General features: G+C 46.1%; 69 protein-coding genes and 8 tRNA genes. 61 read left to right on the top strand and 16 right to left on the bottom strand.

What is annotated here, in order from left to right:
• Positions 1 to 7 precede the first annotated feature (7 nt).
• Positions 8 to 83: transfer RNA gene (locus H8710_RS12685), tRNA-Asn, on the top strand.
• Between the two features lie 598 nt (positions 84 to 681).
• Here the strand turns inward: H8710_RS12685 and H8710_RS12690 are convergent.
• Positions 682 to 1,437 carry a hypothetical protein gene (locus H8710_RS12690; protein WP_249296219.1) on the bottom strand — a complete coding sequence of 252 codons (756 nt, stop codon included), beginning with the start codon at positions 1,435 to 1,437 and terminating at the stop codon, positions 682 to 684.
• Between the two features lie 219 nt (positions 1,438 to 1,656).
• Here H8710_RS12690 and H8710_RS12695 point away from each other — a divergent pair, with 219 nt between their 5' ends.
• A complete protein-coding gene (locus tag H8710_RS12695; protein WP_249296220.1) occupies positions 1,657 to 2,382 on the top strand; it encodes a hypothetical protein in 726 nt (241 codons plus the stop codon).
• 110 nt (positions 2,383 to 2,492) lie between these two features.
• Here the strand turns inward: H8710_RS12695 and H8710_RS12700 are convergent.
• The 5 genes from H8710_RS12700 to H8710_RS12720 all read right to left on the bottom strand — a co-directional run bounded on the left by H8710_RS12700 (position 2,493) and on the right by H8710_RS12720 (position 2,958).
• Positions 2,493 to 2,566: transfer RNA gene (locus H8710_RS12700), tRNA-Cys, on the bottom strand.
• Positions 2,567 to 2,573: 7 nt separating this feature from the next.
• Positions 2,574 to 2,649, bottom strand: a tRNA-Gly gene (locus H8710_RS12705).
• A 5-nt stretch (positions 2,650 to 2,654) separates the two neighbouring features.
• Positions 2,655 to 2,730, bottom strand: a tRNA-Phe gene (locus tag H8710_RS12710).
• A 68-nt stretch (positions 2,731 to 2,798) separates the two neighbouring features.
• Positions 2,799 to 2,875, bottom strand: a tRNA-Asp gene (locus tag H8710_RS12715).
• A gap of 7 nt (positions 2,876 to 2,882) precedes the next feature.
• Positions 2,883 to 2,958: transfer RNA gene (locus H8710_RS12720), tRNA-Val, on the bottom strand.
• Between the two features lie 200 nt (positions 2,959 to 3,158).
• Here H8710_RS12720 and H8710_RS12725 point away from each other — a divergent pair.
• The 11 genes from H8710_RS12725 to H8710_RS12775 all read left to right on the top strand — a co-directional run bounded on the left by H8710_RS12725 (position 3,159) and on the right by H8710_RS12775 (position 13,144).
• Entirely contained in the window at positions 3,159 to 3,815 is a 657-nt protein-coding gene (locus tag H8710_RS12725; RefSeq protein ID WP_249296221.1) for a S24 family peptidase, read from the top strand.
• A gap of 61 nt (positions 3,816 to 3,876) precedes the next feature.
• On the top strand, positions 3,877 to 5,085 hold the full coding sequence (locus H8710_RS12730; RefSeq protein WP_249296222.1) for a 6-phosphofructokinase: 1,209 nt from the start codon (positions 3,877 to 3,879) through the stop codon (positions 5,083 to 5,085).
• Positions 5,086 to 5,490: 405 nt separating this feature from the next.
• Positions 5,491 to 6,723 (top strand): SpoIVB peptidase, encoded by a 1,233-nt coding sequence (gene spoIVB, locus H8710_RS12735; RefSeq protein ID WP_249296223.1) that lies wholly within the window; start codon positions 5,491 to 5,493, stop codon positions 6,721 to 6,723.
• 242 nt (positions 6,724 to 6,965) lie between these two features.
• A complete protein-coding gene (gene spo0A, locus H8710_RS12740) occupies positions 6,966 to 7,775 on the top strand; it encodes a sporulation transcription factor Spo0A (RefSeq protein ID WP_249296224.1) in 810 nt (269 codons plus the stop codon).
• A 206-nt stretch (positions 7,776 to 7,981) separates the two neighbouring features.
• Complete coding sequence (locus H8710_RS12745; protein WP_249296225.1) at positions 7,982 to 8,659, top strand: nucleotide-binding protein; 678 nt, start codon at positions 7,982 to 7,984, stop codon at positions 8,657 to 8,659.
• A 17-nt stretch (positions 8,660 to 8,676) separates the two neighbouring features.
• Complete coding sequence (locus tag H8710_RS12750) at positions 8,677 to 8,901, top strand: 4Fe-4S dicluster domain-containing protein (protein ID WP_249296226.1); 225 nt, start codon at positions 8,677 to 8,679, stop codon at positions 8,899 to 8,901.
• Positions 8,901 to 9,956 (top strand): 3-methyl-2-oxobutanoate dehydrogenase subunit VorB, encoded by a 1,056-nt coding sequence (locus H8710_RS12755; protein ID WP_249296286.1) that lies wholly within the window; start codon positions 8,901 to 8,903, stop codon positions 9,954 to 9,956. The genes H8710_RS12750 and H8710_RS12755 overlap by 1 nt, the downstream gene beginning before the upstream one ends.
• A 22-nt stretch (positions 9,957 to 9,978) precedes the next feature.
• The gene (locus H8710_RS12760; RefSeq protein WP_249296227.1) at positions 9,979 to 10,728 is read left to right on the top strand and encodes a thiamine pyrophosphate-dependent enzyme; all 750 of its coding nucleotides are present in this window, start codon (positions 9,979 to 9,981) and stop codon (positions 10,726 to 10,728) included.
• The gene (locus H8710_RS12765; protein WP_249296228.1) at positions 10,728 to 11,264 is read left to right on the top strand and encodes a 2-oxoacid:ferredoxin oxidoreductase subunit gamma family protein; all 537 of its coding nucleotides are present in this window, start codon (positions 10,728 to 10,730) and stop codon (positions 11,262 to 11,264) included. The genes H8710_RS12760 and H8710_RS12765 overlap by 1 nt, the downstream gene beginning before the upstream one ends.
• Before the next feature lie 216 nt (positions 11,265 to 11,480).
• Positions 11,481 to 12,590 carry an A/G-specific adenine glycosylase gene (gene mutY / locus H8710_RS12770; protein WP_249296229.1) on the top strand — a complete coding sequence of 370 codons (1,110 nt, stop codon included), beginning with the start codon at positions 11,481 to 11,483 and terminating at the stop codon, positions 12,588 to 12,590.
• Between the two features lie 2 nt (positions 12,591 to 12,592).
• Positions 12,593 to 13,144 carry a TIGR01440 family protein gene (locus H8710_RS12775; RefSeq protein ID WP_249296230.1) on the top strand — a complete coding sequence of 184 codons (552 nt, stop codon included), beginning with the start codon at positions 12,593 to 12,595 and terminating at the stop codon, positions 13,142 to 13,144.
• Positions 13,145 to 13,184: 40 nt separating this feature from the next.
• On the opposite strand, the gene H8710_RS13480 is transcribed toward H8710_RS12775, so the two are convergent.
• Positions 13,185 to 14,258, bottom strand: a complete 1,074-nt coding sequence (locus tag H8710_RS13480; RefSeq protein ID WP_249296231.1) for an ArsR family transcriptional regulator — start codon at positions 14,256 to 14,258, stop codon at positions 13,185 to 13,187.
• Between the two features lie 262 nt (positions 14,259 to 14,520).
• On the opposite strand from H8710_RS13480, the gene H8710_RS12785 reads away from it, so the two are divergent.
• The 37 genes from H8710_RS12785 to H8710_RS12965 all read left to right on the top strand — a co-directional run bounded on the left by H8710_RS12785 (position 14,521) and on the right by H8710_RS12965 (position 33,804).
• On the top strand, positions 14,521 to 14,889 hold the full coding sequence (locus H8710_RS12785; RefSeq protein ID WP_249296232.1) for a GntR family transcriptional regulator: 369 nt from the start codon (positions 14,521 to 14,523) through the stop codon (positions 14,887 to 14,889).
• Complete coding sequence (locus tag H8710_RS12790) at positions 14,890 to 15,588, top strand: ABC transporter ATP-binding protein (protein WP_249296233.1); 699 nt, start codon at positions 14,890 to 14,892, stop codon at positions 15,586 to 15,588. It abuts the gene before it with no gap.
• Positions 15,582 to 16,412 carry a hypothetical protein gene (locus H8710_RS12795; RefSeq protein ID WP_249296234.1) on the top strand — a complete coding sequence of 277 codons (831 nt, stop codon included), beginning with the start codon at positions 15,582 to 15,584 and terminating at the stop codon, positions 16,410 to 16,412. The genes H8710_RS12790 and H8710_RS12795 overlap by 7 nt, the downstream gene beginning before the upstream one ends.
• Before the next feature lie 479 nt (positions 16,413 to 16,891).
• Positions 16,892 to 17,203 carry a 30S ribosomal protein S10 gene (gene rpsJ / locus H8710_RS12800; RefSeq protein ID WP_249296235.1) on the top strand — a complete coding sequence of 104 codons (312 nt, stop codon included), beginning with the start codon at positions 16,892 to 16,894 and terminating at the stop codon, positions 17,201 to 17,203.
• Positions 17,204 to 17,324: 121 nt separating this feature from the next.
• Entirely contained in the window at positions 17,325 to 17,957 is a 633-nt protein-coding gene (rplC, locus tag H8710_RS12805; RefSeq protein WP_249296236.1) for a 50S ribosomal protein L3, read from the top strand.
• 17 nt (positions 17,958 to 17,974) lie between these two features.
• Positions 17,975 to 18,598: a 50S ribosomal protein L4 gene (gene rplD / locus H8710_RS12810; protein WP_249296237.1), complete on the top strand. Its 624-nt coding sequence runs from the start codon at positions 17,975 to 17,977 to the stop codon at positions 18,596 to 18,598.
• Positions 18,598 to 18,891: a 50S ribosomal protein L23 gene (gene rplW, locus H8710_RS12815; protein WP_249296238.1), complete on the top strand. Its 294-nt coding sequence runs from the start codon at positions 18,598 to 18,600 to the stop codon at positions 18,889 to 18,891. The genes rplD and rplW overlap by 1 nt, the downstream gene beginning before the upstream one ends.
• 94 nt (positions 18,892 to 18,985) lie before the next feature.
• Positions 18,986 to 19,819, top strand: a complete 834-nt coding sequence (rplB, locus tag H8710_RS12820; RefSeq protein ID WP_249296239.1) for a 50S ribosomal protein L2 — start codon at positions 18,986 to 18,988, stop codon at positions 19,817 to 19,819.
• Between the two features lie 19 nt (positions 19,820 to 19,838).
• Positions 19,839 to 20,120: a 30S ribosomal protein S19 gene (gene rpsS, locus H8710_RS12825; RefSeq protein ID WP_249296240.1), complete on the top strand. Its 282-nt coding sequence runs from the start codon at positions 19,839 to 19,841 to the stop codon at positions 20,118 to 20,120.
• Between the two features lie 20 nt (positions 20,121 to 20,140).
• A complete protein-coding gene (gene rplV, locus H8710_RS12830) occupies positions 20,141 to 20,476 on the top strand; it encodes a 50S ribosomal protein L22 (protein ID WP_249296241.1) in 336 nt (111 codons plus the stop codon).
• A 20-nt stretch (positions 20,477 to 20,496) separates the two neighbouring features.
• A complete protein-coding gene (gene rpsC, locus H8710_RS12835) occupies positions 20,497 to 21,222 on the top strand; it encodes a 30S ribosomal protein S3 (protein ID WP_249296242.1) in 726 nt (241 codons plus the stop codon).
• Positions 21,222 to 21,653, top strand: a complete 432-nt coding sequence (gene rplP / locus H8710_RS12840; protein ID WP_249296243.1) for a 50S ribosomal protein L16 — start codon at positions 21,222 to 21,224, stop codon at positions 21,651 to 21,653. Before rpsC ends, rplP begins: the two co-directional genes overlap by 1 nt.
• Positions 21,653 to 21,856, top strand: a complete 204-nt coding sequence (gene rpmC, locus H8710_RS12845) for a 50S ribosomal protein L29 (protein ID WP_249296244.1) — start codon at positions 21,653 to 21,655, stop codon at positions 21,854 to 21,856. Before rplP ends, rpmC begins: the two co-directional genes overlap by 1 nt.
• A 17-nt stretch (positions 21,857 to 21,873) precedes the next feature.
• Positions 21,874 to 22,131, top strand: a complete 258-nt coding sequence (gene rpsQ, locus H8710_RS12850; RefSeq protein ID WP_249296245.1) for a 30S ribosomal protein S17 — start codon at positions 21,874 to 21,876, stop codon at positions 22,129 to 22,131.
• A gap of 34 nt (positions 22,132 to 22,165) precedes the next feature.
• Positions 22,166 to 22,534 carry a 50S ribosomal protein L14 gene (gene rplN, locus H8710_RS12855; protein WP_249296246.1) on the top strand — a complete coding sequence of 123 codons (369 nt, stop codon included), beginning with the start codon at positions 22,166 to 22,168 and terminating at the stop codon, positions 22,532 to 22,534.
• Positions 22,535 to 22,550: 16 nt separating this feature from the next.
• The gene (gene rplX / locus H8710_RS12860; protein ID WP_249296247.1) at positions 22,551 to 22,877 is read left to right on the top strand and encodes a 50S ribosomal protein L24; all 327 of its coding nucleotides are present in this window, start codon (positions 22,551 to 22,553) and stop codon (positions 22,875 to 22,877) included.
• A gap of 15 nt (positions 22,878 to 22,892) precedes the next feature.
• Positions 22,893 to 23,432: a 50S ribosomal protein L5 gene (gene rplE / locus H8710_RS12865; protein WP_249296248.1), complete on the top strand. Its 540-nt coding sequence runs from the start codon at positions 22,893 to 22,895 to the stop codon at positions 23,430 to 23,432.
• Between the two features lie 16 nt (positions 23,433 to 23,448).
• Positions 23,449 to 23,634 carry a type Z 30S ribosomal protein S14 gene (locus H8710_RS12870; protein WP_249296249.1) on the top strand — a complete coding sequence of 62 codons (186 nt, stop codon included), beginning with the start codon at positions 23,449 to 23,451 and terminating at the stop codon, positions 23,632 to 23,634.
• Between the two features lie 26 nt (positions 23,635 to 23,660).
• On the top strand, positions 23,661 to 24,059 hold the full coding sequence (gene rpsH, locus H8710_RS12875) for a 30S ribosomal protein S8 (RefSeq protein WP_249296250.1): 399 nt from the start codon (positions 23,661 to 23,663) through the stop codon (positions 24,057 to 24,059).
• Between the two features lie 14 nt (positions 24,060 to 24,073).
• Entirely contained in the window at positions 24,074 to 24,613 is a 540-nt protein-coding gene (rplF, locus tag H8710_RS12880) for a 50S ribosomal protein L6 (RefSeq protein WP_249296251.1), read from the top strand.
• An 18-nt stretch (positions 24,614 to 24,631) separates the two neighbouring features.
• On the top strand, positions 24,632 to 24,991 hold the full coding sequence (rplR, locus tag H8710_RS12885; RefSeq protein WP_249296252.1) for a 50S ribosomal protein L18: 360 nt from the start codon (positions 24,632 to 24,634) through the stop codon (positions 24,989 to 24,991).
• Positions 24,992 to 25,006: 15 nt separating this feature from the next.
• Positions 25,007 to 25,507, top strand: coding sequence for a 30S ribosomal protein S5 (gene rpsE / locus H8710_RS12890; RefSeq protein ID WP_249296253.1), 501 nt, complete (start codon positions 25,007 to 25,009; stop codon positions 25,505 to 25,507).
• Positions 25,508 to 25,518: 11 nt separating this feature from the next.
• Positions 25,519 to 25,698 carry a 50S ribosomal protein L30 gene (gene rpmD, locus H8710_RS12895; protein ID WP_249296254.1) on the top strand — a complete coding sequence of 60 codons (180 nt, stop codon included), beginning with the start codon at positions 25,519 to 25,521 and terminating at the stop codon, positions 25,696 to 25,698.
• A gap of 15 nt (positions 25,699 to 25,713) precedes the next feature.
• Complete coding sequence (rplO, locus tag H8710_RS12900) at positions 25,714 to 26,160, top strand: 50S ribosomal protein L15 (RefSeq protein ID WP_249296255.1); 447 nt, start codon at positions 25,714 to 25,716, stop codon at positions 26,158 to 26,160.
• 1 nt (position 26,161) lies between these two features.
• Positions 26,162 to 27,475, top strand: a complete 1,314-nt coding sequence (gene secY, locus H8710_RS12905; RefSeq protein ID WP_249296256.1) for a preprotein translocase subunit SecY — start codon at positions 26,162 to 26,164, stop codon at positions 27,473 to 27,475.
• A gap of 15 nt (positions 27,476 to 27,490) precedes the next feature.
• Positions 27,491 to 28,123 (top strand): adenylate kinase, encoded by a 633-nt coding sequence (locus tag H8710_RS12910; protein WP_249296257.1) that lies wholly within the window; start codon positions 27,491 to 27,493, stop codon positions 28,121 to 28,123.
• Positions 28,124 to 28,128: 5 nt separating this feature from the next.
• Positions 28,129 to 28,875 carry a type I methionyl aminopeptidase gene (map, locus tag H8710_RS12915; RefSeq protein ID WP_249296258.1) on the top strand — a complete coding sequence of 249 codons (747 nt, stop codon included), beginning with the start codon at positions 28,129 to 28,131 and terminating at the stop codon, positions 28,873 to 28,875.
• Between the two features lie 27 nt (positions 28,876 to 28,902).
• A complete protein-coding gene (locus tag H8710_RS12920) occupies positions 28,903 to 29,166 on the top strand; it encodes a KOW domain-containing RNA-binding protein (RefSeq protein WP_249296259.1) in 264 nt (87 codons plus the stop codon).
• Between the two features lie 13 nt (positions 29,167 to 29,179).
• Positions 29,180 to 29,398, top strand: coding sequence for a translation initiation factor IF-1 (gene infA / locus H8710_RS12925; protein ID WP_249296260.1), 219 nt, complete (start codon positions 29,180 to 29,182; stop codon positions 29,396 to 29,398).
• A 31-nt stretch (positions 29,399 to 29,429) separates the two neighbouring features.
• Complete coding sequence (gene rpmJ / locus H8710_RS12930) at positions 29,430 to 29,543, top strand: 50S ribosomal protein L36 (protein WP_249296261.1); 114 nt, start codon at positions 29,430 to 29,432, stop codon at positions 29,541 to 29,543.
• Between the two features lie 94 nt (positions 29,544 to 29,637).
• Positions 29,638 to 30,006, top strand: a complete 369-nt coding sequence (rpsM, locus tag H8710_RS12935) for a 30S ribosomal protein S13 (protein ID WP_249296262.1) — start codon at positions 29,638 to 29,640, stop codon at positions 30,004 to 30,006.
• A 19-nt stretch (positions 30,007 to 30,025) separates the two neighbouring features.
• Positions 30,026 to 30,424, top strand: a complete 399-nt coding sequence (rpsK, locus tag H8710_RS12940; protein ID WP_249296263.1) for a 30S ribosomal protein S11 — start codon at positions 30,026 to 30,028, stop codon at positions 30,422 to 30,424.
• A gap of 19 nt (positions 30,425 to 30,443) precedes the next feature.
• A complete protein-coding gene (gene rpsD / locus H8710_RS12945; RefSeq protein ID WP_249296264.1) occupies positions 30,444 to 31,070 on the top strand; it encodes a 30S ribosomal protein S4 in 627 nt (208 codons plus the stop codon).
• Between the two features lie 80 nt (positions 31,071 to 31,150).
• The gene (locus H8710_RS12950) at positions 31,151 to 32,101 is read left to right on the top strand and encodes a DNA-directed RNA polymerase subunit alpha (RefSeq protein ID WP_249296265.1); all 951 of its coding nucleotides are present in this window, start codon (positions 31,151 to 31,153) and stop codon (positions 32,099 to 32,101) included.
• Between the two features lie 53 nt (positions 32,102 to 32,154).
• Positions 32,155 to 32,496, top strand: a complete 342-nt coding sequence (rplQ, locus tag H8710_RS12955; protein ID WP_249296266.1) for a 50S ribosomal protein L17 — start codon at positions 32,155 to 32,157, stop codon at positions 32,494 to 32,496.
• Between the two features lie 230 nt (positions 32,497 to 32,726).
• On the top strand, positions 32,727 to 33,113 hold the full coding sequence (locus H8710_RS12960) for a hypothetical protein (RefSeq protein WP_249296267.1): 387 nt from the start codon (positions 32,727 to 32,729) through the stop codon (positions 33,111 to 33,113).
• A complete protein-coding gene (locus H8710_RS12965) occupies positions 33,106 to 33,804 on the top strand; it encodes a YjjG family noncanonical pyrimidine nucleotidase (protein WP_249296268.1) in 699 nt (232 codons plus the stop codon). The genes H8710_RS12960 and H8710_RS12965 overlap by 8 nt, the downstream gene beginning before the upstream one ends.
• 50 nt (positions 33,805 to 33,854) lie before the next feature.
• Here H8710_RS12965 and H8710_RS12970 read toward each other — a convergent pair whose 3' ends face one another.
• Together H8710_RS12970 and H8710_RS12975 are read right to left on the bottom strand one after the other, a co-directional pair.
• On the bottom strand, positions 33,855 to 34,304 hold the full coding sequence (locus H8710_RS12970; protein ID WP_249296269.1) for a zinc ribbon domain-containing protein: 450 nt from the start codon (positions 34,302 to 34,304) through the stop codon (positions 33,855 to 33,857).
• Positions 34,305 to 34,419: 115 nt separating this feature from the next.
• Positions 34,420 to 34,494 (bottom strand) — tRNA-Arg (locus H8710_RS12975).
• Positions 34,495 to 34,685: 191 nt separating this feature from the next.
• On the opposite strand from H8710_RS12975, the gene H8710_RS12980 reads away from it, so the two are divergent.
• Together H8710_RS12980 and yfcE are read left to right on the top strand one after the other, a co-directional pair.
• Positions 34,686 to 36,059 carry a TrkH family potassium uptake protein gene (locus H8710_RS12980; protein ID WP_249296287.1) on the top strand — a complete coding sequence of 458 codons (1,374 nt, stop codon included), beginning with the start codon at positions 34,686 to 34,688 and terminating at the stop codon, positions 36,057 to 36,059.
• A gap of 25 nt (positions 36,060 to 36,084) precedes the next feature.
• Positions 36,085 to 36,621: a phosphodiesterase gene (gene yfcE, locus H8710_RS12985; RefSeq protein ID WP_346727120.1), complete on the top strand. Its 537-nt coding sequence runs from the start codon at positions 36,085 to 36,087 to the stop codon at positions 36,619 to 36,621.
• Between the two features lie 96 nt (positions 36,622 to 36,717).
• Here the strand turns inward: yfcE and H8710_RS12990 are convergent, their stop codons facing one another.
• From H8710_RS12990 to H8710_RS13000, 3 genes are all read right to left on the bottom strand, one after another.
• Complete coding sequence (locus H8710_RS12990; RefSeq protein WP_249296271.1) at positions 36,718 to 36,939, bottom strand: hypothetical protein; 222 nt, start codon at positions 36,937 to 36,939, stop codon at positions 36,718 to 36,720.
• Between the two features lie 145 nt (positions 36,940 to 37,084).
• Positions 37,085 to 37,408 (bottom strand): hypothetical protein, encoded by a 324-nt coding sequence (locus H8710_RS12995; protein WP_249296272.1) that lies wholly within the window; start codon positions 37,406 to 37,408, stop codon positions 37,085 to 37,087.
• A gap of 405 nt (positions 37,409 to 37,813) precedes the next feature.
• The gene (locus tag H8710_RS13000) at positions 37,814 to 39,094 is read right to left on the bottom strand and encodes a serpin family protein (RefSeq protein WP_249296273.1); all 1,281 of its coding nucleotides are present in this window, start codon (positions 39,092 to 39,094) and stop codon (positions 37,814 to 37,816) included.
• 278 nt (positions 39,095 to 39,372) lie between these two features.
• Between H8710_RS13000 and cysS the strand changes: the two genes are divergently transcribed.
• A complete protein-coding gene (cysS, locus tag H8710_RS13005; RefSeq protein ID WP_249296274.1) occupies positions 39,373 to 40,800 on the top strand; it encodes a cysteine--tRNA ligase in 1,428 nt (475 codons plus the stop codon).
• Positions 40,801 to 40,905: 105 nt separating this feature from the next.
• On the opposite strand, the gene H8710_RS13010 is transcribed toward cysS, so the two are convergent.
• Positions 40,906 to 41,763 carry a MurR/RpiR family transcriptional regulator gene (locus tag H8710_RS13010; protein WP_249296275.1) on the bottom strand — a complete coding sequence of 286 codons (858 nt, stop codon included), beginning with the start codon at positions 41,761 to 41,763 and terminating at the stop codon, positions 40,906 to 40,908.
• A gap of 267 nt (positions 41,764 to 42,030) precedes the next feature.
• Here H8710_RS13010 and H8710_RS13015 point away from each other — a divergent pair, with 267 nt between their 5' ends.
• From H8710_RS13015 to H8710_RS13050, 8 genes are all read left to right on the top strand, one after another.
• Positions 42,031 to 43,611 (top strand): ABC transporter substrate-binding protein, encoded by a 1,581-nt coding sequence (locus H8710_RS13015; RefSeq protein ID WP_249296276.1) that lies wholly within the window; start codon positions 42,031 to 42,033, stop codon positions 43,609 to 43,611.
• A gap of 101 nt (positions 43,612 to 43,712) precedes the next feature.
• Entirely contained in the window at positions 43,713 to 44,672 is a 960-nt protein-coding gene (locus H8710_RS13020) for an ABC transporter permease (protein WP_249296277.1), read from the top strand.
• A gap of 18 nt (positions 44,673 to 44,690) precedes the next feature.
• Positions 44,691 to 45,578 (top strand): ABC transporter permease, encoded by an 888-nt coding sequence (locus tag H8710_RS13025; RefSeq protein ID WP_249296278.1) that lies wholly within the window; start codon positions 44,691 to 44,693, stop codon positions 45,576 to 45,578.
• Between the two features lie 12 nt (positions 45,579 to 45,590).
• Positions 45,591 to 46,616 (top strand): ABC transporter ATP-binding protein, encoded by a 1,026-nt coding sequence (locus tag H8710_RS13030; protein ID WP_249296279.1) that lies wholly within the window; start codon positions 45,591 to 45,593, stop codon positions 46,614 to 46,616.
• A gap of 114 nt (positions 46,617 to 46,730) precedes the next feature.
• Complete coding sequence (locus H8710_RS13035; RefSeq protein WP_249296280.1) at positions 46,731 to 47,747, top strand: ABC transporter ATP-binding protein; 1,017 nt, start codon at positions 46,731 to 46,733, stop codon at positions 47,745 to 47,747.
• 1 nt (position 47,748) lies between these two features.
• Positions 47,749 to 49,374 carry an FAD-binding protein gene (locus tag H8710_RS13040; RefSeq protein ID WP_249296281.1) on the top strand — a complete coding sequence of 542 codons (1,626 nt, stop codon included), beginning with the start codon at positions 47,749 to 47,751 and terminating at the stop codon, positions 49,372 to 49,374.
• A complete protein-coding gene (locus tag H8710_RS13045; RefSeq protein ID WP_249296282.1) occupies positions 49,371 to 49,820 on the top strand; it encodes a NanQ anomerase/TabA/YiaL family protein in 450 nt (149 codons plus the stop codon). The genes H8710_RS13040 and H8710_RS13045 overlap by 4 nt, the downstream gene beginning before the upstream one ends.
• An 18-nt stretch (positions 49,821 to 49,838) precedes the next feature.
• Positions 49,839 to 50,756, top strand: coding sequence for a dihydrodipicolinate synthase family protein (locus tag H8710_RS13050; protein WP_249296283.1), 918 nt, complete (start codon positions 49,839 to 49,841; stop codon positions 50,754 to 50,756).
• A gap of 98 nt (positions 50,757 to 50,854) precedes the next feature.
• Here H8710_RS13050 and H8710_RS13055 read toward each other — a convergent pair.
• The 3 genes from H8710_RS13055 to H8710_RS13065 all read right to left on the bottom strand — a co-directional run bounded on the left by H8710_RS13055 (position 50,855) and on the right by H8710_RS13065 (position 52,091).
• Positions 50,855 to 50,930, bottom strand: a tRNA-Ala gene (locus H8710_RS13055).
• Between the two features lie 47 nt (positions 50,931 to 50,977).
• Complete coding sequence (locus H8710_RS13060; protein WP_249296284.1) at positions 50,978 to 51,496, bottom strand: spore maturation protein; 519 nt, start codon at positions 51,494 to 51,496, stop codon at positions 50,978 to 50,980.
• Position 51,497: 1 nt separating this feature from the next.
• Positions 51,498 to 52,091: a nucleoside recognition domain-containing protein gene (locus tag H8710_RS13065; RefSeq protein WP_249296285.1), complete on the bottom strand. Its 594-nt coding sequence runs from the start codon at positions 52,089 to 52,091 to the stop codon at positions 51,498 to 51,500.
• Positions 52,092 to 52,425: the final 334 nt, after the last annotated feature.

A 52,425-nucleotide genomic window follows, 5' to 3' on the forward strand; every position in this document is an offset into this window, starting at 1 on the left:
TGTATATTGCCTCTTAGCTCAGTTGGTAGAGCATGCGGCTGTTAACCGCAGGGTCGTCAGTTCGAGCCTGACAGAGGCAGCCAAAAAGGAAGAGCAGTGTGGACGCAGTCCATGCTGCTTTCTTCTTTTACTTCTTTTTCCGGCTTCAACTTACAGTACTGTGTTTCGGGAGATGCATGACGGTTGTCTGCACTAAGCTTGCCTGGTGTGCAGCTGAGTGTCGTCAGTTACTGGAGGAGCCAAAGAAGAAAGAACTCCATCAGAATGGAGTTCTTTCTTACTAGTAAGCTTAATTGTTTGGATTTTCTCGATTACGCTGACATATTACTTGAATTAGCGTAACTGTTTGGTACCCTAAAGAAACCAGTAGGCTCGTTGCAATGAGCCCATTGTAATGTTTTGAAAAGCTGATTAGATACACGATTAATAAAATAGCAATTCCTATTATTTTGGGCAGGATTAGGTCTTTTTTCAGCAACTTATCCATAAAAAGCGTATCAGCACCAATTAAAAGCCCATAAACGATAGGTAGTGCGACTGCCACAATTGTTGATACAGGAGTAAAAGTCTGGGCAGAATATGCTTTCGACCAATTTTCAAAGAGCCTGAGGATAATAAAGAGAATGGGCAGAATGATTAGATACGAATAATAGATTATTTTTACTCTTGTTTTCATGGGTTTCACCAAATATTATTTGTCAGTTCAATTTTCCAACTTTCTGAACCGCGCGTTAAAGTAATATAATAGTAACATCCTACAGCATTAGAGGATGAATTAGCCACGGGATAGTTTTTCCATGACGACGGCGCAGTAAATGTCCAAGATCTGGTTGAAACACTCGGTTCATATGGAGAAGAGTTAGAACGGTATCCAGAAGGAGTATATCCTTCTTGACCAATATGAGCGTAATTTTTTGTGATGTAGGTATTGGAGCCCAAATAACTTCCTGATTGGGCCCCGACAATTCTACCAGTAACTTTATTAATGCCATAGTATTCTTTGCCATCTGAATAAGTGTATTTCGTATAATAAACACGTGTTGTAATAGTGGCCATTGGAAGATTATCACTTTCTGAACGTTCAACACTACCATCATTTTCTTTAATAATAGAAGCATAGGATAACAGGTCGTCTACAGTTCCTTCCAGGGCAATTATTTTGACGTTAGTTTTGATTTCATTTTCGATAATACCCTTGCCACGAGTTTGTACCGTATTGATTGATTCTGTCATACTGAAATCCATTTCATTATCTGATATAGCAATAATTTTGCCATTTTTTATTACAGAATCTATCATATCATATGTAATAGAATCATTTTCTAGGGCAATAGGATTCTGTTCTGAGGAAGTCTGTATATCCATTGCAAATATAGGAAGGCTTCCTGCTATAATCATTGAGGACAATACCATTATACATGTTAAAAATTTTTTCATTTTATGGCCTCCTTTTAAATAATATCGCATCGATTTATACATAATATTTATACCATAATTTTCACCTGCCCTTCTACGTTTATTTTACAAAATTAAACTAATTGATTTTGTCGAATAAACGAACTAAAAGAAAAAATTTTGACAAATCCAATTTTTTCTTTTATAATAAATTATACTAGCTAAAAATAACTTGAATACAGAGTGAGGTATAAAATATATATGAAACGCATAGCAGCAATTTTAATGGCATTGATTACACTTGTCACCTTTTCCGCTTGTGGGGGAAGTGATCAAGATCGAGACTTATATCAATATGATACTTTTTTGAATGCAAAATGGGGAAGTGACCCTGACCAAGTTTTTGCGGATTTGGGACTTTCTAAAAAGCAGGTCGCACGTCAAGGAGAGGCGACTGATAAAGAGAAAGGATATCCAGATGGCACCTTTTCTTATAAGATTACTAAAAAATCCTCGATGTACGGACTGCCTGTTTCGGTAGAACTCTTATTTGCTGATCACCTTTTTGACCTTTCGCAGCATATTGGACTATATGCTGTAAAGGTGACTTTTCTAGAGGATTATCCATCCACATTTTCTGCCAACAGTGTCCAATGGGAACCAAGCGATTATAAACTGGATCCAGATCTGGCCATGGAAGAGATTAACAAGCGGATTCTTTACAATACTGAGCAGCAGATGGAGGAGAAGGGCCCCTGGAAGATACAGAGATGGGCCTCTAAGACTACGCCAAGCTCAGTGCCAGGAGAGCAAGGACAGAAGCTATGTGAAGCGCTCCAGTCGGTTACAGAGAATTTTGGGGTCATTGATGCGACTGTTTTAGATCAGCCGTTATCTGTGATGGAGCTGTATTACGATAATCCGGATGAATATTCTTTTATGATATTTAGTGGATTTTCCGCAGCTGTGCTCCGCAATATGAAATAAAAACAGGCCGATTCGTTTATTGCGAATCGGCCTGTTTTAAAATGCCAAATTAGTTAGTCTAATTTTGGAAAAATAAAGCTCTGAGAAGAATTCTCAGAGCTTTATTACGTTGGAGGCGTCACCCAGATTTGAACTGGGGGTGAAGGAGTTGCAGTCCTCTGCCTTACCACTTGGCTATGACGCCATAAAAATGGAGCGGATTACGAGGCTCGAACTCGCTACCTCCACCTTGGCAAGGTGGCGCTCTACCAGATGAGCTAAATCCGCATATATGGTGCCTCCGGTCGGAATCGAACCAACGACACGGGGATTTTCAGTCCCCTGCTCTACCGACTGAGCTACAGAGGCAGGAAGATAACATCATCAAAAATCCCGATGTTTCAATATATGCAAGCAATCGGGATTTGATGACAAAATGGCGACCCGCATGGGGCTCGAACCCACGACCTCTAGCGTGACAGGCTAGCGCTCTAACCAACTGAGCTAGCGGGCCAAAAAAATGGTGGGGACAACAGGGCTCGAACCTGTGACCCTCTGCTTGTAAGGCAGATGCTCTCCCAGCTGAGCTATACCCCCACAATTTCAGCATCACTGAACGCCTCCGTTCAGTGAACGAATATTATTATACACAACTCGTCGGGCTTTGTCAACACTTTTTTTAAAAAAATTCTGCTTCAATGGGTTGCAATCTTACCCTATTTGGGATATAATATCAACATAATGCAGTATTATGTCATTTTACGTCGCGAAGACCACCTTTAAAGGGGGAGAAATCATTGGACAAGCAAATGTCCCAGGGAACCAAAAATATTATTACTGTTGTCTGCAGTTTTATTATATTATGCAGTATTATTGGACTTATACTATTAGGAATCGGTGTTAAAAATGCTGACCGAACGGGGACATTTAACTTGTTTGGGAGAAGTTACCACTTGATGCAGTCGGGGGATATGGCGCCATCCATTAACAATAAGGATATGATTATCGTTAAACATGATCCGCCTACTTCGTTTGCTCAGGGGGATTTAGTTGCTTTTTATCAGGAGAAAGACGGCGTAGATCATCTGCTGGTGCGGCGTCTGCTGCAGGTAAACGGGGTGGAGTATGTTGTCGCCGATGAAGCGGGAACGCAGGTGATTCTGTCGGCAGAGGATACTCGTTTTCTGGGAACGGTGCAGTCGAAAAGTGCCGTTTTAGGAAAGGCGGTTCTTTTTCTGCAAAGCGAAGATGGAAAACCCATTTTTCTATGGTGGAGCTTCGGTATATTATTTTTTGTGGTGGGGTTGAGTATCCTCCTTCATGTGATATTAAAAAATCGCCGGCCACAGGAACCTCCGCACGAAGACGATGAGGTCGAGACACCGGCTTATGGGACGCTAACCAAAGACTTTGTCTTCGATGATATAGATTTTGATTACGATTCAGATCAATAAAAAGATTTAACCGCTCTGACTCTAACAGGAAAGAGCGGTCATTTATTGCTATGGAGGCTTTATGAAAAAAAATTTGATTGTTGGACAGTCTGGTGGGCCCAGCGTCGCTATCAACGCTACATTGGCAGGGGTCATTGCGGCAGCACAGCAAGAGGAGCGCATTGGCAGTATTTATGGAAGCCGGCATGGAATCGAAGGGGTCCTTTACGACAGGTTGATTGACTTGACGGATTTTCGAGACCTCGAGAAGCTGAAGGCAACTCCGGCAATGGCATTGGGCTCCTGCCGCTGTAAGCTTCCGGATGATTTGGAAGCTCCGATTTACCAAACTATTGACGCTGTTCTTAAACAGTACAATATCGGATATTTTTTGTATATCGGCGGCAACGACAGTATGGATACAGTGAGCAAGCTGAGCAGATTTTATCAGGGAAAAGCAGACGCTCCTATCATGATGGGATTGCCAAAGACCATCGACAACGATTTGGCTGGTACAGATCACACACCGGGGTACGGAAGTGCGGCGAAATATTTGGCGGTGACAATGAATGAGCTGATACGAGACACCGCTATTTACGCTGTCAAATCGGTGACAATCGTGGAAGTTATGGGGCGGCACGCAGGATGGCTTACGTTGGCAGCTGCACTGCCAAAATTACTGGGGGGACAGAAGCCCGATATCATCGCTATTCCCGAGGTGCCCTTCAGCGAGTCGGATTTTATCAATCAGGTTCGTGAGAAAATGAAAACCACTGATAATATTGTGATAGCTGTCAGCGAGGGGATCCGCAACGAAAAGGGAGAGTATGTAGGCAGTTCCGCCAAAAGCGGCGCGATTGATAATTTTGGGCATGCTTATTTGAGTGGAGTGGGGAAACATTTGGAACTTTTGGTCCGAAACGAAATTGGCTGTAAAGTACGCTCGATTGAACTCAACTTGATGCAGCGGTGTTCTTCCCATCTCGGTTCTCTTACCGATGTGGAAGAGAGCTTTTCCATTGGAAAATTTGGCGTAAGAGCCGCATTGGCTGGAGAGACAGGAAGAATGGTAGCCGTAAAAAGGGAGACAAATGAGCCTTACTCTGTCTCTATGCATACGGTGGAAATAGCAGATGTAGCTAATCTTGAGCAACTTGTTCCAAATAAGTGGTTTGATTTGGAAGACAAGGAAATTCAGCAGGAAATTTGTCGGTATATTCTGCCTTTGATTCAGGGGGATATTCCAAGATTTCAAAATGATTATGGATTAAACGAATACGTTATATTTTAGTTTAAAAAAAGAGCGATAAACCAATCAGGTTTATCGCTCTTTTTTTATATGTGCATAAATGAAATATATTTTATAAATAATACAATTCGTATAATAATTATAATCAATATGTTTGAAAATCTTCCCTTTCCTAACAAAAGTCGTCTATTGCAAGAAAAACAGGGAATACTTCTCTTTGAATTATCAACCTTTGCTGGCAATTTTCTATTGCGATTTTTAACAGGGGACAAAACCCAATGATATTTATTTCGATTTGTCAAAAGGTAATAACAGATTGCCGCCAAATAGGCAATAAAAATAAATAGATGGTCTTTCGTTTGAAATTTTTTCAAACAAAGGCACCGCTCTACTTAAAAATTTTGTTAGGCTAATATGAGCGGTTCCTTAGAAAGGAATGGGCATTATATGAGAAAAGTAATTCAAACGACAACGTTATTTGTCAGCATTTTTACAATTTTTATTATGAGTTTCGTTACTTATTTAAATCAGGATATACCCGACAGCTTTTATGTTTATGGAAATCAGCAATTTCGGATTTATCAGCATAGTCAGGTATCAGTAGAAGAAGCAGGAAATGAAAAAGAGGTCCGCGCTGAAGCAAATACATCAGCAACCAAAGCGGTAAATCTGAAACTTTTGGGGGTTATTCCGGTGAAAACCACCTATCTTCATCAGGCGGAAGAACGGTATGCCGTTCCGTGCGGAACCCCTTTTGGACTGAAAATGCTTACTGCTGGTGTGGTGGTAGTGGGCCTTACTCCCATCGATACCGAAACGGGCAGTGCCTATCCCGCTAAAAATGCCGGTGTGGAAAAAGGGGACATTATTTTATCTGTGAACGGACACGATGTGTCTTCATATACAGAACTTTCTCAGAGAATTAATGATACAAAAGGAGAACCGGCGACGATTCAGCTGATTCGAGACGGACAGCAAATGAAAGTGTCTATCCAGCCGGTAAAAAGTCTTACTGACGGGGCTTATAAATGCGGAATTTGGGTGCGTGACAGCTCAGCGGGAATCGGAACGGTTACTCTTTATGACCCTGTTTCAGGGGATTTTGGTGGCTTAGGGCATGCGGTATGTGATATTGATACTGGAGAGCCTCTCCCTCTTTCCAGTGGGGAGGTAGTCCCGGTTACGATTTTGGATGTGGTGAAAGGCACAGCGGGTACTCCAGGAGAACTGAGAGGAACATTTTTGTCCCACTCTGTAGTGGGAGAATTATATACCAATAACGAGACGGGAGTATATGGGCAATTAAAAAGCAAACCGGTGGAAAATGAACCTATACCCATTTGCCTCAAACAGGATGTTCAGACAGGAGCTGCACAGATATACACCACGATCTCTGGCACCAAGCCTCAAATTTATGACATTGAGATAGAAAAAGTCAATCTCAACGATCACTCTCCTACTAAAAATATGGTAGTAAAAATTACAGATTCGAAACTTTTAGAAGCCACTGGCGGTATTGTACAGGGTATGAGCGGAAGCCCAATTATTCAAAATGGTAAACTAGTCGGAGCGGTGACACACGTTTTTGTAAACGATCCTCAAAGGGGTTATGGAATCTTTGCAGAGAACATGATTGAAAATTTTTCCGACATCGCTTCAGAAGAGGCTGCAGGATTTTAACACTTTTTCGCGAAAACCTCCCTTTTTCCTACAGCAAACGGGATCTTGTTTTTTTGACTTATTTTTTAGGTTTAATAGAAATTAGACAAGAATCGACAATTTTCGCTTACAATATAAACAAGTCTGTAATTAATTATTTAACACAATAACCAAATATAAAAATCCTTAAGTTTTGCTATTGAAAATCCGGACGAAAGGTGCTAGAATAACTCGTGTGATAAAACTGTTAGGAGGTTTTTGTATTGGACAACAGGAAAAAAGTTCTGATTGGTGACGAATCATCTGATTTTGGTACCATATATCAGAACAAACTGAAAGAAAAGGGATACGATGTTATTCTGACGAAAAGAGATGGCGGTCAAATTCTCAATGTGATTGAACAGGAACATCCAGATCTAGTTGTTATGAGTACCTTGATGACCAGCATCGACGCGGTACATGTGTTGAGTGCACTGAAGGGCAACGACAACATCCCCATGTTTATCGTTACTTCGGCTTTTAACAATGGAATTGTCGAAAAGCAGATTATGGAGAATCCACACTGCTATTATATGCTGGAACCCTTTGAAATTTCGGTTTTGCTTGACCAGATTGATCTCATGTGCGGCGTTTCCAATGAGGAAGAAGTTACTTCTTCCAAACAGCATGGAGAGATTACGCTTCAGCAGCTTGAGGTCAATATCACAGGAATCATTCACCAGATTGGTGTGCCGGCACATATCAAGGGGTATCATTATCTGAGAGAGGCAATTTTACTGTCTGTTCAGGATACCGCGATGATGAATTCTGTGACCAAGCAACTTTACCCTCTTGTTGCCAAGAAGTTCGGGACTACCGCTTCCAGGGTGGAAAGAGCCATCCGCCATGCCATTGAAGTGGCTTGGGATCGCGGCGATGTGGATGTACTCAATTCCTATTTTGGATACACCATCCAGAATAGCAGAGGAAAACCCACGAATTCTGAGTTTATCGCGATGATCGCGGATAAAATCAGAATGCAGATCCGCTTGGCTCATGGTGATTCCGCCGATTTATTTCAGACCAGAAAGTAGATCCGAGGATGACTGGTATCCTCAGGTATGGAATAATACACAAAAAGCTGTGGACAGAATATTCTGTCCGCAGTTTTTTGTTTTCTATATTATGGTTTCGCGGCTATAAAATAGTCACAGAAGCTTTAGAAAATTTCCGACAGTTCAAAGCTGCCTGATGGTAAAATAGAAGGCGGCAATGGAATTAGTATATCATTGGAGGAAGCATGTTTTTTGTCGAAAAAAGGCTGAATATCATTACTGGCCATTACGGAAGCGGGAAAACCAATTTAGCAGTGAACATTGCGCTTGATCTATCTAAGAAAAGAAAAAAGGTAGCGATTATTGATCTGGATATTGTGAACCCCTATTTCCGAACAGCTGATTTTAAAGCGCTGTTTGCGCAAAATCAAATTTGTCTGGCCGCGCCTGTTTACGCAGGCAGCAATCTGGACATTCCGGCTTTGCCGCCGGAAATAGAAACTCTCCTTTCCGATGAGGAAATAACGGTGGTCGTAGATGTTGGCGGAGATGATGCTGGTGCAATTGCGCTGGGCAGGTACGCCGGACTGATTGAGAGTATGGATTTTGATATGTTTTATGTGGTCAACCGATATCGCTTAGGTACGTCTACGCCCAAAGATAGTGTCAATCTTATGAAAGAAATAGAGAAAGCTTCCCGTCTTCAGACGACTGCGATTATTAACAATTCAAACCTGGGGGAGGGGACAACTGGAAAGGATATTTTGGATTCCCTTCCCTATGCAAACGAAATTTGCCGAGAAACAGGATTGCCGCTGGCGGCGACTGCGGTTTTTTTGCAAAAAGCTTTGGAGGTCCAGCTGCCAATGGAATATCCGATCCGCATATTTGTTACGAAGCCTTGGGAACAAGGGCCTTTTTAATTCAGAAAGGAATAGCTATGCCAAAGGTCATCATTGATCCGGACCGGTGCAAAGGCTGCGGCCTCTGCGTCCATATGTGCCCCAAAAAGGTACTAGTGCTGGATAAAAAGAAGCTTAATAAAAAAGGATATACGCCATCTACTCCGGTTCATCCGGATAAATGCATCGGATGTGCCATTTGTGCTATGATGTGCCCCGACTGCGCCATAACTATTAAAAAGGAAAAAAAGGAGGGGAAATGATGGGGAAAAAGTTTTTGATGAAAGGAAACGAAGCTCTTGCGGAAGCAGCCATCCGAGCCGGCTGTCGGTATTTTTTTGGCTACCCCATCACTCCGCAGACTGAAGTGGCGGCATATATGGCCAAACGTATGCCGAAAATCGGCGGAACGTATTTGCAGGCGGAAAGTGAAGTTGCCGCCATTAACATGGTACTTGGTGCTGCAGCAGCGGGAGCGCGGACCATGACTTCGTCATCTTCTCCTGGAATCAGCCTGAAAACTGAGGGGATTTCTTACATTATCGGTTCAGATCTGCCCTGCGTCATTGTGAATGTGATGCGGGGAGGGCCTGGACTCGGCGGTATTCAGCCGTCTCAGTCCGATTATTGGCAAGCGACCCGGGCACTTGGCCACGGAGATGGGCACGCCTTGGTTTTTGCGCCGTCGTCCATTCAGGAAATTGTCGATCTCATGGGCAAGGCTTTTGATTTGGCAGAAGAATATAGGATGCCGTCGCTGATTTTGGCGGATGGGATGCTGGGACAGATGATGGAACCAGTGGAGTTCCCGGAAAGCAACTGTCATACAAAGGAAAAAACATGGGCTTTGACAGGCCATAAGAATAAAAGGCCTCCCAATATCGTCAATTCACTTTATCTCAATCCGTCGGAGTTGGAACAGACTATCCTCAATCGATTTGAACGATATCGCATCATAGAAGAGAGGGAAGCTGTAGCGGAAAGCTTATTCATGGAGGATGCCCAGTATGCTGTCACCGCTTACGGCATCGCAGCCCGGGTAGTTAAATCTGCTGTACAAGCAGCCCGTGAAGAGGGAATTAAAGTTGGGCTGATTCGTCCCATTACCGTTTGGCCCTTTCCCCAAAAGGAATTCGACGGCGCCGAAACTTTAGACGGTATCTTATGCGTGGAACTCAGTATGGGGCAAATGGTGGAAGATGTGCGTCTTGCGGTCAACGGTCGTTGTCCAGTGGAGTTTATTGGCCGGACAGGTGGCTTGGTGCCTACCCCAGATGAGGTACTGTATGCGATCCGCAAAATGGCCGGTCTTTCATGAGCGCGAGCGGAAAGGAACAAATATGTCTGTAGTGTTTGAGAAAACAAAGGGTCTAACTGAAAAGGCAACCCATTACTGTCCTGGATGCACACACGGTATTATTCACCGTTTGGTGGCAGAATCCCTGGAAGAACTTGGGATGCTTGGAGATGCTGTCGGCGTGGCGCCAGTGGGGTGTGCTGTAATGGCTTACGATTATTTTAACTGTGATATGGTGGAAGCGCCCCATGGCCGCGCACCGGCAGTGGCCACCGGAATCAAACGGGTTCACCCGGGCTGCATCGTCTTTACCTATCAAGGGGACGGTGATCTGGCGGCGATCGGTACGGCGGAAACCGTCCACGCAGCTACTCGGGGGGAAAATATAACGATTATTTTTGTAAACAACGCTATTTACGGTATGACCGGCGGTCAAATGGCTCCTACTACCTTGCCGGGACAGGTCACGCAGACGACGCCCTTTGGCCGGGATACCGCAGCAGCAGGATTTCCTATCCGGGTCTGTGAGATGCTCTCCACCCTGGATGGCGTAGCATTTGCAGAGAGGGTGGCGGTACACGATGTGCCCCACATAAAAAAGGCGAAATCGGCTATCAAAAAAGCCTTTGAGGTACAGAACAAACGAAAGGGCTTTTCTATTGTAGAGGTGCTGTCCACCTGCCCGACGAATTGGGGATTAACGCCGGTGGAAGCTCTTTCCTGGCTAAAGGACAATATGATTCCATATTATCCGCTGGGAAATTTTGCAGACCGGACAGGGGAGGATGCATAATGAGTTTGCAGATGCTATTGGCAGGTTTTGGCGGTCAGGGAATCCTCTTTATGGGGAAGGTGGCTGCGGCTACAGCGATGATTGACGGAAATTACGTCTCATGGCTTCCTTCCTATGGCCCTGAGATGCGGGGAGGAACAGCGAACTGTTCGGTTTGTATCGATGAGCGGGAAATCGGCTGCCCTATTGTGCTGTCACCGAATTTATTTGTGGCGTTTAACCGGCCTTCCTTTGAAAAATTCATTGGCGCAGTTCAAGCTGGAGGAATGGTTTTTTCTGATAGCTCACTAGTGGATTTGTCCTGTCCGCGGGAGGATGTGTGTTATTTTCCAATTCCCGCTACTGCTTTGGCGCAGGAAAACGGGCTGCATGGTTTGGCAAATATGATTATGCTGGGCTATCTCACGAGGGTAAGCTGTTTTACCTCACAGAAAACAGTGGAACAGGCGGTACGGGAAAGCGTCCCCTCCTCTAAGATACAATTGCTGGATAAAAATTTACAGGCCATTGCCCTAGGAGCTGAATTTGCGGGATAATGGAAGTTTTTTCGCATATAAAAACTCGGTAGTCAGATTTTTTTATAAATATGAGATAGTGATAAAACAGCTTAAGTCAAGGTTGTATGCTAATTTTTATATCCTATCATTTCCAAATTATTTATTGCAAGCTTCGAAAGTTCATACTTTCGAAGCTTGCAGCTTTGTGTCAGACGCATTATAATAGAAGAAAATGATTCTGAAAGGCGGCGTGTGATGGAAAAAGTTCAGTTGCAGTTACCAATGTCTCAAGAAGAGGCGGTGGGATTGCTGGCTAAAGTAAGTACGCCGCTGTTGGAATGGTATGATAAACACGCCCGAGTGCTTCCTTGGCGCAGCAATCCTGAGCCTTATTGGGTTTGGCTTTCGGAAATCATGCTTCAGCAGACCAGAGTGGAAGCGGTTTTGCCCTATTTTCAGCGTTTTGTAGAAGTGTTGCCGGATATTTCGTCCTTGGCTGATGCGTCGGAAGAACAGCTCCATAAGCTATGGGAGGGACTGGGGTATTATTCCCGGATCCGGAACCTTCATAAAGCCGCCAGACAGGTTGTGGAACGGTATGACGGCAAATTGCCCCCGTCCTACGAACTCCTTCTCGATCTATGCGGAATAGGAGAATATACGGCAGGGGCCATTGCTTCTATTGCGTTTGGGGAGCCGGTTCCAGCAGTAGATGGAAATGTGCTTCGAGTTTTTTCGAGAATTTTGGGATGTGAGTCGGATATTGCCAGCCCACAGGTAAAAAAGGCCTATCGAGAATTATTGCAGGAAATTGTGTCCCGGCACCGCCCGGGGGATTTTAACCAGGCAGTGATGGATTTAGGAGCAGGGGTTTGCTTGCCAAATGGGACGCCCATGTGCGGTTGCTGTCCTCTCTCCCATTTGTGTACTGCATTTCGTGAGGGAACCCAGTTGGCGTTTCCGATTAAATCCGCAAAAAAGGCGCGGCGACTAGAGGAAAAAACGGTATTTTTGATCTGCAATCAGGAGGGAGTACTGCTATCAAAACGTCCTGCAGTAGGCCTTTTAGCTGGACTGTGGGAGTTTCCCAATGTTCCATTGCGACTTAGTAGAGAGCAGGCGGAAGACGTGCTGCGACAGCAGGGAAACCTTCCTATCAAGATTTATTCCCTTAAAGAGGCAAAACATATTTTTACCCATGTTGAATGGAAAATGGCGGGATACTTAGCCGTCTGCCAGCAAGCTCGCTGGGAGGGAGCTGTTTTAGCTACTTTAGATGAATTAGAAAAGATTTATGCTGTACCGGGAGCGTTTGCCTCTTTTAAAAAACAGCTATTGGAATATACTGAGAAAGGGATGGGATAGGAATGACGGAACAAATTAAAGAAGAAACTAGAGGGGCGCTGTCCGAACTTTTAGAAACAGCAAAACTCCGGTCAGGAGACCTTGTTGTGGTAGGGTGTAGCTCCAGCGAAATCGTAGGAAAAAAAATCGGCACTTGCAGCAGTAAGGCGGCAGCGGAGGCTGTTTTTGATTCCCTTATAGCAGTTCTGAAGGAGGAGGGGTTGCTTCTCGCGGCACAGTGTTGTGAGCATCTCAACCGTTGTTTGGTGGTTGAACGGCGAGCTGTCGAAAAATATAACCTTACAGAGGTAAATGTGGTTCCTCACCCTCATGCAGGAGGGGCTTTTGCTACGACTGCCTATGAAAGGTTTGAAGATCCAGTCGTAGTGGAGCATGTGCGGGCGTCAGCTGGGATGGACATCGGTGGGACCCTCATTGGCATGCATTTACTGGAAGTTGCTGTCCCTGTCCGAGTGAGCGTCAAACAGATTGGAGAGGCTCCCATTACCTTGGCGAGAACCCGTCCAAAATTTGTGGGAGGGGAACGAGCACATTATAATGAAGAACTTTTATAAAAAAAGGAACCGATTTTTCGGTTCCTTTTTATTTTTATATTTAATTGAGCATTCCATTTTCTTTCTCTTTTTCGGCAATGATTTTATAATAGTTTTCAAAATAATCGGAAATCGCCTTAAAAGTTTTCGACTTTAAGGAGTAAAACGTTTTTCTTCCGGAAATACGAGTGGCGATCAGATTAGCGGCCAACAATTGGTTTAAGTGGTAAAAAAGGGTATTGTTGGGGATCTTTAATATTTGAGCGATTTCAGTGGCGTACCGTTCTCCATTTTCCAAAAGATTGAGAATATCAATCCGACGCTGGTCACTGAGGGTGCTGCCCAAACTGACCAAATCAATCCTTTCATGAAAGCAGCAGCTGTAATATCCTGCATTGGAGCCCAATATAAAATGAGCTTGGGAACCTGCGGACTGGCAGTGTACCGCGCTGTCATCCACGAATGAAAGAGTATAAATCAACGAATCGTATTTTTTAACATTCCAATTGAAACTTGTATATTTGGTCACCTCTGTAATTTCCTCCTCGGATAAGAGGTGGGCCTTTAGGTGGTCAATATAATCGGAAAACCGTATTTCAATTTGATCCATAATTTCATTCATCTTTCGAAAAGCTTGGCAAATTTTTTTAATGCAGCCCTTTGGCGACAGACATAAAGAAACGACTTGGTATTTAGCGGAGTCATCTAAATCTAACTTTGAAACAAAGTCATTGAGCTTTTCGTAATCTGTCAGTAGCGCCTCATATTCCTGGCGTGATTTGGTTTGATTGTCTAGAAAGCTCAAAAAATGTGTGAGAAGAATGGCCGGATCAAGCAATTCAATCCACTCGAAAAACTCTTCCATGGATTGAAACGAAAAAAATGAACGGGCAGACATAATGAAACGTATCCAAAAAAGGCGAAAATCATGCTGAAAGGAAAATAAGATAGATATAAATTTTTCATCAATTTCGGCGGAGCGCCGAATAAATTGATGGATTTCTGAAGTGATTTTTGGAGTGGCCTCAAAAGAAATGTCCTGATTTCTAATGATAAAAGATTTGTAATCATAATGGATTGCACCAATAAAAATCAGATCATAAACTCTTCCTGGAACAGGATGATACGTAATCACACAAGCCCTCCTCTCATATATCTGCACAATACAGATAGGACAGTAATTGTTAAATTGCTTAACGTATTTATTGTACTAAAAATCAAGTAAAATATCAATAATTTTTCGAATATTTTATGATTTGTTCAATCAAATTCGAAAATAGATTCAAAAAAAGTGGAGTATATAATTTTTATAAAAAGTTATTGACAAATAGATTTTACCAGTGTATTATTGTATTAAATAAGTAGTACAATAATACACTGCAGAAAGGAGCCTGCTTATGTCATGGAAACTGAATTCAGATCGGCCAATCTATGCACAGATTATTGAAGAAATTCAGCTGCGTATTGTGTCCGGCGAGTACCGTGCAGGACAGCGAATGCCATCTGTCCGAGAACTGGCAGCCGAAGCGGAAGTGAATCCCAACACGATGCAAAAGGCATTGGCGGAAATGGAGCAAAAAGGGTTACTGTACAGTCAGCGAACCAGTGGGCGATTTGTAACGGAGGATCAAACGATGATTGAAGAAATCAAGAATACATTGGCAAAAGAACAGATTGTTACCTTTGTAGAGAACATGAGGCAACTGGGCTTTAATAGTGAAGATATTTTGGCACAAGTTCGAAATATAGTGAAGGAGGAACAGTAAATGGCTCCGATTTTGGAATGTAAATCCCTAGTTAAAACTTATAGTGGAAAGATAGCGCTGTGCGGCGTGGACCTCTCTTTGGAAAGGGGGAAAATTATTGGTTTGCTTGGACCCAACGGCAGTGGAAAAAGCACTCTCATCAAATTGGCCAACGGACTTTTGACTCCGACACGCGGAGAAATCCTAATTGACGGAAAGAGACCGGGAGTTGAAACCAAAAAAATTGTATCCTATCTACCTGAGCGCAGTTATCTTTGTGATTGGATGAAGGTTTCTGATATTATTTGCTTTTTCCATGATTTTTATGATAATTTCAATGTTGAAAAGGCTTATGATATGCTCAAACGGTTGAATATCGATCCGGCTGATAAGCTGAAGACCATGTCCAAGGGCACCAAAGAAAAAGTGCAGTTGATTTTGGTAATGAGCCGGGAGGCGGACCTTTACTTACTTGATGAACCCATTGGGGGAGTGGACCCTGCAGCGAGGGACTACATCCTTAACACGATTATTACCAATTATAATGAAAATGCCACAGTGGTGATTTCCACCCATTTGATTTCCGATATTGAAAAAATCCTCGATGAAGTGATTTTTATCCATATGGGTGAGGTTCGGATGCAAGCATCTGTCGATCAAATCCGAGAGGAACAGGGAATGAGTGTAGATGCTTTGTTCAGGGAGGTATTCAAATGTTAGGAAAACTGACAAAATATGAATTTAAGGCGACGGCCAGAGTGTTGCTGCCCGCCTATTTAGCCCTTCTGTTGGTTACGGTACTGGGCAAAGTGCTGCTTGCAGTTCCCCCTGTACAGGAAGCCTTAAACGGTGCCATCGCCGGGTTTTTCGTCGTAATTTACATGCTTATGATTATGGGCGTGCTGTTTCTCACCTTTTTCATATCGGTGCAGCGGTTTTACAAAAATCTCTTGGGGGACGAGGGATACCTGATGCACACTCTGCCGGTAAAGGTTTCGACCCATATTTGGGCAAAGTTGCTAACCTCCGGTGTGTGGTATTTGGCCAGCGGTGTATTGGTGGTAGCGGCGATCCTCCTATTGGCCTTTGATACGGAGAGTCTAGCCAAATTGCCTGGATTTTTTGGGGAACTTTTCCAAGCACTGGGTCACCTGAATATTAACGGCTGGTTGTTCCTTGTTGAGTTTTCAGTATTGCTGTTAGCGGAATTGCTGACGACAATTTTAATGTTTTATGTCTCAATGGCTATTGGTCAGCTGTTCGGCAGACAAAAGTTACTTGGCTCTATCCTGACCTATATCGGGATTACCTTTGTTCTTCAGATCGTCGCCGTTGTTGCCATGGTCATTGTGGGTGCTGCGGGGTCTGATTTCTTCTTAAAAATGGGCACATCTGATTTCATGATGGATCTGCAAACCTCAACAGGCCCGTTGGTACTGCTCCATGGGGCCTTGCTGACGGCGCTGGTGATTAATCTGCTCTGTGGAGTAGGGTGCCTTTTGGGCACTCGATATTTGTTGGCAAAAAAATTGAATCTGGAGTAGGAACAAAAAGGGCTGGGATTGCATTCCGGCCCTTTCCTAATAACATCTACAATAGATACTGTGTAACTTCCAATTAAGTTACATTTGTTCATAAAAAATTAACAAGAAATTGGACATAAACCCTTGCAATGGCCGGTTTTATGCGATATAATCAATGTTGCGTGACTGCGACAGATATGCGATGAAGCGAAAGGTTGCTGCTATTTGCAGGTAATTTTCGCCGAGTATGTCCGATTTTAAACCGGGCGACAAAAGATTGAATACCGATGAAATCGACCGATGAGGGGGTATTATGCCCTTAAAATTGGGGTTTCTGTGCAAACTGCGCCTCTTTAGGCGGCAAGTGCAAGGTGATTTTCAACGACTACCCGGAAAAACCATGCGTTTTTTCGGTTTTTTTAATGGCCGTTTGCGAAACACCCGGAAACGTGTTCAAACGATTGTCTTGTCCCCGCAAATTTTTAAGGAGGCGATGACAAGTGGCAGTCAAAGAAAAATTAAGGATCAAACTGAAAAGTTATGATCACAATCTGGTGGATGCTTCCGCGGCCAAAATCGTGGAAACCGCAAAGAAAACAGGAGCTAGAGTTGCAGGTCCTATTCCTCTGCCCACTCAGAAAGAAGTCGTAACCATTCTCCGCGCTGTGCACAAGTACAAAGACAGCCGGGAACAGTTTGAGATGAGGACGCACAAAAGACTCATCGACGTTTTGAGACCGTCTGCAAAGACCGTCGAAGCGTTGCAGGGCCTTGAGCTCCCCGCAGGCGTAGAAATCGAAATCAACCTGTAATTTCGACATGAATCCCAAGATGGTTCATGAAAACGCCTCGCATTTCCGAAACACTTTCCTGAGAGTTTCGGAAGGTCACGTTGGCGTGAGGCCAACCAATAGCCTATAAGGAGGAAAAAAGATGAAAAAAGGAATCATCGGTAAGAAAATCGGTATGACCCAGATTTTCGATGAAAACGGAAAAGTCATTCCGGTAACCGTGGTTGAAGCTGGCCCTTGCGTGGTTGTTCAGAAGAAAACCGAGCAGAATGACGGCTACGAAGCCATCCAGGTAGGATTTGGCGACGCGAAACCACACAAGATCAGCAAGCCGCTCAAAGGCCATTTTGAAAAAGCTGACGTCGCTGCAAAGAGAACTCTGAGAGAATTCAGAATGGACGATTGCAGCGCATACAATGTCGGCGACGTGATCAAGGCTGACACTTTTGAAGTCGGCGACATGATCGACGCAACCGGCACTAGCAAAGGTAAAGGCTTCGCAGGTTCTATCAAACGGCATGGAAACCATTCCCTGAGAGCTTCTCATGGTACAGGCCCTGTCGCGAGACATGCAGGCTCCATGGGCGCTATTTCCGACCCCTCTAGAATCTTCAAGGGTAAGGGAATGCCTGGCCACATGGGTCACGAGCGGGTTACCGTTCAGAACCTGGAAGTCGTCAAAGTCGATGCTGAAAACAATCTGATTGCCATCAGAGGCGCGATCCCCGGCCCCAAAGGCGGCGTGGTTATCCTCTCTGACAGCAAGAAGGCTTAAGGGAAGGAGGAATTATAATGCCAAAGGTTTCCGTATTTGATATGGCGGGCAAAGAAGTCTCTCAGATAGAACTTTCCGAAGCCGTATTTGGAATCAAACCGAACACCGCGGTTATGCACCAGGCAGTAGTTGCTTACCTTGCCAACCAGCGTCAGGGCACTCAGTCCACCCTCACCCGTACCGAGGTTAGAGGCGGCGGCCGCAAGCCGTGGCGTCAAAAGGGTACAGGTCATGCGAGACAGGGCTCCATCAGAGCTCCCCAGTGGGTCGGCGGCGGCGTCGCAATCGGACCCAAGCCCCGCAGCTATAGACTGGCAATGAATAAAAAGATGAAGAGACTGGCGCTGAAATCCGCGTTCTCCTCGAAGGTCCTCGACAACAATCTGGTAGTCGTCGACAAGATCGAGATGAACGAGTTCAAAACCAAGACTATTGTCAACATGCTCAAAGCATTGGGCGCTGAGAAAAAAGCCCTTATCGTGCTGGAGCAGAACGACGAGAAAGTCGTCAAGAGCGCACAGAACATTCCCGGCGTGAAGACCGCTTACGTCAACACTCTGAATGTTTACGACGTGTTGAACTACGACAAATTCATCGTGGTTAAAGACGCCGCTCAGAAGATCGAGGAGGTGTACGCATAATGAAAAGAGCACAGGATATTATTCTGAAGCCTATCATTACTGAAAAATCCATGGCTGGCATCTCTCTGAAAAAATACACCTTCAAAGTTGCGAAAGATGCAAATAAGATTGAGATCGCCAAAGCAGTGGAATCCCTTTTCAACGTCACCGTTGACAAAGTGAACACCATGAACTGCAAAGGCCGGTTGAAAAGACAGGGCCGCACTGCCGGATACACCCCTGATTGGAAAAAAGCAATCGTGACCTTGAGCGAAGACTCCAAAGCAATCGAGTTCTTCGAGGGTATGATCTAAGCTGAATTGATTCAGCGATTCAGGGATTTTTCCCTGGGTGATGTATGGGAAGTATCAAGCTTCTCGCTAAACCGAATTAGGAGAGTGAATTAAAATGGCAATTAAGTCATATAACCCCACCACTCCCGGCAGACGTCAAATGACAGTTACCGATTATTCTTCTCTGTCTAAAGTCGCTCCTGAAAGAAGCCTTTTGGAGCCCATGAAGAAGAATTCCGGCCGCAACAGCTACGGCCGCATCACTGTCCGTCACCGCGGAGGCGGAAACAGAACCAAATACCGTATTATCGACTTCAAACGCGACAAACAGGGCATGGACGCTAACGTCCTCACCTTGGAGTACGATCCCAACCGTTCGGCTCATATCGCACTCGTTCAGTACGAGGACGGCGAAAAACGCTACATCCTCGCTCCCAACGGCCTGAAAGTCGGCGATAAAGTCAGAAGTGGCGCCGATGCTGACATCAAACCCGGCAACGCCCTTCCTATGTCCAACATTCCTGTTGGTACCTTCATTCATAACGTCGAGCTGTACCCCGGTAAAGGCGCTCAGCTTGTTCGTGCGGCTGGAAACCAGGCTCAGCTGATGGCGAAAGAAGGCGAGTACGCTCTCGTCAGACTTCCCTCCGGTGAACTCAGAAACATTCCCGCTAGATGCATGGCAACTGTCGGCCAGGTCGGCAACATCGATCATGAGAACGTTTCCATCGGTAAAGCCGGTAGAAAACGTCACATGGGTTGGAGACCTACCGTTCGTGGTTCCGTCATGAACCCCTGCGACCATCCTCATGGTGGTGGTGAAGGTAAATCTCCCATCGGCCGTCCTTCCCCTGTTACCCCTTGGGGTAAACCCACTCTGGGTTACAAGACCCGCGCGAAACATCATCGCTCCGACAAGTTTATCGTAAAACGCAGAAACGCGAAGTAAGAAAGGAGGCAGATGAATCATGGGTAGAAGTGTTAAAAAGGGCCCTTTCGTACAGCCTGCGCTGTATAAAAGAGTTGTCGCCATGAACGATGCAGGCGAAAAGAAGGTTTTGAAAACCTGGAGCAGATCCTCCACTATTTTCCCTGAATTCGTTGGACATACATTTGCTGTACACGACGGACGCAAACACGTTCCGGTGTACGTAACAGAGGATATGGTCGGTCACAAACTCGGCGAGTTTGCCCCCACCAGAACTTACAGAGGCCACGCTGGCTCTAAGACATCAAATAACGGAAAGTAGGCCGAAAGGAGGATTTTTGAATGGAAGCAAAAGCTTACCTGAGAAATGTACGCATCGCTCCCAGAAAGGTTCAGATCGTTCTCGACCTCATCAGAGGTAAAGACACTGACACCGCTATGGCAATTCTCAGACACACACCAAAAGCTGCTTGTGAGCATCTCGAGAAGCTTCTGAAGTCGGCCATCGCAAACGCAGACCACAACTTTAATATGGATGTCAACAATCTGTATGTTGCGGAATGCTTTGTATGCCCCGGTCCCATCATGAAGAGAATCAGACCAAGAGCACAGGGCCGTGCCTTTAGAGTATTCAAGAGAACTTCGCATGTCACCCTTGTCCTGAAGGAAAAGGAATAAGCTGAAAGAGGAGGTAAACTATGGGCCAAAAAGTAAATCCGCACGGACTTCGTGTAGGAGTTATCAAAGATTGGGATTCCCGCTGGTTTGTCAATGGTAATGCTTTCGGCGATACCCTTGTTGAGGATTACAATGTTCGTAATTTCATCAAAGAGGAATTGAAAGCTGCAGGCGTTCCCCGCATCGAAATCGAACGTGATGCATTAAAAGTGAGAATTCACATTCACTGCGCAAAACCCGGCATGGTTATCGGCCAGGGCGGCGCTAAAATCAACGAGCTCCGCGCTCGTCTGGAAAAAATGATCGGCAAGCCCGTTCATGTCAATATCGTCGAGGTGAGACAGCCTGACCTCAACGCACAGCTGGTCGCTGAGAGCATCGCTTCCCAGCTGGAAAGAAGAATTTCTTTCCGCCGTGCCATGAAGCAGGCTATCGGACGCACTATGCGTTTGGGCGCGAAAGGTATCAAAACCTGCGTCAGCGGCCGTCTCGGAGGTGCTGAAATCGCCCGTACCGAGCATTATGACGAAGGTACTGTTCCGCTGCAGACCCTCCGTGCAGACATTGACTACGGTTTTGCAGAGGCGAACACCACTTACGGTAAAATTGGCGTTAAAGTTTGGATCTACTCTGGTGAAGTTTTGAAAGGCGAAGTCACAAAGAGACCCGCAAGAGCTCCCAGAAACGATCGGAACGACCGCCCCAGAAACAACAGAAGACCGAGACAGGAAGGAGGTAACCGATAATGCTTCTTCCAAAGCGTGTAAAATACCGTCGTCAGCAAAGAGGACGGATGAAGGGTAAAGCTACCCGCGGTAATTTTGTAAGCCATGGAGAATTCGGATTGCAGGCTCTAGAGCCCTGCTGGATTACCTCCAACCAGATTGAAGCAGCACGTATCGCCATGACCCGTTACATCAAGCGTGGCGGTCAGGTTTGGATCAAAATCTTCCCTGACAAGCCCGTTACCGAGCAGCCTGCCGAAACCCGAATGGGTAAAGGTAAAGGTTCTCCCGAGTACTGGGTCGCAGTGGTTAAACCCGGCAGAGTTATGTTTGAAATCGCCGGCGTTTCCGAGGAACTGGCTCGCGAGGCTATGCGTCTTGCTGCGCACAAGCTGCCCATCAAATGCAAGTTTGTGAAACGTGAAGATACAGAGACAGGTGGTGAGCAATAATGAAAGCTACTGAGATCAGAGAGTTGAACATGGTGGAACTCCAGGATAAACTGAAAGAATTGAAGGACGAACTTTTTAACCTGCGCTTTCAGCTTGCTGTCAACCAGCTCGACAATCCCACACGCATCAAAGCAGTGAAAAAAGATATTGCTCGCGTGAAGACCGTCATGCAAGAGCTGGATGCCAAAGAAGGCGCCAAATAAGAAGGGAGGACCAAACTGTGAGCGATAGAAACCTCAGAAAAACGAGGGTCGGTACAGTTGTTAGCAACAAAATGGATAAAACGGTCGTCGTTGCCATTTTGGACAACGTTAAACACCCCCTTTACAATAAAATCGTAAAACGCACCGTCAAAGTCAAAGCCCACGACGAAGAGAATTCTTGCGGCGAAGGCGACAGAGTAATGTTGATGGAAACCCGTCCGTTGTCCAAGGACAAAAGATGGAGAGTTTGCGAAATCATCGAAAAGGCGAAATAATTTGTTTGCCTAATCTCGAAAGGAGGAACTCACTGTGATACAGATGCAGACCCGCTTAAAGGTTGCTGACAATACCGGCGCCAAAGAGCTTATGTGTATCCGTGTATTGGGCGGTTCCGGCAGAAGATATGCTAATATTGGCGACGTCGTTGTTGCTTCGGTTAAAAAGGCAACACCAGGCGGCGTTGTAAAAAAAGGTGAAGTCGTCAAAGCCGTGATCGTTCGTTCAGCAAAAGGCTTGCGCCGTGAGGACGGCACTTACATCAGATTCGATGAAAATGCAGCAGTCCTCATCAGAGAAGATAAAAACCCCAGAGGCACCCGTATTTTCGGGCCGGTCGCCAGAGAGCTTCGTGAAAAAGAATACATGAAGATCCTCTCTCTCGCACCGGAAGTGCTTTAATAGGAGGTGCAAGTTTATGGCTAATAAATTGCACGTCAAAACCGGCGATAACGTGATGATTATCAGCGGTAAAGACAAAGGTAAAAAAGGCAAAGTTTTGGAAGTCAGCCCCAAAGAGGGCAAGGTCATCGTCGAGGGCCTCAACGTTGCTACTAAGCACGTGAAACCCCGCGCCATGGGCCAGCAGGGCGGCATCGTCAAGGCGGAAGCTCCCCTATACGCTTGCAAAGTAATGCCCATCTGCCCCAAATGCGGCAAACCTACAAGAGTAGGTCATAAAGTCGAGAAAGATGGAACCAAAAAGCGCCAGTGCAAACACGCTTCTTGCGGAGAAACTTTCTAGGATGGAGGAAAAGACATGGCTCGTCTGAGAGATTATTATAAAAGCGATGTAGCCCCTGCTCTGATGAAGAAATTCGGCTACAAAAGTGTCATGCAGATTCCGAAGATTGAAAAGGTAGTTATCAACGTAGGTTGTGGTGAAGCACGCGAAAATCAGAAGATGATGGACGCTGTTTTGAAGGATTTGACCGCGATTACAGGACAGAAACCGGTTACCTGTAAAGCAAAAAAATCCGTCGCTAACTTTAAACTTCGTGAAGGCATGATCATCGGCGCCAAGGTGACCCTGCGCGCTGAAAAAATGTATGAGTTCATTGACCGTTTTTTCAATGTTGCTCTTCCCCGCGTAAGAGATTTCAGAGGAATTAATCCCGACGCTTTTGATGGCCGCGGTAACTACTCCATGGGCCTCAAAGAGCAGCTCATATTCCCTGAAATTGAATACGATAAAATCGATAAAATCCGTGGTATGGACATCTGCTTCGTTACCACTGCAAAAACCGATGAAGAAGCCCGTGAGCTTTTGACACTGATGGGCGCTCCATTTTCTAAATAAGGGAGGAAATAATTAAATGGCTAAAAGATCTATGATTGTCAAACAGCAAAGAGAGCCTAAGTTTTCCACCCGTGCCTACAGCAGGTGCAAAATCTGCGGTCGCCCCCACGCTTATCTGAGAAAATACGGCATCTGCCGCATCTGCTTCAGAGAACTGGCCTATAAAGGGCAGATTCCCGGCGTGAAGAAGGCCAGCTGGTAAAGTACCGAGTAAAGGAGGTTGACGGTATGCAAATCACCGATACAATCGCAGATATGCTGACCCGCATCCGTAATGCGAATTCAGCTAAACACGACACGGTGGATATTCCTGCATCTAATATGAAGAAATCGATCGCGCAGATCCTCGTTGACGAAGGATATGTAAAAGGCTTTCAGGTCATTGAAGACGGAAAGCAGGGCGTGATTCGTATGACGCTAAAATACGGCGACAACAAAACCCCGGTGCTCACCGGACTGCGCAGAGTTTCCAAACCTGGCCTGCGTATTTATTCTAACTGCGAGGAAATGCCCAGGGTCATGAAAGGCCTCGGCATCGCCATCGTTTCCACATCCAAAGGCGTAATGACCGATAAAAAGGCGCGCAAAGAGAATGTGGGCGGCGAAGTCCTTGCATTTGTATGGTAAGGAGGTAAATAGCTATGTCTCGAATTGGTAGAAAACCCATTGCTGTTCCCTCCGGTGTCGATGTAAAAATCGACGGCAGCCATATTGCTGTGAAAGGACCTAAGGGAACTCTGGAAAGAGACGTCCACAAGGATATAACTGTCGCTCTTGAGAATAACGAGATTATCGTTACAAGACCCAGCGACAATAAAAACCACAGAGCGCTTCACGGCCTGACCAGATCTTTGGTCAACAACATGGTTGTAGGCGTGACTGAAGGCTTCAGCAAAACTTTGGAAGTCAACGGCGTTGGTTACCGTGCCGCAAAGCAGGGCAAGGACCTCGTCATGAACCTGGGGTATTCCCACCAGGTCATCATGTCCGAAATTGACGGCATTTCCATTGAAGTGCCGGCTCCCAACAAAATTGTAATTTCCGGCCCCGACAAGCAGAAGGTTGGACAGTTTGCGGCAAACGTCCGCGAGAAACGTCCTCCGGAGCCCTATAAAGGCAAGGGAATTAAGTACGCTGAAGAATATATCCAGCGCAAAGAAGGCAAGACTGGTAAGAAGTAATTAAAGGAGTGACAAGCAATGGTAAATAAGCCTGATAGCAACAAGGCTCGTTTAAAGAGACACCGCAGGGTGCGCGGCAAAATCAGCGGCACACCTGAGCGTCCACGCTTAAATGTATTCCGCTCCGCTAAGCATATCTACGCTCAACTGATTGATGACGTAAACGGCGTTACCCTTGCAGCAGCTGCTTCCACCGATAAGGATTTCGACTTAAACGGCGGCAACAAAGAAGGCGCATTTAAAGTTGGACAGAAAATTGCTGAAAAAGCTGCAGCAAAAGGAATCACCGAAGTAGTGTTCGACCGTGGCGGTTACATCTTCCACGGCAGAGTAGAGCAGTTAGCCGCAGGAGCCCGTGAAAGCGGCCTCAAGTTCTAATGAGGAGGTATTCGTTTGGCTAGAATAGAAAATCCCGCTTCGGATTTGCAGGAAAGAGTCGTAGCGATTAACCGTGTTTCCAAAACCGTAAAAGGCGGTCGTATCTTCAAATTTGCAGCTTTGGTTGTAGTTGGAGACGGCAATGGCAAAATCGGTTTTGGCCTTGGTAAATCGGGAGAGGTTCCCGACGCGATCCGCAAAGGCATCGAAGACGCGAAGAAAAATATGATCCAGATCGCTCTGAAAGGCACCACCATTCCTCACGAAGTTATCGGTGAGTTTGGCGCCGGCAGAGTGCTTTTGAAACCGGCTCCAGAAGGTACTGGAGTTATCGCTGGTGGCCCTGTCCGTGCTGTTGTTGAAACCGCCGGCATCAAGGACATCAGAACCAAAGCTCTGCGTTCCAACAATCCTTGTAACGTTGTCAGAGCGACCATCAATGGTTTGCAGTCCTTGAGAACCGCCCAGCAGGTTGCGGCGATCAGAGGCAAATCTGTTGAAGAGATTTTAGGTTAGGGGGCAGACTTATGGCAAACCTCAAAGTGAAACTTGTTAAAGGTCTTGCTGGGAAGAAGAAAGACCAGATTGCCATTGCCGCTTCTCTTGGCTTGAGAAAAGTCGGCGACGTTACCGTTCAGCCGGATAACGCTGCCACCAAAGGCAAGGTTTTTAAAATTTCCCACCTCGTCGAGGTTACAGAAGACTAGTAAGGAGGTGCGAGTATGAAACTGCACGAATTAGCTCCGGCAGCCGGCTCTAAAAAAGAGCATTTCCGCGTCGGCCGCGGTCACGGTTCCGGTAATGGAAAAACAGCAGGTAAAGGTCATAAAGGCCAAAACGCCCGTTCCGGCGGTGGCGTAAGACCTGGATTCGAAGGCGGACAGATGCCTTTGCACAGACGTCTTCCCAAAAGAGGATTCAATAACTACAATTTTGCTACCAAATACGCCATCGTAAACCTCACCGATTTGCAGGACAAATTTGAGGATGGCGCAGTGGTAGACACCGATGCTCTCATCGCTTCGGGCCTCGTCAACAAACAGTACGACGGCGTGAAAGTTCTCGGCAACGGCGAAATCAGCAAGAAATTAACCGTTAAGGCTGCTGCCTTCTCCCAATCTGCCAAAGAAAAGATTGAGGCCGCAGGAGGAAAGGCCGAGGTGATGTAAGATGTTTGAAACTTGGAGAAATGCATTCAAACAGCCGGAACTTCGCAAGAAGATCCTGTATACTTTGCTTATCCTCCTGATTTTCCGCATCGGTTCCTACATTACCGTACCTTTTCTGGATCCTGTAGCACTTCAGGATCTGTTCAAAACTGGCGCTGGCTCCGGTGATTTCTTAAGTTACCTGAACATCATGACCGGCGGTGCGCTTTCCCAAGCAACCGTCTTCGCAATGTCTATTACGCCTTACATCAACGCGTCCATTATCATACAGCTTTTGACGGTGGCGATTCCTGCATTGGAGCGTCTCCAGAAGGAAGGCTCGGAAGGCCACAAAAAGATTCAGAAGATCACTCGTTATGTGACGTTGGGTCTGGCGTTGATTCAGGCGACAGCTTTCTACTTCCTGCTGAAAAACAGTCAGGGCAACATCCTAAAATATAAAAGCGGATTTTCCGGCGTGTTTGCCGCTATCATTATTATAGCGTGCTTCACCGCAGGTACTGCTCTTGTTGTTTGGCTGGGTGACCGGATTTCTGAAAAGGGTCTGGGCAATGGTATTTCGATTATCCTGTTTGCCGGTATTTTGTCCCGTGGCCCTGCAGCCTTCCAGATGCTGGTCGGCTGGTGGAAGATGGGTTCTTCCAACCCGGCGTATTATTTCTATGTACCGCTGATTGTAATTGTCTTTATTGCAATGGTTACTTTTATCGTTTGGATGACCAATGCTGAGAGAAGAATCCCGGTTTCCTATGCAAAACGCGTAGTCGGCCGCAAAATGTATGGCGGACAGAATACACACATTCCGATTAAGGTTAATATGAGCGGCGTTATGCCTATCATCTTTGCTATGAGCTTTGTGTCTCTGCCCAACATGATTGCTACTTTCTTGGGCCCAAATGTAAAAGCCGGCGGTTTCTGGGATGGGTTTTTCAAGGCCTTCCACTCAGATCACTGGGTATACGGCCTGATTTACTTCTTGCTGATCATTGCATTTAACTACTTCTATGTTGCGATTCAGTACAATCCTATCGAGATTGCAAACAATCTCCGCAAAAATAATGGCGCGATTCCGGGTATCCGTCCCGGCAAGCCCACATCTGATTTCATCTCCAGAGTTATCTCCAAGGTTACCTTGCTGGGCGCTCTGTTCCTTGGCCTCATCGCAGTATTCCCGATCATCTTTAGTATGATTACCAAGGCCAATGTTTCTCTCGGCGGTACTTCCATCCTCATCGTTGTCGGTGTTGCGCTGGAGACCATGAGACAGCTGGAATCCCAGATGATGATGCGCCACCACAAAGGTTTCTTAGAGTAAGAAGGGAGCTTCTAGATGAATCTGATTTTATTAGGCGCACCCGGCGCGGGCAAGGGCACGCAGGCGGAAGTAATCTGCGATACCCTCAAAATTCCCGCAATCTCTACAGGAAATATTCTGCGTGAAGCAATCAAAAATGAGACAGCTCTCGGGATGGAAGCCAAATCCTATATGGATGGCGGAAAACTGGTTCCCGATGAAATTGTCATCAACATTCTGAAGGAAAGACTCGAAAAGGACGATTGTAAAAACGGTTTTATCCTGGACGGCTTTCCCCGGACAGTCCCGCAGGCGGAAGCCTTGGACAAAATGGGCGTAAACATTGACCGAGTCATCGATATCGAAGTCGAAGACGAGAAAATCATGAAGCGCCTGTCAGGCAGACGTGTTTGTGAAGACTGCGGCGCCTCCTACCATCTGGAGTACAAACCTTCTAAATCGGAAGGCAAGTGCGACAAATGCGGCGGCAATACAGTACAGCGCAAAGATGACCATCCTGATACGATCAAAGAGCGTTTGCAGGTTTACCACCAGCAGACAGAACCTTTAAAAGATTACTACTATGCCACCGGCAAGCTCATCGTTGTCGAAGGACAGGAAGATGTAGCCGATACCACGGCACTGACCCTAAAAGCTGTGGAGGCGTAGTTTTTATGATAGTTTTAAAAACGCAGACTGAGCTCGAAACGATGAAGAAGGCTTGCAAAATTTCAGCCGACGCATTGAACGTAGCTGAGGAATGGATCAAACCGAATATTACGACCAAGGAAATCGACCGTAAAATTCATGAGTATATCACGAAATGCGGTGCGACACCATCCTTCCTAAACTATATGGGATATCCCGCTTCTGCTTGCATTTCCGTCAACGATGTGGTCATCCACGGTATTCCGTCGGATTACCACCTCCAAGAGGGCGATATTGTTAGTATAGATGTTGGGGCTTACTATCAAGGATTTCATGGGGACAACGCCTACACCTTTATTGTGGGTGACACCTCGGATGAAACCAAAGCGCTCTTAAAGGAAACACAAGCGAGCCTGATGAAAGGCATCGAACAGGCTGTGGTAGGTAACCGCATCGGCGATATTTCCCACGCGGTTGAAACCCACGTGTCCCAGTTCGGTTATGGGATTGTAAGGCAGTTTGTCGGCCACGGCGTCGGCAAGCACCTGCATGAAGATCCGGAGGTCCCGAATTTCGGGCGGCCCGGAAGAGGTCCCCGTCTGGTGGAAGGAATGACCATTGCCATCGAGCCGATGATTAACCTTAAAGGTGACGAGGTAAAGGTTATGTCCGACGGCTGGACGACCAAAACGGTTTCAGGAAGCATGTCTGCTCATTTTGAACACACCATCGCTATCACGAAAAACGGCCCTGTGATTTTGACGGTCCGATAGACAAAACAGTTTGGAGGAACGTCATCTATGCCGGAATTGAAAGTAGGTTCGGTGGTTCAGAGCATCAGCGGACATGACAAGGGATTTTTTGCGGTGGTAAAAATTGACAGCTCTTTTGCATATCTTGCGGACGGCCGGTCAAGATTACTGGATAAGCCCAAAAAGAAAAATCCCAAACACCTTCGGGTGACGAATACGGTTTTCGATCCCATGCGAATGGAAACTAACAAAAAACTGAAACAAGCCCTTTGGCCGTTTAACTACGGTGGGCTTACGCCATCAGACGAGTAGGAGGGAATTTGCCTTGTCCAAAGACGATGTAATCGAAATTGAAGGTGTTGTCAGGGAATCGCTGCCAAACGCGACGTTTAAGGTAGAGCTTCCGAATGGGCATACCATATTGGCTCATATATCGGGAAAACTCCGGATGAATTTCATCCGTATCCTTCCCGGAGATAAGGTGACAGTCGAAATGTCGCCTTACGATCTCACAAAGGGACGCATCACTTGGCGTTCCAAGTAAACACGAACTGTTCACAAGGAGGTAATTTCAGATGAAAGTAAGACCTTCCGTTAAGCCCATCTGTGAAAAGTGCAAAGTTATCAAGCGCAAAGGCAAAGTTATGGTTATTTGCGAGACGAAAAAGCACAAACAACGTCAGGGCTAACCCTGCTGCTTTGCTTAAGCAGCGTTAACCCACAGAAGATGGCAATAAACTTAAGTACTGCGGGAATTTTTCCTGCATTGGAGGTGCAACTTTAATGGCTCGTATAGCTGGTGTTGACTTGCCAAGAGAAAAGAGAATCGAAATCGGTTTGACTTACATCTTCGGCATCGGTCGTAAATCTGCTAACGATATCCTCGCGGCTACCGGCATCAACCCCGATATCAGGGTGAAAGACCTGACGGAAGACGATGCGACAAAGCTCCGTGATTATATCGACAAAAACTACGAAGTTGAGGGCGACCTGAGAAGAAACGTTGCTCTGAACATCAAGAGATTGGTTGAAATCGGCTGCTACCGCGGCGTGCGCCACAGAAAAGGTCTGCCTGTAAGAGGACAGAGAACCAAAACAAACGCACGTACCAGAAAAGGTCCGAAGAAGACCATCGCGAACAAGAAGAAATAATAGGGAGGGATACTGACACATGGCAAAGGTTACGAAAAAAACCACCGTCCGCAGACGTCGCGAACGTAAAAATATCGAGCGTGGTGCCGTTCATATCCAGTCCACCTTTAACAATACCATCGTTACCATCACCGATACTCAGGGCAACGCAATTTCCTGGGCAAGCGCTGGTGAAATGGGCTTCAGAGGTTCTAAAAAATCCACTCCTTTTGCTGCTCAGACTGCCGCTGAAAAAGCTGCAAAAGCCGCAATGGAGCATGGCTTGAAAATCGTTGAAGTTTATGTAAAAGGGCCTGGTTCCGGAAGAGAAGCCGCAATCAGAGCATTGCAGGCTGCGGGCCTCGAGGTACGGATGATCAAAGACGTAACTCCCATCCCGCATAACGGCTGCCGTCCGCCGAAAAGAAGACGCGTGTAGTTTAAGGAGGTGCAAGTAAATGGCAAGATATACCGGTGCGGTATGCAGACTTTGTCGCCGCGAGGGGCAGAAATTGTTTCTGAAGGGCACGAAATGTTACTCCGAGCATTGCCCCGTAGCTGCTAGAAACTACGCTCCCGGCCAGCATGGCCAGAGCCGTAAAAAAGTTTCTGAATACGGCTTACAGCTCAGAGCGAAACAGACCGCAAAACGTTATTACGGCGTTTTGGAGAGCCAGTTCAGACATTATTTTGAAATGGCTGAGAGAAAACCCGGCATGACTGGTGAAAACCTGCTTCGTTTGCTGGAAAGCAGACTGGACAACATCGTTTATAGAGCAGGGCTTGCAAATTCCAGAGCGGAAGCAAGACAGCTGGTCGTCCATAACCACTACAAACTCAATGGCAAGAAAGTTAACATTCCTTCTCTGCTCGTAAAAGAAGGCGATGTCATTTCTGTTGCTGAGAAATCCCGCCAGAGCGAAAAATTTAAAGCAATCGATGAAACCTGTGGTTCCAGACCCGTTCCCATGTGGCTGGATGCGGATAGAACGAACTACACCGTCAAAGTCCTCCGTATGCCCAACCGCGACGACATTGATCTGGATGTCCAGGAGCATCTGATTGTCGAGTTGTACTCCAAATAATGTTTGAAGTGCTACTGCGAAGGTGTGTACGATTGCAGGCAGCCCATGCTGCTTCTATATACTGCTTAGGAGGGTTATAAATGATTGAGATTGAAAAGCCAGTAATTGAGACGGCCGAGATGAAATCGGACGGTACTTACGGAAGATTTGTATTGGAGCCTCTCGAGCGCGGCTTCGGCACTACTCTAGGCAATAGTTTAAGAAGGGTGCTGCTCTCCTCGCTTCCCGGTGTGGCAGTAACATCAATCAAAATTGATGGCGTTCAACACGAGTTTTCAACAGTACCGGGCGTAAAAGAAGATGTGACCGAAATTGTCCTGAACATGAAGGGACTGATTGCGAAAATCCACGGCGACGCTCCCAAAACCATTCATATCGAAGCTGAGGGCGAATGCGAAGTCACTGCCGGCGACATCAAAGTGGACTCCGAAGTGGAGATTCTCGACCCCGGCATGCACATTGCAACTCTTGGCGCGGGCGCTAAGCTGTATATGGAAATCGTCATCGACAAGGGCCGCGGATACGTTCCCAGCGAGCGCAACAAGCAGAATCTGCAGAACGTGATCGGCGCCATTCCAGTGGACAGCATCTATACACCCGTACTCAAGGTGAATTATACCGTCGAAAACACCCGTGTAGGGCAGATTACCGACTACGACAAACTGACAATTGAAGTGTGGACAGATGGGACCATTTCAGCGAAAGAGGCAATCTCTCTGGGAGCCAAGGTTCTCAACGAGCATCTTAATCTCTTCGTGGATCTGTCAGATGAGGTGTACGCGACCGACATCATGGTCGAAAAAGACGACAAAGGCAAAGAAAAAGTCTTGGAGATGACCATTGAGGAGCTTGACTTGTCTGTGCGTTCCTTCAACTGTCTCAAACGTGCCGGAATCAACACGGTAGAAGATTTAATCAGCAAGTCCGAGGAAGAAATGATGAAAGTCAGAAACCTCGGAAGGAAGTCTCTGGAAGAGGTCCTGGCGAAGCTCGATGCCTTGGGCTTCAGCCTCACCCCGGACGACGAATAAATACTATTTGTATATAAAAATAGTATAATACTGAAGGTTAGGAGTGAATTTCGATGCCAGGCAGCAGAAAACTTGGAAGAAGCTCTGATCATAGAAAGGCTATGCTGAGAGCGATGGTTACCTTTTTGCTGGAGAACGGTAAAATTGAAACCACAGTGACAAGAGCCAAAGAAGTTCGTGCGATGACCGAGAAGATGATTACTCTCGGGAAATCCAATAATCTCCACTCCAAACGTCAAGTTCTTGCATACGTGACCAAAGAGGGCGTTGCAAAGAAAGTATTTGATGAAATTGCTCCCAAGTACGCAGACAAGAATGGTGGTTATACAAGAATCATCAAAATCGGTCCGCGTCGCGGAGATGCAGCGGAGATGGCAATTATCGAATTGGCATAATGCATATCAAAAGCCCCGTCATACGACGGGGCTTTCGTATTGTAAAACGACAAGGCCCCGGCGTACCTGTCCGCAATCTTTAATCGAGTCAATGGGTTTAGTTTTTATTTGTTCATATTTTTACACTTGAAACTCTACCAATAAAAATCTATAATCTTATTTAGCAAAGTTTTGGAAATCAGCGGATTTGCCTTGTTTTGGGATACCGCTTTCGGGGAAGAGGACGATTTATGAAAAGAAATGTAGCAATGAGAATATTTTGTATCGTTTTAGCGGTTCTGGTCGGCGCAGGTGCCTTGGGCGGCAGCCTTTACGCTGTGTTCAGTGGTTCTTCTCAACAGAATTCCGGTGGGACGCCTCTATTTATGTATAACGATCAGTTGTATTTGGTCACTGATCAGTCGGTGCAGGCGATTGAAGAGAAGAATCAAACTATTACGGTAGAGAGCCGTATCAAGGATAACGTGATCCCTCAGAAAAACGGCGAGTCCAATTTTTGTCCGGTGGGAGACATCTTTGTTTACACTGACGGCGGCGATCTTTATTTTCCTTATAACGCTGCTTACCTGCTGTGCATACCGGTCACGACTAACCCTGAGGGTGCATCTGATGAATGAACGAACGGTTAAGTATCCCATTTTGCTTTTAGATGCTGATGATACGTTATTTGATTTTCAACAGGCAGAGCGAAATGCGTTGGAGCAGTTGCTAAGAGATTTTGGCCATTCCTGCAATGAAAATTTGCGGGCCCAGTACCGGAACATTAATGAGGCACTGTGGAGGCGGCATGAGATGGGAGAACTCACAAAGGAAGAACTGCAGGCGACCCGGTTTACCCGTTTTTTTGAGATGCTTTCGATAAAAGGAGATGGGCTGGCCGCCAATGAACGATATTTGTATCATTTGGCGGAACAGACATGTCTTATGGATGATGCATTGGACATTTGTCGAGAGTTATCCAGTTATTGCAGATTGTATATCGTCACCAATGGTATATCGCGAGTGCAGAAGAGGCGTCTAGCGTTTTCCCCTTTGGCAGAGCTAATTACCGATATTTTTGTATCCGAAGATTCTGGGAGCCAAAAGCCTAAAATCGAATTTTTTGACTATGTTTTTGCACGGATTCCAAATTTTTATCGTCAGAAAGCGCTAATTGTGGGGGACTCTCTCTCATCGGATATACAGGGAGGCATCAATGCTGGAATAGATACCTGTTGGTTCAATAGGCAAGGCAAGGAAATTTCCGGGGGAATAATGCCGACCTATGAGATCTCCAAATTGCGCCAATTATCGCAGCTAATTTTATAGTGGCAAAAGAAAAAGGGACGCCGATAACTTTCGGTGTCCCTTTTTGGAGGTTATTTATTTTTCCAGTAATTCAGCGTAGGCAGCTGTGCCTCCAAGGATTCTCGTACCTTGTTTTCTTCCAGATGATGCATAGCGGCCATATGGGGAACGAGGTAATCCATAAGCTCTTTCAAGGAGTGGTACACAAAGGTTCCACCAGTGTAGCACCATTTGCAGTAATCCTCGTTAAAAGCGCCGTCCGGTTCCCGGCTGATAACGTCGTCCTCGTAGAGCGGCATGCCGCAGCACTGACAGATAAGCTGTCTTGGCGAGCCCAACAGGGTGTTGATAGAAACGTCAAACTCTTTAGAAATAAGTTTTAAAATATCTGTGCTGGGAACGGTTTCTCCCTGCTCCCAGCGGCTGACGGCCTGCCGGGTGACAAAGAGCTTCTGGGCCATTTCATCCTGAGTCAGCTGATTTTTTTGCCGAATATGGAATAAAATATCTTTGGTATCCATAAAAAACCTCCTTCACTTTTATTATATCCTTATTATAGGGCCTTGAGTCTACTGTGGCAAGCAACCTGCTGTTGCTAATTATAAAATAAAAACACCTGCCTCTAAGCAGGTGTTTTGGCACCCTCAACAAGAATCGAACTTGTAACTGAGTCTTAGGAGGACCCCGTTATATCCATTTAACTATGAGGGCATATTAAAAATATTGTTACAATAGTCTTTCAAAAGGAGAACGTTTATCATTATACATGATTTTGCCGGAAAAAGCAACTATTCTTTTGGTAGAAATATTTTGCTTTATACCTTGATAAACGGTGGCTACTTTGCTATAATTCATCTTAATGGATTCTTTATCTGTTGAACGAAGGAGATCATAAAGTGAAAATGCCGAAGCACAGCCTGAATGAAAACGCATCGAGCAAGTTGTTCCACAACCCGGCGATGGTAATCGTTTCAAGCTTTTTTATTTTGATTCTGGTGGGAACATTGCTTTTAATGCTGCCTATCTGCAGCCGGAGCGGCGAAGCTACACCGTTTTTGAATTCTCTGTTTACTGCTACTTCTGCCACCTGTGTGACGGGACTCGTTGTTTATGATACCTATACCTATTTTAGCATTTTTGGACAATGTGTAATCATTACCTTAATTCAGTTAGGCGGGTTGGGTCTTGTGACTCTGACCAGCTTTTTTTACCTGATCATCGGTAAAAAGATGGGGCTGCGCACCGCCCATTTGGCGCAGGAATCAGTAAGTTCCGATGAGCATATAAATACGACCCACCTTATCAAGATGGTAGTTGTTCTCACCTTCCTTTTCGAGTTCGTGGGGACGCTGATTCTATTTACTCAATTTGTGCCCCGCTTTGGTGCATACGGGGCGTTTATGTCAGTGTTTTTTGCGATTTCATCCTACTGTAATGCCGGATTCGATTTGTTGGGAATGAATGGAGAATTCTCAAGCCTTATCTCTATGCAGGACAATCCAGTTGTTACTTTTACAATTATGGCGCTTATTGTTTGTGGAGGATTGGGATTTATCGTCTGGCAGGATATTTATAATTACCGCCGCCGGAAACGACTGATGCTTCACAGCAAAATCGTTTTAATTACTACCGCGATTTTAATTGTAGTAGGATTTATCGGGTTTCTTATTATGGAATGGAATAATCCGAGAACCATGGGCAATATGGACATCTTAGGGAAAATACATCATTCGCTTTTTCAGTCGGTAACCACTAGGACAGCGGGATTTAATACGATTGATTTGGATGGCATGACGGAAATCAGCAAATTGATTTCCATTGTGCTCATGTTTATCGGCGCTGCCCCGGGCTCTACTGGAGGTGGTATGAAGATTACCACCATGGTGGTACTGCTGATGACGGTTATTTCTATTATTCGTGGGCGGACAGAAACCATTGTGCTGCGTCGGAAGGTGGACAAAATCATCGTCTATAAGGCGCTGGCAGTAGCTTCTTTGGCCGGCATGCTGGTTATTTTGACGACGGCGATTCTCTTGTTGACAGGAGACGCCAAAAGCGGCATTAATGCTTTGTTTGAGACGGTATCCGCTTTTGGTACGGTGGGCCTTTCTGTAGGCGTCACCGGTCAGGCAGGGCTAATTTCAAAAATTATGCTGATTATCACCATGTTTTTAGGCAGGGTGGGACCAGTAGCGTTCGCACTTTCGATTTCTCTCCGCAGCGGCAGTAAATTGACCCGGCAGGTGGTACCCGAAGGAAAAATCTGGGTCGGATAACAAATGGGGTGTTGTTTTGAAACTGATGATTGCGTCGGATCTTCACGGCTCTTGTTTTTACACCGAGCGGATGTTGGGGCGCTATGTGGAGGAAGGGGCGGAAAAGCTCCTCCTCTTAGGAGATATTCTGTATCACGGCCCACGGAACGATCTGCCTAAAGGGTATGATCCGAAAAGCGTGGCAAAGCTTCTCAATTCGGTAAAGAAAGAACTCCTTTGCGTACGAGGAAACTGCGACGCCGAAGTTGACCAAATGATGCTGGAATTCCCAATCCTTGCCGATTACGCAGTGCTGTGGTTAGAGGGAAAGATGGTATTCGCAACCCACGGCCATCGTAATGGAGCAGACAATCCGCCGCCCTTACAGCAGGGAAGTATCCTTCTTCACGGACATACCCACCTGATGGCGATGGAACGGAGGGAGGAGTATCTGTATCTGAATCCCGGGTCTGTTTCATTGCCTAAGGGTGGAAACCCCAATAGTTATATAATGTTTGAGGATGGAATTTTTTATATGAAGAACATGGAAGGAGCTATTTTGCAGCAGTATGCGCTGATATAGCAAAATAAAGACATTAAATACTAGAATGCGCCTTCATATTGTGGAGGCGCATTTTTTATATATCTATTTTATTTTTCAATAATATGTGGCTTAAGGCTATTGAACCGGAGAGATGACGTAGGATTCCGGAAAATCCGAATCGGGTTCTGAGGAAGTTTTCCCAGACTCAGGGGAATATGTCCCCGTCTCTGAATAAACCTCTTCTGATTCCAAAGAACTCTCCGCTCGTTCAAGAGAAAGCTCGGTCACAAGTTTGCTCTGAGTGATTTCCGCTAGGCCGCACAGCCCGAATTCATCGGAGGCTGTTTTGTTAATCACTGCTTGCGCCTGCTCCAAAGAAAGCTGAGCGTCGATATACTCCTGCGAAATGTGTTCTACCAGCCAGTTAATGAATGGAGTAAATTTCCGCGTCTGCGTGGTTGATAAAGGCAGGTGGGCCGCAGAAGGCGCGGTTTATCTGTTCCTAGTCGCCGGATAAGAGGGCGTCGATTCCGCTGGGGAAATAACCCAGAATATCTTGTTTCCCAAATATGGTTAGATTTGGAGCAAAGGATCCATAAAATTTTTGATGGTATCGTTGGTCTATTGACAAGTCAGGTATCAGTCCTCCGACATCTGTATTCCCATCAGAAGATTTAGAAATAAATGCTTGTTCTGTGATATTGTCATTGCCACATCCAGCAGATAAAATACATAAGAAAATGCTTCGCATTAAAAAGATTGCCTTTTCTACATAAAGCTTCTTCCTAATTTGCTTAGTTATAGTTTGGCCGATGTGGTGGGACATCTGCGGTCGGGCCTTGAGTCAGCGTAATATTTGCGAAAAGGCCGACGGATTTAAACAATCTGTCACGACAATGCCGCTGTTTTTGTTTCTATAATTGATATCAAAATGCAAATGGGGGCAGTTGAATCTCCGGTATTCTCTACCACACCTAAAGTAAATTATAAAAAATACTATTCTACTTAATGACAGCGAGCACATTTTTGCTATTTTTGTTACGGCTAAGGAAGAAAATCTCTGATTTTCCTCTTGTAATAAAAAAATTGCCGGTTCTGTAAGCAAATTCTAAGATTTTGTAATTCAAAATAGAAATGGCATTTTAGTTGGAAATTTTGTGGCTTTACTGAAACAGATGGGGATAGAAAAGGCAAAGTACGACCCGGTAGTTTTTGCCGGGCGGCTTTGAGGTTACGGTTGATTGAGTATACCTAAAAATAAGGGGAAATAATTTTTATCATCTAAGATTCCGTATAGAAAGGGTCTATCAAGGGTGATTTGGGGGATGCTGGATATGCTTGATCCGACTTCAACAGCAGTCACAGCCGCAGCCTCTGTCCCTTCTTCATCTAGTTCGATATAGGTCTTTTGGATGACGTTATCAATTTGGGCAAGGCCGCCAGGACACATCTGGGTGAAATCACCGCCGCTAAAGGCGGTTTCCATACCGGCATCACGCAGAAATTTGTTTAGGTTCGCTTCAAACTCCAATGTGAATTTGGGCATGGTTAGGGATATTTCTTTTGGAGAGGCACGCCTCAATTTTTCCAGAAATTCTTGGCCTGACAGGGATTTCAGGTATTCTTCCGGCGTTTGTTCTTGTGGCGGGAGAACTGCCAAAAAAATAAAATTTTCGTCTTTGTAAGGCTTTAAGATTCCAATAGCTCCATCATGTTCCAGGTATTTTACCGTTTCGCAGCAGTTCATCATTAAGGCGGAAATTTCCTGCCCGGGAGCGGGAAAAAAGCTGGCCTTGGTGGTTGAGGCCTTATCAAATTTTTGTTCCCATTCCATATGGAAATAAATGGTGTTAATCAAGATCATGAATGTTGAGTCGTCAATGATATGTTCAGGATTATATAGCCTGGGTATAAGTCCGTTAGTCCGACGGGAAACCCAAAAGTTAATGTCATCTTTAGCATCGTTTAAGGATGGAGCGGAATAGATGTCCTGCCCGAAATAACGTGCGTTGGTTTCCAGAAAAGACGGAAGCACCGAGGTGCCACTTGCTTTAAGCCAAATAGAATTGGCGACTACGAGCTTCTCAGAGGGAATCTTTTTATATTGTTGCAGTAAGGTGCTGTAGCTTTTGGACAATTCTTCCATTGAAAGCCCGTCTCCCAAAACCTGTTCGAATTCTTTTCGGGTTTCTCCATCGGTTCCGTTTCCGGTCATTCCCAGAGCAAACAGCGCAGAAGCTGGGGAAACGAGGACATTTTTTTGTTTTTCTACGTTGGCCTCATAATTTAACATATCCAAGCCAAAATTCATCGAGGCGGTTACAAATTCAGAGGTGAGCCGGACGCTTTTTGACTGTTTTCCATTGTATTGTGCCGTTAGCGATTCTGTTTTAATTTGTTCTTTCCAAGAAGCTTCTTTGTCACGCGGAAATAACAGAAAAATTAAACAGCTCAAAGCGGCGGTGAGTAAAAGGCACGTTATAATGCCCCATGTTTTTTTCGGAAACGCCATATGGGTCCCTCCTTTATTAGGAATACTCTTTTTCATTTAAAAATGCAACAACATATCCATAAAAAAGGCAAGAAGACTGGAACATTCTTGAATTATTCAAGCTGATATGGTATACTAACTCTATATGTTTGGAATCGTTTTAAAAACTTCGTGGGAATTCTGTGCGGGCTATACATCTTTCAAAAAAATTGCCCGTATAAATAAAGGAATAGGTCCGTTTTGTGGCTCTGCCCGATCCCACGGGGCAAACCGAAAACCATCGTAAAGGAAGGCTTACTATGAATCTTTATAACACCCTCTCCCGGGAAAAGGATGAATTTATTCCGCTGGATCCCCAGAAAAAGCATGTCTCCATGTATACCTGCGGCATGACAGTTTACTCTTTCACCCATATTGGACATTTGAGGGCATATCTTACTAGCGATGTCCTGAAAAAATATTTGGAATTCCAAGGCTATCAGGTTAAACAGGTGATGAATATCACTGACGTAGGCCATATGCAGTCCGACGCCGACGAGGGTGAGGACAAGTTGGAAGTGAAAGCAAAACAGGAAAACACTACCCCTTGGTCGATTTCCCGTCACTATGAGAAGATGTTTTTACAGAATCTGGAGGAGTTTCAGATTGGCCGGCCCACCGTTATTGCTCGTGCCACCGAACATGTAGACGAAATGATTAAAATCATCAAAGGGCTGGAGGAAAAAGGCTATGCCTACCGCACTGATGTGGGCCTGATTTACGATACTGCCAAGTTTGCGTCCTATGCGGATTTTGCACGGCTTAAACTGGAGGACCAGATGGGTGGCGCCAGGGTGACAGTAGACCCACAGCGAAAATCTCAATGGGATTTTGCTCTTTGGATTACCAACAAGCCCAATCACATTATGAAATGGGATAGTCCCTGGGGCGTGGGGTACCCTGGGTGGCATATCGAATGTTCCGCTATGTGCCACAAGTATTTGGGTGAGCAGGTGGATATCCACACTGGCGGTGTCGATCACATCCCGATTCACCATACCAATGAAATTGCCCAGTCTGAGGCCTTCAGCGGGAAAAAGTTTGTGGATTACTGGGTCCATACTGAATTTCTGAAGGTTGACGGCACCAAAATGTCCAAATCGTTGGGTAACCTATACACTTTAGATGATCTGAGAGAAGCCGGGTACAGCCCGCTGGCGCTACGCTATATGTTTTTGAAGAGCGACTACCGGAAACCTTTGGACTTTAGGTGGAGTACGCTCCATAATGCGCAGAATGAGCTGGTCAAAATTTGGGAATTTTTTGCAAAGCACCCGCTGTATAACGGCAAGGTGCTGAATAAATACGTGGATCAATTTAAGGCTGCGATGGATGATAGCCTCAATATGCCTATGGCCATCGACGCTTTGTGGGCGCTTATCAACAGTGGTGAAAAAGCTGACGATATTATCGAGACCGCATTAATTCTTGATGAAGTTTTGGGCCTCGATTTACGCAATGCATCCTATAATCTTACTTTGTTGGAGGATTATCAGGGCATTGATCCCCAGAAGAAACAGGAAGCGAGCCTGTTGCTCAAAAAGCGTAGGGAGGCGAGACAGGCGAAGGATTATGCTGAAGCTGATCGGATCCGCGACGCCATTGGCGAAATGGGTTTTGCTATTCAAGACAGTTCCCAGGGGTCCAAGATTGTGTTGAAACAATACGGCAAACGGGAAAATGACTAATCGGATTAAATATTATAAAAAGAGCAGGTCTTTTGACCTGCTCTTTTTTTTCTGTATTTTCATATCACTGAAAAAACCGGAATATGTATTTACCAAAACCGGAGGCTACAGGCACTTTTGTGCCAAGGCTTTTCCCACAAAATTCCGAAGAGTTTCCGCCTGTTCAAAATCCCGGCGGCAAAATTCATTGTACAAAATATCAATAACAAGAAGTTGGGAGGCCATAGCGGCGATGGATCCGTAGGAGAGGGGTTTTTCGTCGGTACCGATAACCAAGATGAGATCTGCCAGCTCAGCCCCAGGGGAATGGGGAAAACGAGTAACTAAAATGATTTTGGCTCCGCGAATTTTGACAATTTTGGCCAACTCCATAAAGTCATGAGTAGAGCCGGAATAAGAGAAAAAGAGAACAACGTCCTGTTCACTCAGGGTAGAGGCCGCCATAGTTTGCAGGTGGGAATCTTCCATAGTTTTAAATCGGGAAGAAACAGTGGAGAAACGAGACCAGGCTGTTGCAGCGACGATGGAATGGTTGCCCTGACCGAGGCAGAGTACTTGACCGGCGGCTTTGAGCATATCTACCGCCTGGGATACCGCAGCTTGATCTAACTTCTGGAAGGTTTTAGCTAAAGCTTCCTGGTTGGCATTGTAGGTTTTTTCAAATACCTGTTCCAAGGTGTCCTCTGCTTGAATCTCACCAAAAGCGGATGGAGACGAGGCAGCTACCTGGGGCATGGTGGCCTTTGCTAGTTCCAGTTTAAAGTCATTGAAACCATCTGCTCCCAGTTTCCGGCAAAACACGGAAATGGTAGAAACAGATATTTTGCATGCATGGCTTAAATCGGTAATACTAAAGTACTGAGCTTCATTTTTGTGTGTGAGAATAAAATCGATTATTTTTCGCTCTGATTTTGTGAAATCATTATAATGATGCATCATGTTGTCAATAATAGTAATCGCCATATCTTCATCCCTCTTCTGTATTACAATAACCGTTTTTATTTACATGCTTCAGTATAGCACAAAAATATCGAAACGCACTATTTTTTTTTGTGTTGTGAAAAAAGTTTGTGAGATATTACAAAATAATCAAAATAATTTTATATATTATTGATGTTGCGAAATATTTTCGATTTGTGATATGATTAGGCCATGAGATACAGAAATGATTTTGATTTTCTGTTGGGAAATTGTTCGTTTGTTAAATTTCATTATTCAAAGGAGAGAATCATGAAAAAGTTATTTGCACTTTTGTTATCCGCGACGATGGCTTTGGGCATGCTTGCATCCTGCGGCTCACCGCAAAACAACACTCCTTCAGAGAGCAGCGGCATCTCCACTCCTGCAGTCAGCGACGGCTCGTTGAAGCTGGTTCTGTCTACTGCAGATGGAAGTTCCACTGATGACAAAGTTCCGACCCCTTGGTACAATCGTAACTTGGCGACTAACCTGATGTTCCGCAGTTTGTTTATCGCAGACAGCACCCTGACCAGTGTAAAACCGGATCTGGCCGATTACACCGTCAGCAACGATGGCCTCACCTATACTATTACCATGAAAGATGGCCTCAAATGGAGCGACGGCGAGCCCTTGACAGCAGAAGATGTTGTTTTCTCAATTGAAACTGCCCAGAAATCAGCAACGGTAAACGCAATTTATACCTCTGCATTTGCCAAAATTGCTGATATGAAGGTTGACGGAAATGTTCTTACTATGACATTGACTGATCCCTATGCGTCTATGGCCGATGTTTTAGCTCAGTTTGCTATTTTGCCTCAGCATGTCCTAAAAGACGTGGATCCATTGTCGATTGATTCGGATCCTTTCTGGCAGAATCCTGTGACCAGTGGTTTTTATACCATCGATGAATTCAAGGTAGGTAACTACTTCACTTTGAAACCTAACGAAAATTATGAGGGAACTGCTCCCAAAATCAAAAAAGTCACTGTTTCCTATGTCACCGATTATGTGACCGCCGCTCAGTCGGGCCTGGCCGATTACCTTTATGGAAACGCTACCGATATGGTAGAAGCTTTGAGCAAAATGCCCAACTACACTGCAAATGAAGTTGATGTTCTCTTCTACAAATATTTCATTTTCAACATGAAGGGTGTAGACGGCAAGGAAAACACTGCTATGCAGAATGTAGCTGTCCGCAAAGCGGTCATCGAGGCGATTGATCGGGCGACGCTATCCACCCTCTATCCCAGCGCTACAGTACTGAGTTCTGGTGTTCCCAACAGTTATGACGCTTACAACGGTTTTGAGTACAAATTTGACGCCGAAAAAGCGAAAGCCGATCTCCAGGCTGCCGGTTACGATTTTAACCGCACCTTTAAGATTTGCTATTACAATAACGACCAGACCAGCATCGACCTGATCAACACCGTCACCTACTATCTCGAGCAGGCCGGCCTCAAAGTGGAGTCCACCCTGTCAAACGACGGCACCACCGACTTGTTTACCACCCGTGACTATGATTTAGGCTTTAAAGGAAAATCAGCTTTCTCCATCGACGAGTGGTATACCGAGTATCTGAGCTCTGACGCCCTGTTCGCCAACATCTTCGGCGGAGATACCGCTTTTGACGGTCTTGTCACCGAGCTGTTTGCAGCAACCGACGAAGCCAAACGCAATGAAGTCCTGAAAGAATTGCAGGCTTTGGAACAGGAGAAGGTCTATAAAGTTCCGGTCTTTACCGTAGGAAACTACGTGTTCCTCAGCAACAGCCTGAAATTGCCCGATGGTGTGAAATTCTGCAATCCGCTCTATAGCTGTGACTTGGATTTCGCCAATTGGGAAATCGCATAAAACCTTACAGATAAAACCCCTACGAATAAGCGAACCCATGCGGGAGAGACGTAGGCCTTTGCCCTGCGGCTCTCCCTTTCTGTTTGGATTGGAGTGAGAACATGTTAAAGTTTATTTTAAAGAAACTGGCTCTCATGATCCCCATGCTGCTTCTCATCAGTATTATCGTTTTCTTCGGCTTACAGGCTACCGGTGTCGACCCCATCAACTTTATGGTCAGCCCGGAAACATTATCTGCAAACGCCGGAAACATTGATGCGCTGAGAGAGTCGCTGGGGTTAAATGACCCCCTTATTATACAATATTTCCGTTGGCTCGGGAATTGCCTGACTGGCGATCTGGGCTATTCCTTCAGCGGTACCCCTATCGCCGATACCATCGCTGTCCGTCTGCCCTATACTCTGGAACTGGCCGGTTATTCGTTGATTCTTTCGGCGATTATCGGCATCGGCATCGGTATCGTCTCCGCTATCCGTCAAAACGGCATCGTCGACTACGTCGGCCGCGTTTTTGCCGTTCTGGGCCAGGCGGTTCCGCAATTTCTGGTCGGTATTATCCTGATTCAGGTGTTCTCCATTAAGCTTGGCTGGTTTCCGGCGGCAAACCGGGTGAGTCCCGGAGCGACAAACGCATTCTGGGATGGATTTATCCACCTGTTCCTGCCGGTGCTCACGCTGACCATCGGCATGGTAGCGGTGTTGATGCGCTATGCCCGAAACACCATGCTGGACGTGCTAAGCAGCGATTACATCAAAACAGCACGCAGCAAAGGAATCCCCGAGTGGAAAGTCTACTTAAAGCACGGGTTCCGCAACGCCATGAAACCGGTGCTGGTCATTGTCATGTTCCGTATCCCCATGCTGATCGGCGGTTCCGTCGTCATTGAGAGCGTGTTTTCTTATCCGGGTATCGGGCTCACTATGACAAACGCCATCACTTCCGGTGATTACCCGGTGGTTTTGATTACAACGCTGATTATCGCGGCCGCCATGCTGATTTGTTCGTTTATGGTGGACGTATTAAACGCCCTGCTGGACCCCCGCGTCCGGTTGGGAGAATAACGGGAGGAGGAAAGAGTTATGAGTAGTCAAGTAAGTATCAAAGCCCAGAATAAAAGTGCTTCCTCTTCTTTGCTGAAACGCAATATCCGAAAATTCATGAACAACAAGCTGGCGCTGTTCGGTCTGATCGTTGTTGTGATTATGACGCTGGCCTGCGTCATCGGCGCCATTGCGGGCGTGGACTACGCCACCCCCGATCTGACCTCCATGAAATCCGGCCCCATGCCAGGGCATCCCTTCGGAACCGACACCATCGGACGCGATTTGTTCGCCCGTGTGCTGTACGGCGGCTGTTTCTCGATTCTGATCGGCGTATTCTGCGCCGTTTTAAGCTCGGTCATCGGCGCGGTTTTGGGCGCGATTTCCGGCTATTTCGGAGGATGGGTTGATAAAGTTATCGTCCGTATTTCGGAAATTTTTCAGGCTTTTCCCCAGCTCGTTCTGGTTATGATGCTGGTTGCAATCCTCAATAAGCGTGGACTTGGCAATCTGCTCTTCATCTTCGTCATCACCGGGTGGATGACCACTTTCCGTATGGTGCGAAATGAATTTTTGAGCCTCAAGGGAGAGACCTACGTCAAAGTCTGTGAAGCCTTCGGCATGAGCAAGTCAAACATCATGTTCAAGCAGGTTTTGCCTAACGTTATGAGTCCCATTATTGTGTCGACGACGACGAACGTTGCCTTCTTCATCTTGCAGGAAGCGGCCCTGTCCTTTATCGGACTGGGTGTTGCGGACACCACCCCTACCTGGGGAAATATCCTCAACGCGGCGAAGTCTGTTTCGGTCGTTACCGACCAGTGGTGGATCTGGGTGTTCCCGGGCCTTGCCATCAGTTTATTTGTCCTTGCCATCAACTTTTTGGGCGACGGCCTGCGGGACGTTCTCGACCCCAAACAGCAGTAAGGAGGCGGCAGTATGGATAACAGAGAAATCATATTAGATGTCAAAAAGCTGAACACCAGCTTTGTGTCCGACCGCAAGGAAGTCCGCATTGTCAAAGACGTGTCCTTTCAGTTAAAGAGGGGCACTGCTTTGGCTGTGGTCGGTGAATCCGGCTGCGGCAAAAGCGTTACCATGAACTCCATCATGCGGTTTACCGGCCCAAACGCTAGGGTATCCGCTGAAAATATTCAATATAACGCTTTAAAAGACGGAAAAATTATAGAACACCATTTGGAAAATATCAAAAAGCCAAACGGACCGGAAATGCGGGCTCTTCGAGGCCCCGATATGTCCATGGTATTTCAGGACCCTATGTCCAGCTTAAACCCCGTTTATAAAGTAGGGGATCAGGTGGCGGAGGGCCTCATCCAGCATACCGGTATGAGCAAAAAAGAGGCAAAAGAAAAAGTGCTCACGATGTTTCGGAAGCTGGGGATTCCCGATCCCGAGGAGCGTATCAATTGCTATCCCCATGAGTTTTCCGGCGGAATGAAGCAGCGGGTGGTCATCGCCATCGCCATGATATGTAACCCCGAACTCATCATCTGCGACGAGCCGACAACGGCTTTGGATGTGACCATTCAGGCGCAGATTATGGAACTTTTGAAAGGTTTGCAGATTAACGAGGGAAAATCCATTATCCTCATTACCCACAACATGGGATTGGTGGCAGAAATGGCCGACGAAGTCTGCGTCATGTACATGGGCCGGGTAGTGGAATTCGGAACCCTCGAAGATATTTTTGACCACACGGCCCACCCTTACACCCAGGCGCTTTTGAGAAGCGTTCCGGTGCTGGGATTGGCAGACGGACAGAAACTGGAGACGATCCCTGGCGCAACGCCCAATCCGGCGGATTTAAAAGAAGGCTGCGAATTCGCAGACCGTTGTCCCTACGCGCAGGAAAGTTGCCGGAAGGGCAAAATCCCCGCCTTTGAAATAGCACCGGGCCATCGGGTGCGCTGCCTGAGATACGATACCTTTCCGGAGGTGGATTAGTTTGAAAGCAAACTTTCAAACCCGGTTTTGTGCTTTTGCCGCCAATACGGCGGCGACAATTTTGCGGCGAAGCCGCAAAAACAGCCCAATTCCCAGAAAGGAATGGTTATTGAAATGAGTGCTGAGAAAAAAGAAGTAATTTTTAAGATAGAAAATCTGAAAACATGGTTTCCAATCACCAAGGGAGCTTTCAAAAAAGTTGTCGGCCATGTAAAGGCGGTGGACGACGTGAGCCTGGATGTCTATAAAGGAGAGACTCTAGGCATTGTCGGCGAGTCCGGCTGCGGCAAGTCCACTTTGGGAAAGACCGTCATGATGCTGGAAAAACCCACCGACGGAAAAGTCCTTTACAATTACGACGGCGAGTTTAAGGACGTGACAAAATTTAATAAACACGAGACGTTTGAGTTCCGCAAAAAAGTCCAGATGGTGTTCCAGGACCCTTATTCGGCTTTGAACCCTCAGAAAAAGATTTACACTTCCTTCGAGGAGCCTTTAAAAGTCCACGGCATCAAAACCCAGGAAGAGCGGGAAGCAGCCATGCAGAAGGTGCTCAAAATGGTCAACATTCAGCCCGATTATCTGATGCGTTACCCCCACGAGTTTTCCGGCGGTCAGCGGCAGCGGCTCTGCATTGCCAGAGCACTGGAAGTCATGCCAGACGTGCTCATCTGCGACGAGCCGGTATCGGCGCTGGATGTTTCGATTCAGGCGCAGGTTCTAAACCTGATGAAGGATATCCAGAAAGAACTGAATCTCACCTATCTGTTTATCGCTCATGATTTGTCGGTGGTTCAGTATATGTCCGACCGCATTGTGGTCATGTATCTGGGGAAAATCGTCGAAGTGGCCGATTCCAAAGCGCTTTACGACGAGCCTCTGCACCCTTACACCAAGGCGCTGCTGTCGGCGATCCCTGTGCCGGATATTCACAACGAGAAAAAGCGTCAGGTGTTGGAAGGAGAGGTTCCCAGCCCAATCCGCAAACCGTCGGGCTGTGCATTCCACAACCGCTGTCCCAACTGCATGGAAATCTGCAAAACGGTGGATCCCGCCATGCTTCACCGCGGTAAGGAGGGCCATATGGTCGCTTGCCACCTGTATGACGACAAGGTGGAGCGGGAGTCGTAAGATGCGGCTTTCAAAATCAAAAAATTTTGATGTAATTGTGGTAGGGGCCGGCATTGCCGGCATCCGCGCTGCGATCAAAGCGGGGGAGGCCGGGTGTTCGGTATTGCTTTTAAGCGGAGGTCCCATTTTTTCCGGTTCCAGCTTTTATCCCGGCACCTGGGGGTTGGGGCTCATCGGGCCGGAAAGCCCTGCCGACGAAGAAGATTTGGTACAGAGCATCCTCAAAGTCGGGTGCGGTATGGCGGATGAAAAGTTGGTGCGCAGCTTTGTTTCCGGCATCGGGCCGGCCATCTCTGAGATAAAGGGGATGGGAATTCGGCTCAAGGAAGCAAAAAAGCAAAATGAGAAGGATTTTATTCCCTGTTTCGACCATAAGCATCGGGCTTGGCACGGTATTTTGTTCGAGAGCGCAAAAGAGGTATTTTCTAAAAGGCTCAGCGAATTAACGGTGGAGCAGATGCCTTTCAGCGAGCTTTTAGAGATCACCAAAAGGGACGGTCAAATTACAGGTGGAGTAGTTTTCCAAAAAGGGAAGGGCATCCAGTGGTTTGGCTGTAAGGCACTGGTGTTGGCGACCGGCGGATACGGCGGATTATTTGAACGGCGGCTTACAACCAATGACGTAACGGGAATGGGCCAGTGGCTTGGACTGCAAAGCGGCTGTACCCTTATCAACATGGAGTTTATGCAGATGATGCCTGGTTATGTGACCCCCTGCTCCAAGACAATTTTTAATGAGAAGGCTTTTCGGTTTGTGAGCTTGTACGGGCAGGAAGGAAATAATTTGCTGGAAAAATTTCCGAATCAGTGGGAAATTCTCATAGAACGTTCAACTCATGGGCCTTTTACATCGCGGCTGCCTTCTCGGGAGGTGGATTTCGCCCTGGTGAAAGAGGGAGAAGTCAAAGTGGAGTACCAGCCAGAAATCCGGAACCATATGCCGGAGTTCATCAAAACCTACTTTGACTGGCTTTGGGAGCAAAAGCATTTGACCATCGACGACGAAGTCACGATTTCCATGTTTGCCCACGCGGCAAACGGCGGTATTCGCATCAGAGAGGACGCGTCTACCGAAGTGAAAGGACTGTTCGCCTGTGGAGAAGTAACCGGGGGGATGCACGGCGCGGACCGGCTCGGCGGATTGTCCACTGCCAATGGGCTGGTGTTTGGTGGAAGAGCGGGGAAATCAGCGGCGGATTATGCCAAAAGAACCGGCGTAGATCAAACCAAATACTGTTACTTTGATTTTTGGGAGATTCCTAAGAGGGAGATTATTCGAAAGGGAATGCAGACGATCATGACTGGGGCGGCAATGGTGGTTAGGGAGGGTAAAGCACTCACAAATGCAGTGGAGTCTATCGACACATTGATGGAGAGATGTATCCAAAAACCTACAACCGACCCTAAGGCGGCAGCGGCTTCCAGACGATTGTGGGGACAGCTCCATTTGGCTAGGGCGATCCTTCAGGCAGAGCTTTTGCGCAGCGAGAGCCGTGGCTCCCACTACAGAAAGGATTTTCCTGAACTTTCTGCGAATTTTGGACGGAGAATACAGATATGCTGGCGGGAAGGCGGCTTTCGGGTCGGTTTCGAACCTCAAGAATTTGAGAGGAGGGAAATAGGATGATTTATACGGATTTCAGTGACCTTTCCCGTTACTACGGGATATCCGAAAATTTGGATACCGCCTTGCGCTTTTTGCAGCAAAGCGATTTAAAAGCACTCCAGCCAGGGCGAAACGACGTGGACGGGGAGAAGGTTTATATCAACTGTTTTGAATATGAGACTTTGCCCTGGGAGAAAACTTTTTTTGAGGCCCATGAAGAATATGCGGATATCCATTTTCTTATTTCCGGGGAGGAAAATATCGGTATTTCGGCACCGAAAGTTCTCCGGGAAACCGAACGGGATCCCAAAGCGGATTTTATCGGCTACAAGGGAGAAGCGGAAACCCTTTGCAAGATGACCCCGGAAAAAGTTTTGATTGTGTTTCCGGAAGAAGCGCATATGGTAAAAGTTCAGCGGTGCGGCCCGATGACAGTTCAAAAGGCTGTTGTAAAAGTGAAGATTTAGGAGAAAGGTCTGACAATCATGAAAACTAATGAAAAATACTGCGGTATTATTCCGGCATTTTACGCCTGTTACGACGACAGCGGCCAGGTGAGCGCTGATCGGGTCAAGAAACTCACTCGATATTTCATTGAAAAAGGGGTAAAGGGTGTTTACGTCTGCGGTTCCTCCGGAGAGTGTATCTATCAGAGCAAGGAAGAGCGGATGGAAACCCTGAAAGCGGTCATGAGTGAAGCAAAAGGCAAGCTGACGGTAATTGCCCACGTTGCCTGCAACAATACGGAGGACAGCATGGAGCTTGCGGCGCACGCGGAGAAATTGGGTGTTGATGCCATTGCGGCCATTCCGCCCATCTACTTCCACCTGCCGGAATATGCGATTGCCCAATATTGGAACGATATATCATCTGCCGCCCCCAATACCGATTTCGTCATCTACAATATTCCACAGTTGGCGGGAGTTGCCCTCACCATGAGCCTTTTTAAGGAGATGAAAAAAAATCCCCGGGTGGTCGCGGTAAAAAACAGCAGCATGCCGGTGCAAGACATCCAGATGTTCAAAATGGAAGGCGGCAAGGATTTTGTTGTTTTTAACGGCCCTGACGAGCAGTTCATTGCGGGCCGGGCCATCGGCGCAGACGGCGGGATCGGCGGTACCTATGCTGTGATGCCGGAGCTTCTTTTAAAAGCAGATGAACTATTCCGCGCAGGAAACATGGCAGGGGCTCAGGCTGTGCAGTATGCCATTGATGAAATCATCTACGCTATGTGCACCTGCCACGGAAATCTCTATGCGGTGATGAAAGAAATTCTTCGTCGGAGAGAGAATCTGGACATCGGGACAGTCAGAAAACCTCTGCCAAACCTGATTCCGGAGGATATGCCCAAAGTGGCGAAATGTGTGCAAATGATCGACGAAGCGATCGAAAAGTATTGCTAGATGATTTAAAAGTGAAAAGAGCCTGCCATACGGCGGGCTCTTTTGCTGTTAGCGCTAAAAATAAAAAAGTCAGCAACCGAAACAGTTACTGACTTTTTTGGTGGAGATGATCGGGATCGAACCGACTACCTCTTGAATGCCATTCAAGCGCTCTCCCAGGTGAGCTACACCCCCAACGCAAATTAGTATACCATAAATATTTTTTAATTTCAAGGGGGTTTTCAAAAAAATATTTGTACCATAATTACGCTGACAATTAGACCAACAAAATCTCCCACTAAAGAGCAGACGGCGGTATGGCGGCTCTTAGAGATTTTAATTGCGCCATAGTAAACCGCGATGGTATAAAAGGTGGTTTCCGATGAACCCTGCATGACGCTTGCGACCCGTCCGATAAAGCTGTCAGGACCGTGCTCATTCAAGATGTTTTGGAAAACCGAAAGCGCGCCGCTTCCCGATAAGGGCCGGAGAAGGGCCAATGGTATAATTTCGTTTGGAATGTGGAGAAATTCAGTAAGAGGATGTAATCCATATGTAATGATGTCGAGAGCACCGGATGCCTGAAACATGCCAATACAGGTCATCAAAGCAATCAAGGAGGGGAGGATGTTCATGGAGGTTTGAATGCCTTGCTTGGCACCAGCGGTAAAAGCCGAAAAAACGTCTACATTTTTATAGAGACCATATATAATGATAAGACAGATCACGGCGGGCAATATAAAATTTGCAAACCATTCCATATCAGCAGCCTGCTTTCACGGGGAAAAGACGGTTACAAGTTTTAGCAGCAATCAAGGCGCAGGTGACAGAGATTACTGAGGTGACCAAAACTGCAGGCAGGATTTCCATTGGGCTTTTGCTGCCGGCATTCAGGCGAAGGGCAGCAATAGTTGTGGGGATCAGCTGAATTGAACAGGTATTGAGAACAACAAAAGTGATCATGTGATCGGACGCGACTTGTTTGTTGGATGAAATTTGCTGAAGTTTCTGCATGGCGGTAATTCCCAAAGGAGTTGCGGCGTTGCCCAATCCCAAAAAGTTTGCCGACATGTTCATACAGATGGCATCCAGAGCGCTAGAAGTTGCGTCAAGACCTTTAAATAATATTTTTGTTAGCGGCCTGAATAATTTGCTGAGTATTTTGGTAAACTGAGAAACAGAGGCAATTTCCATAATGCCGCTCCAAAAACAAATCGTTCCCAAAAGAGAAAGGGATAGTTTCACAGCTGCGCCACATTGCTCTATGGCAGCCTGAGAAACGGCATCTACTCTTCCCGTCAACACCCCAAAGACCAAAGAGACAAAAATTAATCCAGCGAAAAGCCACTTCATCATTATGTGAGTCCTCCTAAGTATTCTATAAAATATTCATATGTAGGAATAGATTTTGTTTATGAGTAGTAGTTTGAAAGTTTATCAAAAAATCTTTCAAAAACCTATTGACATCCTCCGAAGACTGTGATATTATAGATAAGCTGTCGCAAAACGAGGGAAAATGAAGAGGGGCAGCAAAAATGTCTCAGGGAACCAGTGTGAAGGCGAAAAAAGCGCTTGACATAGGGGAAGAGAGATGATATAATAGAAAGGCTTCGGAAGAGGGCATGTCCGGCGGAGGCGGGGGATGCAAAGGGAAGAGGCGCCTAAAGGGAAGGGACTGAACCGGCCGAGA

This window comes from Fumia xinanensis, assembly GCF_014384905.1.
In the GTDB taxonomy this organism is placed as follows: Bacteria; Bacillota; Clostridia; order Oscillospirales; family Ruminococcaceae; genus Fumia; species Fumia xinanensis.

Bases quoted from the DNA above. Each gene is read 5' to 3' on its own strand.
- H8710_RS12690 (WP_249296219.1), bottom strand. From the start codon at position 1,437: ATGAAAAAATTTTTAACATGTATAATGGTATTGTCCTCAATGATTATA.
- H8710_RS12695 (WP_249296220.1), top strand. From the start codon at position 1,657: ATGAAACGCATAGCAGCAATTTTAATGGCATTGATTACACTTGTCACC.
- H8710_RS12730 (WP_249296222.1), top strand. From the start codon at position 3,877: ATGAAAAAAAATTTGATTGTTGGACAGTCTGGTGGGCCCAGCGTCGCT.
- spoIVB (WP_249296223.1), top strand. From the start codon at position 5,491: ATGAGAAAAGTAATTCAAACGACAACGTTATTTGTCAGCATTTTTACA.
- H8710_RS12745 (WP_249296225.1), top strand. From the start codon at position 7,982: ATGTTTTTTGTCGAAAAAAGGCTGAATATCATTACTGGCCATTACGGA.
- H8710_RS12750 (WP_249296226.1), top strand. From the start codon at position 8,677: ATGCCAAAGGTCATCATTGATCCGGACCGGTGCAAAGGCTGCGGCCTC.
- H8710_RS12755 (WP_249296286.1), top strand. From the start codon at position 8,901: ATGGGGAAAAAGTTTTTGATGAAAGGAAACGAAGCTCTTGCGGAAGCA.
- H8710_RS12760 (WP_249296227.1), top strand. From the start codon at position 9,979: ATGTCTGTAGTGTTTGAGAAAACAAAGGGTCTAACTGAAAAGGCAACC.
- H8710_RS12765 (WP_249296228.1), top strand. From the start codon at position 10,728: ATGAGTTTGCAGATGCTATTGGCAGGTTTTGGCGGTCAGGGAATCCTC.
- mutY (WP_249296229.1), top strand. From the start codon at position 11,481: ATGGAAAAAGTTCAGTTGCAGTTACCAATGTCTCAAGAAGAGGCGGTG.
- H8710_RS12775 (WP_249296230.1), top strand. From the start codon at position 12,593: ATGACGGAACAAATTAAAGAAGAAACTAGAGGGGCGCTGTCCGAACTT.
- H8710_RS12785 (WP_249296232.1), top strand. From the start codon at position 14,521: ATGTCATGGAAACTGAATTCAGATCGGCCAATCTATGCACAGATTATT.
- H8710_RS12790 (WP_249296233.1), top strand. From the start codon at position 14,890: ATGGCTCCGATTTTGGAATGTAAATCCCTAGTTAAAACTTATAGTGGA.
- H8710_RS12795 (WP_249296234.1), top strand. From the start codon at position 15,582: ATGTTAGGAAAACTGACAAAATATGAATTTAAGGCGACGGCCAGAGTG.
- rplC (WP_249296236.1), top strand. From the start codon at position 17,325: ATGAAAAAAGGAATCATCGGTAAGAAAATCGGTATGACCCAGATTTTC.
- rplD (WP_249296237.1), top strand. From the start codon at position 17,975: ATGCCAAAGGTTTCCGTATTTGATATGGCGGGCAAAGAAGTCTCTCAG.
- rplW (WP_249296238.1), top strand. From the start codon at position 18,598: ATGAAAAGAGCACAGGATATTATTCTGAAGCCTATCATTACTGAAAAA.
- rplB (WP_249296239.1), top strand. From the start codon at position 18,986: ATGGCAATTAAGTCATATAACCCCACCACTCCCGGCAGACGTCAAATG.
- rpsS (WP_249296240.1), top strand. From the start codon at position 19,839: ATGGGTAGAAGTGTTAAAAAGGGCCCTTTCGTACAGCCTGCGCTGTAT.
- rplV (WP_249296241.1), top strand. From the start codon at position 20,141: ATGGAAGCAAAAGCTTACCTGAGAAATGTACGCATCGCTCCCAGAAAG.
- rpsC (WP_249296242.1), top strand. From the start codon at position 20,497: ATGGGCCAAAAAGTAAATCCGCACGGACTTCGTGTAGGAGTTATCAAA.
- rplP (WP_249296243.1), top strand. From the start codon at position 21,222: ATGCTTCTTCCAAAGCGTGTAAAATACCGTCGTCAGCAAAGAGGACGG.
- rpmC (WP_249296244.1), top strand. From the start codon at position 21,653: ATGAAAGCTACTGAGATCAGAGAGTTGAACATGGTGGAACTCCAGGAT.
- rplX (WP_249296247.1), top strand. From the start codon at position 22,551: ATGGCTAATAAATTGCACGTCAAAACCGGCGATAACGTGATGATTATC.
- rplE (WP_249296248.1), top strand. From the start codon at position 22,893: ATGGCTCGTCTGAGAGATTATTATAAAAGCGATGTAGCCCCTGCTCTG.
- H8710_RS12870 (WP_249296249.1), top strand. From the start codon at position 23,449: ATGGCTAAAAGATCTATGATTGTCAAACAGCAAAGAGAGCCTAAGTTT.
- rpsH (WP_249296250.1), top strand. From the start codon at position 23,661: ATGCAAATCACCGATACAATCGCAGATATGCTGACCCGCATCCGTAAT.
- rplF (WP_249296251.1), top strand. From the start codon at position 24,074: ATGTCTCGAATTGGTAGAAAACCCATTGCTGTTCCCTCCGGTGTCGAT.
- rplR (WP_249296252.1), top strand. From the start codon at position 24,632: ATGGTAAATAAGCCTGATAGCAACAAGGCTCGTTTAAAGAGACACCGC.
- rpmD (WP_249296254.1), top strand. From the start codon at position 25,519: ATGGCAAACCTCAAAGTGAAACTTGTTAAAGGTCTTGCTGGGAAGAAG.
- rplO (WP_249296255.1), top strand. From the start codon at position 25,714: ATGAAACTGCACGAATTAGCTCCGGCAGCCGGCTCTAAAAAAGAGCAT.
- secY (WP_249296256.1), top strand. From the start codon at position 26,162: ATGTTTGAAACTTGGAGAAATGCATTCAAACAGCCGGAACTTCGCAAG.
- H8710_RS12910 (WP_249296257.1), top strand. From the start codon at position 27,491: ATGAATCTGATTTTATTAGGCGCACCCGGCGCGGGCAAGGGCACGCAG.
- map (WP_249296258.1), top strand. From the start codon at position 28,129: ATGATAGTTTTAAAAACGCAGACTGAGCTCGAAACGATGAAGAAGGCT.
- H8710_RS12920 (WP_249296259.1), top strand. From the start codon at position 28,903: ATGCCGGAATTGAAAGTAGGTTCGGTGGTTCAGAGCATCAGCGGACAT.
- rpmJ (WP_249296261.1), top strand. From the start codon at position 29,430: ATGAAAGTAAGACCTTCCGTTAAGCCCATCTGTGAAAAGTGCAAAGTT.
- rpsM (WP_249296262.1), top strand. From the start codon at position 29,638: ATGGCTCGTATAGCTGGTGTTGACTTGCCAAGAGAAAAGAGAATCGAA.
- rpsK (WP_249296263.1), top strand. From the start codon at position 30,026: ATGGCAAAGGTTACGAAAAAAACCACCGTCCGCAGACGTCGCGAACGT.
- rpsD (WP_249296264.1), top strand. From the start codon at position 30,444: ATGGCAAGATATACCGGTGCGGTATGCAGACTTTGTCGCCGCGAGGGG.
- H8710_RS12950 (WP_249296265.1), top strand. From the start codon at position 31,151: ATGATTGAGATTGAAAAGCCAGTAATTGAGACGGCCGAGATGAAATCG.
- rplQ (WP_249296266.1), top strand. From the start codon at position 32,155: ATGCCAGGCAGCAGAAAACTTGGAAGAAGCTCTGATCATAGAAAGGCT.
- H8710_RS12960 (WP_249296267.1), top strand. From the start codon at position 32,727: ATGAAAAGAAATGTAGCAATGAGAATATTTTGTATCGTTTTAGCGGTT.
- H8710_RS12965 (WP_249296268.1), top strand. From the start codon at position 33,106: ATGAATGAACGAACGGTTAAGTATCCCATTTTGCTTTTAGATGCTGAT.
- H8710_RS12970 (WP_249296269.1), bottom strand. From the start codon at position 34,304: ATGGATACCAAAGATATTTTATTCCATATTCGGCAAAAAAATCAGCTG.
- H8710_RS12980 (WP_249296287.1), top strand. From the start codon at position 34,686: ATGCCGAAGCACAGCCTGAATGAAAACGCATCGAGCAAGTTGTTCCAC.
- yfcE (WP_346727120.1), top strand. From the start codon at position 36,085: ATGATTGCGTCGGATCTTCACGGCTCTTGTTTTTACACCGAGCGGATG.
- H8710_RS12995 (WP_249296272.1), bottom strand. From the start codon at position 37,408: ATGTCCCACCACATCGGCCAAACTATAACTAAGCAAATTAGGAAGAAG.
- H8710_RS13000 (WP_249296273.1), bottom strand. From the start codon at position 39,094: ATGGCGTTTCCGAAAAAAACATGGGGCATTATAACGTGCCTTTTACTC.
- cysS (WP_249296274.1), top strand. From the start codon at position 39,373: ATGAATCTTTATAACACCCTCTCCCGGGAAAAGGATGAATTTATTCCG.
- H8710_RS13010 (WP_249296275.1), bottom strand. From the start codon at position 41,763: ATGGCGATTACTATTATTGACAACATGATGCATCATTATAATGATTTC.
- H8710_RS13015 (WP_249296276.1), top strand. From the start codon at position 42,031: ATGAAAAAGTTATTTGCACTTTTGTTATCCGCGACGATGGCTTTGGGC.
- H8710_RS13020 (WP_249296277.1), top strand. From the start codon at position 43,713: ATGTTAAAGTTTATTTTAAAGAAACTGGCTCTCATGATCCCCATGCTG.
- H8710_RS13025 (WP_249296278.1), top strand. From the start codon at position 44,691: ATGAGTAGTCAAGTAAGTATCAAAGCCCAGAATAAAAGTGCTTCCTCT.
- H8710_RS13030 (WP_249296279.1), top strand. From the start codon at position 45,591: ATGGATAACAGAGAAATCATATTAGATGTCAAAAAGCTGAACACCAGC.
- H8710_RS13035 (WP_249296280.1), top strand. From the start codon at position 46,731: ATGAGTGCTGAGAAAAAAGAAGTAATTTTTAAGATAGAAAATCTGAAA.
- H8710_RS13040 (WP_249296281.1), top strand. From the start codon at position 47,749: ATGCGGCTTTCAAAATCAAAAAATTTTGATGTAATTGTGGTAGGGGCC.
- H8710_RS13045 (WP_249296282.1), top strand. From the start codon at position 49,371: ATGATTTATACGGATTTCAGTGACCTTTCCCGTTACTACGGGATATCC.
- H8710_RS13050 (WP_249296283.1), top strand. From the start codon at position 49,839: ATGAAAACTAATGAAAAATACTGCGGTATTATTCCGGCATTTTACGCC.
- H8710_RS13060 (WP_249296284.1), bottom strand. From the start codon at position 51,496: ATGGAATGGTTTGCAAATTTTATATTGCCCGCCGTGATCTGTCTTATC.
- H8710_RS13065 (WP_249296285.1), bottom strand. From the start codon at position 52,091: ATGATGAAGTGGCTTTTCGCTGGATTAATTTTTGTCTCTTTGGTCTTT.